Below are 57,671 nucleotides of genomic sequence, written 5' to 3'. Positions count from 1 at the left end.
GGGGCAGGCCCAAGGGGTCGTCCTGCTGCGGGCGTTGAAGCAGGCCGGGCTGACGTACGACGAGGTGACACTCGTCCCGCTGACCAGCAACCAGTTCTTCACCGCCCTCCAGTCCGGCCAGGTCGACATCGCCCCGCTCGCCAACAGCCAGGCACCGGCGTACCTCAAGCAGTACGAGGCGAAGGGCGCCCGTGCGATCACCACCGATGTCGTAGACCTGCTCAATCTGCTGTGGGCGCCGTCCGCCGTGCTGGCCGACTCCGCGAAGGCGGCCGCGATCGCCGCGTACATCCCGCAGTGGGCGCAGGGACAGGTCTGGCAGTACGAGCACCCGGACGCCTGGAACGAGGAGTTCTACGTCAAGACCCAGAACCTGACCCTCGCGCAGGCGAAGTCGGTCACCGCGCTCGCCAACAAGCCGTTGTTCCCGCCGAGTTGGGACGAGGCCGTGAAGTGGGAGCAGGAGACCGCCGATCTGCTCGCCGAGGGCGGGTTCGTGAAGGAGTTCAAGGTGGACTCGCTCTTCGACCGGCGGTTCGAGGGGATCGCGGCGAAGGCCGTGGCGGCGGAGTACCGGAGGTGACGGCGATGACGACCTCCCAGACGGTGGACACGTCTGCCACAACTTCCCTGCCGCAGAACGCTGTTGAGGATTCCGTCGAGGCTCCGCGCAGGCGGCGGCGCGGTCTCGCCCCGGGCAGGCGGCTGCCCGCCTCCCGGGTCGTCGGGCCGCTCCTCTTCCTCGTCCTGTGGGCCGTCGCCTCCGCCGCCGGGCAACTGGACCCGGCCGCGATCCCGGCGCCCTGGACGGTGCTGCGGACCGCCGGCCGGCTGTGGACGTCCGGCACCCTGCCCACGGACATGCTGACCTCGCTGGAACGCGCCGCCTACGGCTTCGCGCTCGGCCTCACCGCCGGTGTCGTCCTCGCGCTCGCCGCCGGGCTGAGCCGGGTCGGCGAGGCACTGATCGACGGGACCGTGCAGCTCAACCGGGCCATCCCCACCCTGGGTCTCATCCCGCTGTTCATCCTCTGGCTGGGCATCGGCGAGACCTTCAAGATCGCCATCATCGCGATCGTCGTCTACATCCCGATCTACCTCAACCTGCACGCCGCGCTCTCCGGCATCGACCACCGCTACGTCGAACTCGCCGAGGTCCAGGGCCTGTCAAGGCTCCAGTTCGTCCGCCAGATCGTCATCCCCGGCGCGCTGCCCGGCTTCTTCGTGGGCCTGCGCCTCGGCGTGACCGGCTCCTGGCTCAGCCTGGTCGTCCTGGAGCAGATCAACGCCACCAGCGGACTCGGCTACATGATGTTCCAGGCCCAGAACTACGGCCAGTCGGACGTCATCCTCGTCGGCCTGCTGATCTACGGCGTGTTCGGTCTGCTCTCCGACAGCGCGGTCCGTCTCGTCGAACGGAGGGTGCTGTCATGGCGCCGCACACTCAGCAACTGACCGACACCGGTGCGGTTCCCGCGGGCCCCGCCGTACCTGCCGTCCAACTCCGAGGACTTACCCGGTCGTTCGGCGGACGTGCGGTTCTCGACCACGTCGATCTCGATCTGCCCGCCGGGCAGTTCACCGCGCTGCTCGGGCACAGCGGTTCCGGCAAGAGCACGTTGCTGCGGGCCATCGCGGGGCTCGACCACGAGGTCGTCGGGAGTGGTCGGCTCACCGCGCCTGAGCGGGTGTCGGTGGTCTTCCAGGACTCGCGGCTGCTGCCGTGGCGGCGGGTGCTCGACAACGTACTGCTGGGGGCGGAGGGGAAGGAAGCCGCCGCGAAGGGGCGTGCGGCGCTTGCCGAGGTGGGGCTTGCCGGGCGGGAGCGGGCGTGGCCCAACGAGCTGTCCGGGGGCGAGGCGCAACGGGCCGCGTTGGCCAGGTCGTTGGTGCGCGAGCCTGAACTGCTGTTGGCGGATGAGCCGTTCGGGGCGCTTGACGCGTTGACCCGGATTCGGATGCATGTGCTGCTACGGGAGTTGTGGGAGCGGCATCGGCCCTCGGTGCTTCTGGTCACGCATGACGTGGATGAGGCGATCGTCCTCGCGGATCGGGTGCTGGTGCTTGAGCAGGGGCGGATCGGGCTGGACCTGGTGATCGATCCTGGGGTGGCGCGGGCCGAGTATCGGGAGCGGTTGCTGGCGGCGCTCGGGGTGACGTCGGACTCCCGCTGAGCACCGGCTGCTCGGTGAGTGTCCGCTGCTCGTGCGCGCCTTCCGGGGGCTCCGCCCCCAGACCCCCATCGGCCCTGAAGGGGCCTCGTCCTCAAACGCCGGACGGGCTGGATTTGCGCGGCCTGTGCTGAAGAGGTGCCGCACGGCTGACAAGTGTCGCCCCACGTTGAGAAGTCGCCCGACGAGCTGATCAGTAGCCCCCTGCACTCGAAAGTCCCCCACCCATCCGCAGCAAAGGACCTCCCATGCCCCGCCGACTCCACCTCAACGCCTTCCTCATGAACACCGGCCACCACGAGGCCTCCTGGCGTCTCCCGGAGAGCAACCCCTACGCCCACGTCGAGCTGGAGCACTACACGCACCTTGCCCGGATCGCGGAGCGCGGCACCTTCGACTCCCTCTTCCTCGCCGACGGGCCGCAGTTGTGGAGCAACCTCGCCCAACGCCCGGCCGGAGCCCTGGAACCGCTCACTCTCCTCACCGCGCTGGCGACGGCCACGGAGCACATCGGCCTGATCGCGACCGCATCCACGTCGTACAACTCGCCCTACAACCTGGCCCGTAAGTTCGCCTCGCTGGACATCATCAGTGGGGGCAGGGCGGGCTGGAACATCGTCACCACCGCCGGTGCCGAGGCCGCCCGGAACTTCGGGCTCGAGCACGAACCGGCGCACGCCGAACGGTATGCGCGGGCGGCCGAGTTCCTGGATGTGGCGCTGAAACTCTGGGACAGCTGGGAGGACGACGCGATCGTCGCCGACAAGGCGGCCGGGGTGTGGGGCGACGACACGAAGATCCACCCGCCGCGTCACCAGGGGACGTACTTCAGCGTCGCGGGTGCCCTCAACGTCCCCCGCTCACCGCAGGGTTACCCCCTGCTGGTGCAGGCGGGTTCGAGCGAGGACGGCAGGACGTTCGCGGCGCGGTACGCCGAGGCGGTGTTCACCGCGCAGCAGACCCTCGCCGACGCCCAGGCCTTCTACAAGGACCTCAAGTCCCGCACGGAGGCGGCCGGTCGGAACCCCGAGCACATCAAGGTGCTGCCCGGCATCGTGCCCGTGCTGGGCGGGACGGAGGCCGAGGCGCGGGCCAACGAACGGCTGCTGGAGGACCACATCGTGTACACGCACGGCGTGGACCGTCTGGAGCGACTGCTTCAACTAGCGCCAGGAACACTGGAGTTGGACAAACCACTCCCCGCCGACCTCCCTCCCGAGGACGCCATCGAGGGCGCGAAGAGCCGCTACACGCTCGTCGTGGAACTCGCCCGCCGCGACCGGCTGACCGTACGGCAGCTCATCGGCCGGCTCGGGGGCGGGCGCGGGCATCTCACCTTCGCCGGTACGCCGGAGCAGGTGGCCGACGCGATCGGGTCGTGGTTCACGCAGGGCGCCGCCGACGGCTTCAACATCATGCCCGCGGTCCTCCCGTCCGGCCTCGACGCCTTCGTCGACCAGGTCGTCCCCCTCCTCCGCACCCGCGGCCTGCTCCGCACGGAGTACGGCCCCCGCACGACCCTCCGGGAGCGCTACGGCCTCCCCCGCCCCACCAACCAGTACACCCGGCCCACCACCCAACCCGCCCTCGTCTGAGAGGACTTCACATGTCCATCGAGATCCAGAAGGTCACCGCGAACATCGGCGCCCGCGTGTCAGGCGTGGACATCAACAAGCCGCTGGCCGCCGAGGAGGTGACGGCGATCCGGGAGGCCCTCAACGTCCACAAGGCGCTGGTCTTCGACGACGTCCACCTCGACGACGCGGGCCAGGAGGCCTTCGCCCGCCACTTCGGCGACCTCACGACCGCGCACCCCACCGTGCCCGCCGTCGACGGCGCCCCGAACGTGCTGCCCGTCGACAGCGAGCGCGGCCGGGCCAACCACTGGCACACCGACGTGACGTTCGTCCTCAACCCGCCCCAGGCCAGCACCCTGCGCAGCATCACGGTCCCGCCGTACGGCGGCGAGACCCTGATCGCGAGTTCGGCGGCGGCCTACCGCGACCTGCCGGAACCGCTGCGCGTCCTCGCCGACACCCTGTGGGCGGAGCACACCAACGACTACGACTACGCCGTGCCGGAGGAGTCCATCGACGCCGAACGGGCCGCCCAGCGCGCCCAGTTCACCTCGATCACGTTCCGCACGGTCCACCCGGTCGTCCGCGTCCACCCTCTGACCGGCGAACGCGGCCTGTTCATCGGCGGGTTCGCGCAGCGGATCGTCGGCCTCTCGACAACCGAGTCCCGCAAGATCCTGGACCTCCTCCAGGCCTACGTCACCCGCCCGGAGAACATCCTCCGCTGGCGCTGGTCCCCCGACCAGCTCGTCCTCTTCGACAACCGCATCACCCAGCACTACGCCATCGACAACTACGACGACCAGCCCCGCCGCCTCCACCGCGTCACCGTCGCCGGCGACATCCCGACCGGCATCGAGGGCAAGGAGAGCTACTCGATCGAGGGCGACGCGTCGCACTACACATCCGTGGCGGAGTGACCACACCGAGCCTTTTCGCTGCTAGGTTGTAGTTGCAAGCCATGTGCAATAAGAAGTCCGGAGGGGACCGATCCGCCATGCCCGTCTACACGCTTCCTGACCTGCCCTACGACTACGCCGCGCTCGCCCCCGTGATCAGCCCCGAGATCATCGAGCTGCACCACGACAAGCACCACGCGGCGTATGTGAAGGGTGCGAACGACACGCTGGAGCAGTTGGCGGAGGCGCGGGACAAGGAGCAGTGGGGGTCGGTCAACGGGCTGGAGAAGAGCCTGGCCTTCCATCTCTCCGGGCACATCCTGCACAGCATCTACTGGCACAACATGACCGGTGACGGCGGCGGCGAGCCGCTCGCGGCCGACGGGGTGGGCGGTCTCGCGGACGCCATCACCGACTCCTTCGGCTCCTTCGCCGGCTTCAAGGCGCAGCTCACCAAGGCCGCCGCGACGACCCAGGGTTCGGGCTGGGGCGTCCTCGCCCACGAGCCGCTCAGCGGCCGTCTGATCGTCGAGCAGGTCTACGACCACCAGGGCAACGTCGGCCAGGGCTCCACCCCCCTCCTGGTCTTCGACGCCTGGGAGCACGCCTTCTACCTCCAGTACAAGAACCAGAAGGTCGACTTCATCGACGCCATGTGGGCGGTCGTCAACTGGCAGGACGTGGCCCGGCGTTACGACGCCGCGAAGTCCCGCCACACGATCCTGCCCGCCTGACCCACCGGCCCATCGGCCCGGACAGATCGTCCTGCCTCGTGATCGTCTTCTCAACCTTCACGTCGGCGGGCGGATGAAAAGGAGAACCCCCGCGAGGACGTGACTCGCGGGGGTTCTCCTTTCGGCCGGTCCCGTCAATCCGCGTCCCCGCAGGGCACGTTGAGGGACAGCAGCGCGAACGTGCCCTCCTGCACCCGGAGTTCGCTCACCGCCGCGTTCCGCAGCCTCGGGAACACCCGCCGGTACTCACCCAGCGGAATCCCGAGTGCCCGGCACAGCACCAGCCTGAAGAGGGTGTTGTGGGCGACGATTAGGACGCGCTGGCCGGGGTGGGCCGTTGCGATGCGCCGAAGAGCGACCGTTCCGCGTGCTGCCGCTTCCGCCGGGTCCTCGGACTCCGGGAACGGGTGCGCCACCGGATCCGCCCGGAACGCCTCCGCCGCCTCGGGGTTCTCCGCCTCGAACTCCGCGAGCGTGCGGCCCTCCACCACCCCGAAGTCGCATTCGCGGAGGGCCGGTTCGGTGCGGGGGGTGAGGTTCAGGGCCTGGGCCGCGGGGTTCGCCGTGACGATCGCCCGGGACAGCGGGGACGTCCAGATCGCGTCCACGGGGTGGGTGGCCGCCCAGCGGCCGAGGGCTTCCGCCTGCGCGACACCCGTGTCCGTCAGGGCGACGTCGCTGATGCCGGCGTAGCGGTTCTCGGCGTGCCAGACGGTCTGGCCGTGGCGGGCCAGGAGGAGGGTGGTGGTCATGAGGCGCTCGTGTCCTGGTTCAGGCGGGTGCGGGCATGGGCCGCGACCGGGGTCGGCAGCCAGCCTCGGGTCTCCAGTTCGTCCACCAGGCGAGAGTACGGGCCGGTGAAGCGGGCCGTGCGGGACGCGCGGGGTTCCAGGACCGTGCGGATGCGGACCATGCGGTCGGCCACCTCCGCCAGCTCCCTGCCCTCCCCCGTGCCGTACGCCGCCAACACCGCCATCCCCAGGGCCGGTTCGATCTGTTCCGGTACCCGGGCCGGGCGGCCGAGGATGTCGGCCCGGAGCTGGTTCCAGTACGCGCTACGGGCCGCGCCGCCCGTGAAGGTGAGGGGGCCGTCTATCGGGGCGCCCAGGTGGTGGAGGTAGTCCAGGCACAGGCGCTCCGTGAACGCCACGCCCTGCAGCACCGCCGCCCAGCCGTCCGCCTCCGACGCCGGAGTGCCGAGGGTGAAGGCGGTGGCCTCGGGGGCCAGGAAGGGGAAGCGTTCGCCGGGTGAGGCCAGGGGGTAGGTGAGGGCGCCTGACGGTTCGCAGGCCGCCGCCCGGGTGTCCATCTCCGCCGGGTCCGGTCCCGGCGGCAGCGCGCCCGCTCCTACGCTCGACGCCCCGCCCGGCAGCCAACTGCCGTCCGGTGCACGGTGGTTGTAGACCACCCCGGCGTCGTCCCGGACGGGGGTCGGGGATGCTCCCTTGAGGACCAGGGTGGTGCCCAGTACCGAGTTCCAGGCGCCGGGGCGCAGTGCCCCGGACGCGATCTGGGCCGCGCAGCCGTCCGTCATCCCGGCGATGACCGGGGTGCCCGCGGGGATGCCCGTCGCTTCGGCGGCGGTCCGGCAGACCTCGCCGAGCCTCGTGCCGGGGCGGACCACCTCCGGCAACCGGTCCGCCAGATGGGCCAGTTGGGGTGGCCACGCCTCGTGCTCCGCGTCGTAGCCCGTCTTGAGGGCATGGCTGGAGTCGGTCGGGATCGCCTCGCCCGTCAACTGCGCCGTGATCACGTCGGGTTGGTGGGTCACGCGGCCGGGGCCGTAGGCGTCCAGGAGCCACAGCGCCTTCGGGAGGGCCCAGCTCGTCTGCATGCCGAGCCGTGCCGCTTCGCCGACCGCGCGGCCGTCGTCGTACATCAACCCCGGTGTGCGCGGGCGGCCTTGGGGGTCCGTGAGCAGGACCGTGCCGGAGGTGCCGCACACCGCGAGGCCGCCGATCCGCCCTCGCCCGGCCGGTGAGGAGAGCGCGGCCCGGGACGCCGTGCGCACCGCCTCCCACCACTCCCCCGGGTCCTGCTCGTGCCGTACGCCCTCCCTGCGGCCCGTCAGCGGAGCGGACCCGCTGCCGAGGACCGTGCCGTCGGCCGTGACCAGCAGCGCGCGGACGCTCTGCGTGCCCAGGTCGATCCCCAGCCACGCTTCCGCTTCGCCCTCGAACATCATCCGGACCTCCCTCAGGGGTTACGCATTCGGCATTCCCCGTTCATCGTGGCGGAGAGGGAGGGAGCCCCACGATGACCGAGACCCTGCGTGTCGTCGCCGCCGGTGACCATTTCGTACGGCCGTCGCTGATCACGGCGGCCATCGCCGAGGAACTGCGCGAACACCCTTTCACCGTAGGAGAGTTGGAGCTCGGGTGGCCTCTGGAGCCCTTCGGTCCCGTCGCCGAGGTGGAGGAGGCCAGTGACGCCGAGGACGAGGTGATCGACGCCCTGCGGGACAGCGGGGCGCAGGTGCTGGTCACCCAGATGGGGCCCGTCACCGAGCGCGTGCTGGCGGCCTGCCCGGAGGTGCGGCTGGTCGTCGTGTGCCGGGGCGGGCCCGTCAACGTCAACCTGGACGCGGCGAAGACACACGACGTACGCGTGTGCTTCGCGCCGGGGCGCAACGCCGCCGCGACCGCCGAGTTCACCGTCGGGATGATGCTCGCCGCGCTGCGCCGGATCCCGCAGGCGCACGAACTCCTGGCCGGGCAGGGGAATTGGGCGGGCGGTGCGTCCTACTACACGTACGAGCACAGCGGGTTGGAGCTGGAGGACCTGCCGGTCGGGCTCGTCGGGTACGGGGCCGTGGGCAGCCGGGTGGCGCGGGTGCTGTGCGCGTTCGGGGCGCGGGTGATGGTGTACGACCCGTATGTGCACGGCGAGATCCACGGGCTCCGGGTCGGGGCGCTGGACGAGCTGCTGCGCCGGTCCCAAGTCATCACGCTGCACGCCCGGTTGACCCAGGAGACGCGGGGGCTGATCGGGGCGCGCGAGCTGGCGCTGCTGCGGCCGGGCGCGGTGGTGGTGAACGTGGCGCGGGGTCCGCTGCTGGACGAGGACGCGTTGTGCGACGCGCTGGACAGCGGGCAGGTGTCGGCCGCCGCCCTCGACACCTACGTACACGAGCCGTTGCCCGCCGGGGCGCGGCTGTTCGGGTTCGCCGACCGGGTCGTACTGACTCCGCATCTCGGGGGCGCTTCGCGGGCCGTGGCCGAGAAGGCGGCGCGGATCGCCGCGGCGGAGGTGGGACGGTGGGCGCGTCGGGAGCCGCTCGCGCACAGCCTGACCTGAGGATCGTCACCAACTCCGAGGAGGCGTTATGTACGTCGGAATCGATGTCGGCACGTCCACGGTGAAGGCCGCCGCCTTCGACGACTCCGGGCGTGAACTCGCCGTGGCGGCACGGCCGGTGGAGCTGTCGATGCACGGCGGGTTCGTCGAGCAGGACATGGACGAGGTCTACGGCGCGGTCGTCGCCGTGCTCGACGAACTGACGGCGGGGGTGGACGGGACCGTCGAGCTGGCCGGGCTGACCGGGCAGGGCGACGGGGTGTGGCTGGTGGACGGGGAGGGGCGGCCGGTGCGGGCGGCGGCGTCCTGGATGGACGGGCGGGCGCACGAGCTGCTCGACCAGTGGCTCGCGGACGGGACCTTCGAGACGGTGTTCCGGCGGACCGGGAGCGCGATGTTCCCCGGCTGTCCGGGGCCGCTGCTGGCCTGGCTCGCGGCGCACGAGCCCCGGTCGCTCGACGCCGCCGCCACCGCGCTGTACTGCAAGGACATGGTGTTCCAGCGGCTGACGGGGGCGCGGGCGACCACGGATGTCTCGGACGCGTCGATGCCGTTCCTCGACCCCAGGACGCGGTCGTACGACAACGGTGTCGTGGAGCTGCTCGGGCTGACCCGGCGGCGGGGGCTGCTGGCGCCGGTCGCCGACCCGGTCGCCACGGCCGAGACGCGTGGGGAGGGGCTGCCCGCGGGAACGCGGATCGCGAACGGGCCGTACGACCTGCCCGCGTGCGCGCTCGGCGCGGGGGTGACGGAACCGGGGGACGGCCTGCTGATCGTGGGGACCTGCCTCGCCAGTCTGGTCGCGACCACCGAGCTGGACCTGAGCGGTGAACCGGCCGGGCTGTACATCTCCCTCGACCGGCCGGGGCACTGGCTGCGGGCCATGCCCGCGATGGTCGGTACGGCCGCCCTGGACTGGGTGCTGTCGACGACCGGCGTCCGGCACGAGGAGGTGGACGCGCTGCTCGCGGCGACCCCGCCCGGCGCGAACGGAGTGCGGGTGCTGCCGTACTTCGCCCCGTCCGGCGAGCGCGCCCCCTTCGTCGAGCCCCGGCTCCGCGCCGAACTCACCGGCGTCTCGCTGGAGTCGACCCCCGCCGACCTGATCCGCGCGACCTGCGAGGGCATCGGCTACGCGGCCCGGCACTGCCTGGAGGCGGCCGGGCTCACCGGGACCCTGGCCGTGTGCGGCGGTGGCACGCGCAGCCCCGCCTGGATGCGGCTGCTCGCGGATGTGCTGGGGCGGCCGCTGCGGGTCGTCGAGGGCGAGGTGGGCGCGCGGGGCGCGGTGCTCGCGGCGGCCGAGCGGTACGGGGTCCCGCTGGACGCGGCGGCCTGGACCCGCCCGACGGAGATCGTCGAGCCGGACCCGGGGCGGGCCGCCACCTACGCCAAGGGCTACGAGGACCACCTCGCGCGGCTGGCGGTGGCGCGGGGGCGGGAACGGTAGGCCCGGCACGGGACCCCTGAATGGTGGGTGACCGGCTGCGCCCCGGCCCCGTGGGCGTCTACGCTCGCGGGGCCGGGGCGCCGAGTCGCCTCAGGCGGGTCTCGTGGAGGTTCTGCATGGTCTACAAGTGGTGCCCCGGCTGTCGTGGGCCGCTGCGGGAGTTCTGCGGGCTGCGGGACGACAAGGAGCTGGCGTTCGTCCGGGCCGAGAAGAAGGACTTCGCCCCGGAGGCGTACATACGGTGTGCCGTCCCGGGGTGTCGGCGCTACCAGCGGCAGCTCAACTGGCGGGACGGCGGCTACTTCCCCAAGCCGGACGCGAAGGCCTGAGGGCCGGCCCGCAGACCTAGAGGTTGCTGAAGTCCGGGCCCTTCGTGCGGCTGCGCTTCAGCTCGTAGAAACCGGGGACCGACGCGACCGCGACGGTGCCGTCCCAGAGGCGGGCCGCTTCCTCGCCCTTGGGGGCGGGGGTGACGACCGGGCCGAAGAAGGCGATCTGCTCGCCGTCGGGGCCGGGGACGGCGATGACGGGGGTGCCGACGTCCTGGCCGACCTTCTCGATGCCCTCCTTGTGGGAGGCGCGCAGCTCGGTGTCGTAGGTGTCCTTGTCGGCGTACTCGATCAGGTCCGCCGGCAGGCCCGCGTCGGACAGGGCGAGCGCGATGGACTCGGGGGTCACGCCCAGGCCCTCGTTGTGGATGCGGGTGCCGAGCGCGGTGTAGAGCTTGCCGACGACCTCGTTGCCGTGCAGCTGCTGCGCGGCGACGGCGATACGGACCGGGCCCCAGGACTTGCCGCCGGGGCGCATGTTCTCGGCGTACTCCGGCGGGAGCTCGTCGAGGCGGTTCTCGTTGAGGACGGCGAGGCTCATCACGTGCCAGCTGACCTCGATGTCCCGGACCTTCTCCACTTCCAGCACCCACCGGGAGGTCATCCAGGCCCACGGGCACAGCGGGTCGAACCAGAAGTCCACGGGGGTCTTGGCGGTCTCAGACATGACGCTCCTCGGAATACGGCCGTTTCCTTGTGGCAACACCGCTCTTTCACCCCTCATTCCCGGGTGCCCGCGGTCAGGGGCGCATGGCAGGATCGGCCCTGACCGTATATCGAACACCAGCCGACATCATCCGAGGGAGCCGCTCCGTGCCCGGTGAGAATCTGTCCCGCGACGAGGCCCGCGAGCGGGCCGCCCTGCTGTCCGTCGACGGGTACGACGTGTCCCTCGACCTGCGCTCGGCGGTCGGTGACGACGCCGGCGCGGGGCCGCGGACCTTCCGGTCGGTGACGACGATCCGGTTCCGCTGCGCCGAGCCGGGCGCGGCGAGCTTCGCGGACCTGATCGCCCCGGCCGTGACCGCCGTGTCGCTGAACGGCAAGGACCTCGACCCGGGCGCGGTCTTCGACGGCACGCGCATCCAGCTGGAGGACTTGGCCGCCGAGAACGAGCTGGTCGTCGACGCGCAGTGCGCGTACTCCCGCACGGGCGAGGGCATGCACCGCTTCGTCGACCCCGAGGACGGCGAGGTCTACCTCTACACGCAGTACGAGCCGGCCGACTCGCGCCGCGTCTTCGCGAACTTCGAGCAGCCCGACCTCAAGGCGCCGTTCCGCGCCGAGGTGAAGGCCCCCGAGGGCTGGACGGTGTGGAGCAACGGCGTCGGCGAACTGACCGACGGCGTATGGCAGTTCGCGGAGACGAAGCCGATCTCGACGTACATCACGGCGTTCCTCGCGGGCCCGTACCACTACGTCACGGACACGTACGCGCGCACCTTCGACGACGGTACGACGCTGGAGATCCCGCTCGGCGCGATGTGCCGCAAGGGGCTCGCGCCGCACTTCGACGCCGACGACGTCTTCCTGATCACCAAGCAGGGCCTGGACTTCTTCCACGACCACTTCGACTACCCGTACCCGTTCGGGAAGTACGACCAGGCGTTCGTGCCGGAGTACAACCTCGGGGCGATGGAGAACCCGGGGCTCGTCACCTTCCGCGAGGAGTACATCTTCCGCGGGAAGGTCACGCAGGCGTCCTACTCGGGGCGGGCGAACACGATCCTGCACGAGATGGCCCACATGTGGTTCGGCGACCTCGTCACCATGGAGTGGTGGGACGACCTGTGGCTGAAGGAGTCCTTCGCCGACTTCATGGGCGCGTTCGCACTGGTCGGCGCGACCCGCTTCACCGACGGCTGGATCACCTTCGCCAACCGCCGCAAGGCCTGGGCCTACCGCGCGGACCAGCTGCCCTCCACGCACCCGGTGACCGCCGACATCCGCGACCTCCAGGACGCCAAGCTCAACTTCGACGGCATCACGTACGCCAAGGGGGCGTCCGTACTGAAGCAGTTGGTGGCGTACGCCGGCCAGGACGCGTTCCTGGAGGGCGCGCGCCGCTACTTCAAGCGGAACGCCTACGGCAACACGCGCCTCGGCGACCTGCTGTCCGTGCTCGAGGAGACGAGCGGGCGGGACATGACGTCCTGGGCGCGGTCCTGGCTGCAGACCGCCGGGGTCAACTCCCTCACCCCGCAAGTGGTGTTGGACGTGGAGGGCGGCCGCATCGCCGAGCTGACCGTGCTCCAGGAGGCCGCCGAGTCGCACCCCGAACTCCGCCCGCACCGGGTGGCGGTGGGCCTCTACCGCATGGAGGGCGACCGGCTCGTGCGCTACGAGCGCGCCGAGGTGGACGTCGACGGCCCGCGCACGGTGGTGGTCGAACTGGCCGGTGCGGAGGCCCCGGAGCTGGTGCTCGTCAACGACGACGACCTCACGTACTGCAAGACCCGCTTCGACGCGACCTCGCTGGACACCCTCCGCGACCACCTCGGGGCGCTGACCGACCCGATGGCGCGGGCGCTGTGCTGGTCGGCGCTGTGGAACATGACGCGGGACGCGCTGCTGCTCGCGCCCGACTTCATCGACCTGGTGATGCGGTTCGGGCGCCGGGAGACCGACATCGGCGTGCTGCAGATGCTGCACGCCTGGGCGAACTCGGCGCTGGTCGACTACTCGCCGCCGTGGTGGCGCGAGACCGGCGCGAAGCTTCTGGCGCATGTCGCGCTGCGGGACCTGCGGGACGCCGAGCCGGGCAGCGAGCACCAGCTGGCGTGGGCACGGTTCTACGCGTCGGTGGCGTCGGCGCCGGAGGAACTCGCCCTGCTGCAGGCCCTGCTGGACGGCACGCAGCAGATCGAGGGCCTGGCCGTCGACCAGGAGCTGCGCTGGGCGTTCCTGGAGCCGCTGGCCGCGCACGGTGCCGCCGACGAGGCCGCCGTGGCCGCCGAGCTGGCCCGGGACGACACCGCGTCGGGCAAGCGCCACCAGGTCCGCTGTCTCGCCGCCCGGCCCTCGGCGGCCGTCAAGGCGCAGGCGTGGGCGCAGGTCGTGGAGTCGGACACGCTGTCCAACGCGCTCGTCGAGGCGACCATCGCGGGCTTCGTGCAGCCCTCCCAGCGGGAGCTGCTCGCGCCGTACACGGAGAAGTACTTCGCGGCGATCGAGCGGGTATGGGCGGAGCGGTCGATCCAGATCGGCGTGGACGTGGTGCGGGGACTGTTCCCGTCCTACCCGGCGGCGGACGACGCGCAGGCGACGCTGGACGCGACGGACGCGTGGCTGACGTCCCACGAGAAGGCCGCGCCGGCGCTCCGGCGGCTGGTGCTGGAGGCGCGGGACGATCTGGCGCGGGCGCTGCGGGCGCAGGCGGCGGACCACGAGGGGCGCGGCGCCCAGGGCTGACCTTTGGCCTTCGGTCGGCCTCTGCGTGACCGTTACCGAATACAGGTAATCCTCCCCGTAACCCCTGGTCCACCCCATCCGGACCAGGGGTTTTCGGCGCCTACTCGGCATCCGAACGCCTGTCCTTTAGTACCGCGTTGTCCGGATTTGTCGACGAGCGTGTAACAGCGGTTAGGGAGCGGATCCGGCGCGGGAAACCCCGTTGCATGAACCACAACACCCCGCTCTCCCCCCGCCCCCTCAGCCACCTCTCCGAGGTCCACCGCCGGGTTCTGACGACGGCTCAGCTCCGGGCGCACGGTGTCCCGGCGGCCGAGGTGAACGAGCAGTGCCGCCCCGACGGGCCGTGGCAGCAGTTCCTCCCCGGCGTGGTCCTGCTGCACTCCGGCCCGCCGACCGGTGAGGAGCGGCTGCACGCGGTGCTGCTGTACGCGGCGCGGGAGCGGACGGCGGGGGTCCCGGTCCAGCCCGGCGCGGAGGAGCCGCACCGCCCGGTGTACGCGGAGACGATGCTCACCGGCATGGGCGCGCTGACCCTGCACGGCTTCACCTCCGCCCCTGACCTGGCCTCGCTCAAGCAGCTCGACGTCCTGGTCCCCCGCATGCGCCGGCTGCGCTCGACGGGCTGCGCGCGGATCGTCCGCACCGCCTCGCTGCCCACCCCGCAGCAGGTGAAGGGCGTCCCGGTCGCCCCGGTGCCGCGGGCCCTCGCGGACGCGGTGGCCGAGCTGTCGGACGCGAACGCGGTGCGCGGGCTGCTCACCGAGGCGGTACGCGGCGGGCACTGCGAACCGGCCGCGGTGGTACGGGAGTTGAACAACGCCAAGCTGCTGAGCCGGCCGCATGTGGTGGACGCGGTGGACTCGCTGCTGGCCGAGGGCCGCGCGATCGCCGAGGACCGCCTCTACCGGATGGTCGGCGAGTACGGCCTCCCCGACCCGGTGTGGAACGTCGACCTGCGCCTGCCCGGCGGCCCGCACCTCGCCGGCCTGGACGCGTACTGGCCCGAGCAGGCGGTGGCCGTGGAACTCGACACCCGCGCCCCGCGCCAAGGCCATCGGCAGGACGACGACGCCCTCTGGTCGGAGTACGCCCGCAAGCGCGAGCATCTGGAGCGGCTGGGCATCACGGTCGTCCACATCACCCCGAAGAAGCTCCGGGACGCGATGGAACAACAGGCGGCGGTGGTCCGTACGGCGCTGATGGCGGCGGCCGACCGGGATCCGGCCGCGTATGTCGTGGTGCTGCCCCGGTAGTGACGGACCGGGGCGGGATCAGGAGGGGAGAGGAGGGGCCACCGGGGGTCGGTGGCCCCTCCTCATGTCTGTCCTACAGGGGTTCGGGCAACGGCGGCGGGGCGGCGCTGGTCGTCGTGTGTCCCGCGTGCAGGCCGTCGATGAGGGCGGCGTACGAGGCGATCATGCGCGTACGGCTGAACCGTTCGCGGCTGCGGGCGTGGGCCTCGGCGAACTCCGCGCGGCCGACGACCGCCTCGGTCCAGGCCGACGCGATGGCGTCCGGGTCGGGGGGTGTGACGATGCCGTGCCCGGCGACGATGGAGGCGCTGTCACCGACGTCGGTGGCGACGGGGACGGCCCCGCACATCATGCCCTCGATGAGACAGAGGGGTGCGGCCTCGCCGAAGGACGAGGTCAGCGCGACGACGTCCGACCCGGCGTAGACGGTCTCCATGTCCCGCCGTACGCCGAGGAGATGGAGCCGGCCGGCAAGTCGTCCGCGCTCCTCCCCGAAGGCGTCGTCGATGTCGGCGGAGAGGGCGGGCTGGTCGTGGTCGGTCATGCCGGCGCCGCACATCAGCACATGACCGGCGGGTTCGCGCCGCAGCCACTCACTGGCGGCGCGGAGGAAGAGGGGGATGTTCTTCATCGTGGCGTAGCGGGCCGCGAAGACGACGACGGGGGCGGTGTCCGGGATGCCGAGGGAGGCGCGCAGGGCGAGCCGCCGGGCCGGGTCGGGACGGAAGCGGAGCAGGTCCACGCCGTTAGGGATGACGTGGAGGACCTCGGGCGGGATGCCGGCGGCCTGGTAGGCGTCGCGGGTGGACTCCGCGCAGCAGACGGCGGCGACGACCTTGCCGTCGGCGATGGCGGACTTCAGCTCGTCGAGGGCGGTGCCCGAGTGCTCGGGGTCCGAGCGGTGCAGGCACGCGACGATCGGGCGGCGGGGCAGGCCGGCCTGGTTGAGCAGGGAGAGCGGCTGTTCCTTGAGGGACAGGACGACGTCCGCGTCGGCGAGGGCACGGGCGGTGTCGGCGAGCTCGGGCCCGCTGAACCCTTCCGTGACCGGATCGCCCTCGCCGTGGAAGCTGCGGCCGAGGGTGGAGACGCCGACCCCGGCCGAGGTCAGTCGCTGGTAGCAGGCGTCGTTCTCCATGGCCTGCCGGGTTGCTTCTCGGTGTACTTCTCCGTGGATGCTGAGCACCGTATGGTGCTGGCCGCCCTCCACCAGTCCCAGTACGACGTCGCTGTGGACGATGCGGGCTCCTCCGGAGAAGAACCCCTCGTAGACCGACAGCACGTGCAGCTCGTGTCTAGCGCGCACACGACCACCCGCCTTGCATATGAATCGAGCCATCCCCGTGAACAGCGGGTTAGCCGTTATGAGGCGGCACGGACATTTCGTACGAATGAACTGGGCGTCTCGTGTCTGGGTCCGGTTGGTTATCCCACGGTCAATTGGGCCGGGCCGCGATCGCCGCCTCCGGTCGTTGCGGAACGTCAGCCCTTCTTCAGGATCAGTTCCGTGTTGCGGTCCTTCGCGTCGCCGCCCAGCACCGTGCTGGAACCCGGCGCGTTGTACGACAGCTCGCGGTACAGGGCCGCGAGGCCGGTCTGGGTGAGGTCGGAGAAGTCGGTGCGGTGCGGGGCCGCGGACTCGATCAGCGTGGTGAAGAGGGACAGCGTGCCGTCCTTGTTGTCCACCAGCTCGATGACACGGGCGAGTTGGGGATAGTCGACGTGCGAGGCCGTCGAGATCTCCCAGAAGCTGCGGCCGTCGGGCGCCGAGTGCGGGGTGATGACGTTGCGGTGGATGTGGCCGTTGACCCAGGCCAGCACGTTCGGGTGGCTGCCGAGGAGCGCGATGACCGCCGAGCCCTCGTAGCGGCGCTCGGTGGGGTGCGCCGGGTCGGGGCGGGTGTTGTCCATCGTCTTGCTGGTGTGGTGGCTGAAGATCACCGCGTACGAGTCCTTGTTGTCGCGCAGCGTCTTGTCCAGCCACCTCAACTGCGTCGCCCCGATGGACCCTTCGTAGTGGCCGCCCGCGTCCGTGGTGTCGAGGCTGATGCCGATCACGTCGTCGGCGATACGGAACGCGTAGTACTGGGTGCCCGCGTCGACGTTCGCGGAGGAGTAGCCGTGACCGACCGGGCCGAGGCCCTGGTAGGCCGGGTCGAGGTGCGCCTTGAGGTACTCGGCGGAGGTGTAGGGGGCGCGCTTCTCGTCCGGTGTGATCGAGCGCGCGGAACGGGCGTGGGCCTTGAGGAAGTCGCGGTAGCCGGAGCCCTTGGGGTCCTTGGCGTCCCGGATCGAGTTCTGCAGCTTCTTCGCCTCGGCCGCCGTCGCGGTCATCAACTTCTTGCCGCCGATGGCGAGTTCGGTGAGGTACGGGTCCGCGTGCGAGCCGAAGCAGCCGAGCGGCAGCGCGTCGTGGTTGCCGACCGTGGAGTACCAGGGCAGGTTGAGGCCGGGGCTGCGGACCTCGCGGATCGCGGCGGCCAGGAAGCCCTTGAGGTGCGGGAAGCCGACCTGCTTGTCGCCGTCGCGCAGGGTGGCGTCGGGCTGCCAGTACAGCTTGAGGCCGCTGTTCTGGACGCCCTCGTAGTGGCGCGGGTCACCGGTGTTGGGGGTGAAGCGGCCGCCGCTCATGATCTTCATGAACCATTCCAGCTCGGACTTCGCGTTGTTGTCCGTGTTGTCGCCGGTGGTCATCACGAAGTGCAGCGGGGAGCCGGTCACCGGGGCGCCGCGCAGCGCGTTGACCCGCTCGACCAGCGAGATCCCGCCCTGCACGGTCAACGCCTCGTGCGGGCGCCACGCGTGCTTGTCGGTGGAGCGCAAGTACTCGAGCCGCAGCGGGTGCTGAGTGTCCATCAGGTGCAGATCGGTGAACTGCACGAACGACGCGAGTGCCGTACGGCGGCCCGCGCGCCCGGACTTGGCGGCGGCGAGGTCACCGCGTACGACGCGCTTCCAGCCGGCGCCGTCGCCGAGCCGGCGGTAACCGGAACTGGTGCGCGGGGCGGCGACCGTGGCGAGGGTGGTGCCCTTGGTGTACGGGGCCAGGGGTGCGGCCGGTGCCTTGCGGGACTGTGCCACGGGTGCCTCGGCGGCTCCTCCGGCCGCGGCGGCGTCGGCCGTGGCGGCCTCGCTGTCGGTGGGCCGTAGGGCGTACCCGACGCCTGCGGAGACGGACACGGCCGCGGTGGCGGCGAGGACGGTACGGCGGTTGACCCCCAGCACGGAGCTGGCGACAGAGCGTGTGCGCGACATGGCGCGATCTCCCCGAGTACGAACTGCGTCGGCAGTGGTCGCGGGTGTTCGCGGCGATCGGTTTTCGATCGCGGTCGCGAAGTTCCCGCTCGTACTGGATGCTTGGCATCGGGGATGACCTGCGCGTAAACGAGACGGCAACGGGCAGCGCCGATCACCGTACGTGGATCTTGGCGGCGCCTGTGCGTTCGTGAACGCTCGTCGAGCCGCCGGGAAGCGGCTACTCCGTGTTCATCTGCCGGGGTACTGAAGCTGTCCCGGAGCTATTTCGGGGCGGGTTCGAGCCGTCCGACGGGTGGGCGCTCCCGCCACAGGCGCAACGCGATGTCGATCAGCGGGACCCGGGTGAGTCCGGAGACCTCGTCCAGTGGGTGCCAGGCGGCCATGTCGGTGGAGCCGCCGATCTCGTTGCGCAGCTCGCCGCCGACGATCTTCGCCTCGTAGACGATCCGGACGCCGTGGTGGTCCACCTTGCGGTGGTAGCTCCAGGGGACGACTCGGTGGGTGGTGTCCATGCCGAGCAGGGCGGTGACCTCGATGTGGTAGCCGGTCTCCTCCTCCAGCTCCCTGACGACTGTGTCGTTCGGGTGTTCGCCGTGGTCCATGCCGCCGCCGGGGAGGACCCACTCGTGGCCGCCCGTCGGCGCGGGGGATCGGGCCAGCAGGAGTTGGTCGTCGCGGATGCAGATGGCGTAGGCGGCGACCCTCAGCTTTTTGCGCATCCCGGAGACGTTAAGTGCTCTGCAGGAAGGGCCGCAATGTGAATTCGTTCGGCTGTCCCGCCGTGGGGGCAGGTCGCGCCCGCGTGGCGGAGCCGCACGTCGATACAGCCCCGCGCCCCTGACGGGGTTCTCAACGCCCCGGGACTGGATTGGCAGGTGAGTATTCGGGGGCGGACCAGCGCAGCGGGAGTGCGGCGGGGGTCTCGATGACCTCGGCGACCGTGAAGCGGACTCTGCGTTCGCCGTTCTCGTCGAACTCCGGGCTTGCCCTGCCGGTCAGTTGGAGGGTGGTGCCTGTGGTCCAGTCGAGGAAGAGGAGGCCTGCGCGGGGGTCGGCGACGAGGTTGCCGAGGCTGAGGAACATGGCGTTGCCCGTGTAGTCGGGCCAGATCAGCTCGCGGGGTGAAGTCGCCTGTACGAAGCGGGGGTTGCCGCCCCGGTGACTGGCGTCGGCGCCGCGGTCGTGGACGGTGGCGAGGAAGAAGGTGTCGGACGCCGTGATGAACTCGGCCTGGGACGGGGTGAGTTCGGTGGTGCGGCGGGGGTCGGCGGGGGTGCGGTCCGCGACCGTCTCGTAGGACTCTCTCCGCTGGATGTACTTGGGGCAGTTGGCGAAGACGCGCTCCGCCTCGATCGCCAACCCCCTTGCCGTACGGCGGAGTCGGCCGTCCACTCTCATGCGGCGGCGGGTGCGGGGGTCGAGGGCGATCGTGCCGACCGGGAGGTCGTCCGCGTCGGTGAGGGCCGGGGTCAGGGGGTCGGTGGGGCTCGGGGCGCCGGTGATCGAGATCTGGTGCGGGCCCGTCGCGCGGACGAAGCCGGGGGTGCCGGTGAGCGGGGACGCCCATACCCGGCCCGTCGCGGGGTCGGCCGCGCCCAGGATCAGCAGGGGCTGGAGTTCGAGGAAGGCGGCGGCCACGGGTTTGATGCCCGGGCCGATGATCTGGCCGACGTGGTCGGCGAATTCACGCACGCCGACCCGGTCCTGCACGGCGCGGGAGCCCGCGTGATAGGTCTCCATGGCCTCAGCGGCTGCCATGACTAGAAGAAACCGCAGGTCGGGGCGTCGGAACTGGGGGCCGGGGCAGTCTCCGCGCCGGTCGGCACCGAGATCTCCAGGCGGGTGCCGTCCGGGTCGTGGAAGAAGATGCCGCCCGAGGCGCCGCCCTCGCGGTGGGCGACCACGCCCTCGTACGCGAACTCGGCGCCGTAGGCCTTGAGCGCCTCCTTGTACCGCCGGACCCGCTCGATCGAGTCGGCGGCGAACGCGAGGTGGTGCAGGCCGGCGCGGTCGCTGTCGTACGGCCCCTGCGCCTGCTGCCAGAGGGTGAGGACGGGGTGGCCGTCGCCGTCACCGTCGCCCAGGAACGCGTACCGGCGGCCCTGTTCCTTGCCCTCGGCGAGGACCGCGAAGCCGAGGACGTCGCGGTAGAAGGCGAGGGAGCGGTCGAGGTCGGTGACGTTCAGGCCGGTGTGGCCGAGGTGCAGGGTCATGGGAAGCCCTTCGCTGACATAACCGTTGTCGATGACTTTAAAGGTTAGACTCGGCGAGGGCAACCGGTCACGTACTCTTGACCGGTTAGATCAGCAGAGAGGCGCCCGAAATGCCGAAGCCCACGTCGAAGCCGACGCCCCTCACCGAGGACCCCCGGCCGCTCATCGGCGAGCCGCTCGCGCTCGACCTGCTCAACACGTGGTGGATGCGGGACGGAGTGCTGCAGGATCTGCTCGCGGTGCCGGGCGGCCTCGCCGTGTGGCTCGCGTCGAACGGGCTCGAGGGGCGGTTCCCGGCGGACACGACCACCCTGACGCACGTCCGGAGCACGCGCGCCGCGCTGAAGCTGGCCCTGGACGAGGGCCGCACCGGCGAACTCGACGCCGTGCTCGGCAGGGGACGCATCCGGGCCACCCTCACCGCCGAAGGACCCGGCGAGATCCCCGAGTTCGACAACCCCCGGTGGGGCCCCGGCTGGCTCGCCGCCCGCAGCTATCTGGAGCTGCTCTCCACCGCCCCGGACCGCATCCGCCACTGCGCCCACGAGGCGTGCGTACTGCGTTTCTTCGACACCTCGCGGAACGGCACCCGGCGCTGGTGCTCGATGGCGGCCTGCGGCAACCGCGCGAAGGCGTCCCGCCACTACGCACGCGCGAACACCCGGAGCGAATAGGGGGTTTTCCCCATACGTTCATAGCGTTTCGGTCAACACTTCCCAAACAACTGTCTCTTGGGTAAAGCTGTGCCCTCGTCCGGCACTGGATTCTTCACCTACAAGGGATGCCGATGACCCTCTCCCACCAGAGACGCGTGGCCCGAATATCCGTGGCCGCCGGTCTCGTCGCCGCGCTCTCCGCGGCCGGGCCGATACCCATGGCCTTCTCCGCCGACTCACCGTCCGCCACCACATCCGCGGACCCGAGCGTCAAGTCCGCCGCCGCCAAGCTCGGTTCGGACGACGCCGACCTGCTCGCCACGGCCAAGGCCGACGGCGACAAGAACGTCACCATGATGATCGCCACCGCGCCGGGCGCGACCGAGCAGGTCGCCCAGCAGCTGGACGCGGTCAAGGGCGGCTCCGTGGGCCGCACCTACGACAAGCTCGGCTACGTCCGCGCCACCGTCCCGACCGGCAAGGCCGACTCGGCGATCGCCGCCGCCTCGAAGCTGTCCTCGGTGCAGGCCATCGACCTCCGCCAGGAGATCGCCCTCGACGACCCGACGCCGAGCGCGGACACCGCGAAGGGCGCCGACAAGGGCACGGGCAAGGGCACGGGCAAGGCCACTTACTCGGCGCCGAACAAGAACACCCCCGCCGAGAACCCGTACAACCCGTCCTTCGAGACGGGCGCCGTCGACTTCGTGAAGAAGAACCCGAAGGCGGACGGCCGCGGCATCACCATCGGCATCCTCGACTCCGGCGTCGACCTCGGCCACCCGGCGCTGCAGAAGACCACCACCGGCGAGCGCAAGATCGTCGACTGGGTCACCTCGACCGACCCGATCGCCGACGGCGACCAGACCTGGCGCCCGATGGTGACGGCCGTCTCCGGCCCCAACTTCACCTACGGCGGCACGAGTTGGACGGCGCCCGCGGGATCGTACGAGATCAGCACGTTCAAGGAGTCGTACACCACCGGCGGTGACGCGGCGGGCGACGCGAACCGTGACGGGGACACCACCGACGCGTGGGGTGTCCTGTACGACCCGGCGGCCGGCACGGTGACGGTCGACCTGAACAACAACCAGAACTTCGGCGACGACACCCCGATGAAGCCGTACAAGGACGGCTACCAGATCGGGTACTTCGGGACCGACAACCCGGCGACGGACGTCGTCGAGCGGCAGCCCTTCGTCGTGCAGATCAGCAAGGACGTCCCGATGGACCCGTACGGCGGGTCCTGGGTCGGCAAGACCGCCGACTTCGTCAACATCGGTGTCATCGAGTCCGAGCACGGCACCCACGTCGCCGGCATCACCGCCGCGAACGGCCTGTTCGGCGGCAGGATGAACGGCGAGGCGCCCGGCGCGAAGATCGTGTCGTCCCGCGCCTGCACCTGGACCGGCGGCTGCACCAACGTTGCGCTCACCGAGGGCATGATCGACCTCGTCGCCAACCGCGGTGTCGACATCGTCAACATGTCGATCGGCGGCCTGCCCGCGCTGAACGACGGCAACAACGCGCGCGCCGCGCTGTACACACGCCTCATCGACACCTACGGCGTGCAGCTCGTGATCTCGGCCGGCAACTCCGGTCCGGGCGCGAACACGATCGGCGACCCCGGCCTCGCCGACAAGGTGATCTCGGTCGGCGCCTCCATCTCGAAGCAGACCTGGGCCGCCAACTACGGCTCGCAGGTGGCGACTTCGTACCAGCTGCTGCCGTTCTCCTCGCGCGGCCCGCGTGAGGACGGCGGCTTCACGCCGACGCTCGTCGCGCCCGGCGCGGCGATCAACACCACCCAGACCTGGATGCCGGGCGCCCCGGTGCCCGAGGCGGGCTACACCCTGCCGGCCGGCTACTCGATGCTCCAGGGCACCTCGATGGCCTCCCCGCAGGCGGCGGGCGCCTCGGCGCTGCTGCTGAGCGCCGCGAAGCAGAAGCACCTCGCCCTCACCCCGGCGACCCTGCGCACGGCGCTGACCTCAACGGCCGACCACATCAAGGGTGTTCAGGCCTACGAGGAGGGCGCGGGCCTGATCGACATCGTGGACGCGTGGAAGTCCATCAAGGACGGCGCGACCTCCCACGAGTACACGGTCAAGGCTCCCGTCGACACCGCGATCGACTACGCGCTGAAGACCCCCGGCTTCGGCACGGGCCTCTACGACCGCGAGGGCGGCCTCAAGGCCGGCGCGAAGAAGACGTACGACATCACCCTCACCCGGACCACCGGTGCGGACAAGGCCGTTCGGCACGAGCTGCACTTCGAGAACAACGCCGGCGGCACCTTCCGGATCGTCGGCCCGGACGAGGTCAAGCTCCCGCTGAACCAGCCGGTCACGGTCAAGGTGCAGGCGGCGCCGAAGAGTTCGGGCATCAAGAGCGCGATCCTGGAGGTCGACGACCCGAGGACCGAGGGCCTCGACAAGCAGATCCTCACCACGGTCGTCGTCGCGTCGCCCGTCAACTACACCTACTCCACCGCGAGTTCGGTGCAGCGCAACAGCACGCGGTCGTACTTCCTGACCGTCCCCGAGGGCGCCAAGGCCCTTGAGATCGCGATGAGCGGGCTGAAGGACAAGAGCCAGACGCGGTTCATCTCGATCCACCCGTACGGCGTCCCGGTCGAGGACACGGGCACCCCGTACTGCTACAACAACTACCTCGACGGCAACGGCTGCAAGCCCGACGTCCGCTCGTACGCCGACCCGCAGGCCGGGGTCTGGGAGATCGAGGTCGAGGCGCGCCGCACCTCGCCGCTGCTCGACAACCCGTACAAGCTGGACGCCACCGTCCTCGGCGCGGCCTTCGACCCGGAGACCGTGACCGTGCCCGAGGCCAAGGTCGGCACCCCGGCCACCGCCTCCTGGAAGGTGACCAACAACTACGCGGCCCTCACCGGCACGTTGAAGGGCGGCCCGCTCGGCTCCTCGCTGACCGCGCGGCCCACCATCACCGAGGGCGTCACCCAGACGACCACGGTCGACGTGCCCGCCGGCGCCACGTCCCTGAACGTCGCGATCGGCAACGTCTCGGACGCGGCGGCTGACCTGGACCTCACGGTGAAGAACGCCGCCGGTGCGGTCGTCGGCACCTCCGCCGACGGCGACTCGGAGGAAGCGGTCTCCATCGCCAACCCGGCCGCCGGCACCTACACGGTCGAGGTCGCCGGCTACTCGGTGCCGTCCGGCTCCACCGCGTACGACTACCGGGACGTGTTCTTCTCCCCGGCGCTCGGCACGGTCGGCGTCGACGCCTCCGCCCCGGTGAAGCTCGCCACGGGCGCCTCGGCGACGGTCTCCGGCAGCGTCACCGCCCTGGCCCCCGCCCCGGCGGGACGCGAGTTCTTCGGCCAGGTCCAGCTGGTCAACGCGCGCGGCACGGTCGCGGGCGTGGGCAGCGTGAAGATCGAGAAGGTCACGTCGTAGCGCTGATACGACGGTGAGGGGGCGGGCGTCCGTGCGGGCGCCCGCCCCTTGCGCGTTCAGCCGGGCGAGCAGACCGTGTGCAGGGAGCCAGGCAGCGCCTCGACGATCCAGGCGCGGTTCGCGGCGACGCGGGTGTCGCCGACGGCCCAGAGGCTCGCGTTCTGCTGACCCCTGCCCACCTCGACCAGTACGTGCTGGCCCGTACGCGGTTTCGGGTTCGCTCCGCCGTCGAGGAGGAACGACACCTGGGACGGGCTCTTGGCGGGCTTGTAGGAGCGGATCACGGTGAGCACGACCGTGGTCCAGGGGTCGTCCGCCCTCGTCTCCACCCGGGCCACCGTGCCCTCCACGACGAGCCGGTCGCAGGCCAGCACCTGCTCCGGATCGGCGGGCGGCGGGCCGTCCCCGGACACCTCGGCGGGGGCGTCGGACTTGCTCTGGGCGGACGAGGAGTCGGCGGTGGCACCGCCGTTGTGGGCGCCGAGCCAGGCGACCCCGGTGACCATCCCGGCGATCACGGCCGTGGCGAGCGTGCCATAGGCGAGGACGCGCAGGGCGGGGTGGCGGCGTCGGGCCGGGCGGGTCAGCCGGGACGGGACGGGCCTGGTCACGGGCTCCGGTGCCGGGGGTGCCGAGAGTGCCTGCCCGATGATCCCCAACTGCTCGCGCAGCAACGCCACTTCGGCCGTTGCGGCCGCGTGTTCGGCCATGAACCCGGCGTCCGCGCGGGCCGCGTCCGGCAGCGGTTCGTCCGTGATCGCGGCCATCAGGGCGTCCACGCCCTCGTGTTCATTCCGCTCCGCGGCCACGTCACACCACCTCGTCCTCGTGCAGGCGGTCGCGCAGGGCGCGGACCGCGGAGTGCAGCCGGCTCTTGACCGTGCCTTCCGGGATGCCGAGTTCCTCGGCGATCCCGCGCACGGGCAGGTCGGCGAAGAACCGCAGGACGAGGACCTGGCGGTGCTGGTCCGGCAGTTCGTCCAGGCCCTGCGCCACCGCCAGGGACAGGACGCTGGTGTCCTCGCCGGAGGGATGCTCCAGCTGGCGCAGGGACGCCAGCCGCTCCCCCACCCGCTCCTGCCGGCGCTTGGCGCGGTGCCAGTCCATGGCGAGGTTCGAGGCGACGACCGCCGCCCACGCCGAGACGTCGCGCGGCGCCTCGTCGCCCTTCGCCGCGCGCTCCAGCAACCGCAGCCGCACCTGCTGGACACCGTCCGGCAGATCCGCCTGCGGCACCCCGCCGAGCGCGAGCACCGCCCGTACCCGGCGTTCCTGGGCCGCGTCCAGGGGATCGTCGTCCTCCTGGACCCGGCGGGCCTTTCTGCGCAGCACAAGCCACCCCCTCACCGCGTTTCCTCTACGACGCGGGAGGGGGCGGAAACGTTCGGCGGGGCCCGGAAACGGTTCGAGGGGTACGTCACACCGGCCCGGCCGCGTCCCACTCCTCGGGCATGCGCCGCAAAGAATTGGACAGGCACACCAGGATCGGCAGGATGATGGAAATGCCGCAGACATGCACGGATGCGTACGGACACATGAAGGAGTCGCTGTGAGGGTCGGAATCGTCGGAGCCACCGGTCAGGTCGGCACGGTCATGCGCAGGATCCTCGTGGAGCGGGACTTCCCGGTCACCGAGCTGCGTCTGTTCGCCTCGGCCCGTTCGGCGGGGACGGTCCTGGACGGCGTGACGGTGGAGGACGCGGCGACCGCCGACTACTCCGGGCTGGACATCGTGCTGTTCTCGGCGGGCGGTGCGACGTCGAAGGCGCTGGCCGAGAAGGTCGCCTCGCAGGGTGCGGTCGTCATCGACAACTCCTCCGCGTGGCGCAAGGACCCCGACGTGCCGCTGGTCGTCTCCGAGGTGAACCCGCACGCCGTCGCCGACCGGCCCAAGGGGATCATCGCCAACCCGAACTGCACGACGATGGCCGCGATGCCGGTGCTGAAGCCGTTGCACGCGGAGGCCGGGCTCGAGGCGCTGGTCGTCGCGACGTACCAGGCGGTGTCCGGGTCCGGGCTGTCCGGGGTGGCCGAGCTGCACGGGCAGGCGCTGAAGGTCGTCGCCGACGCGGACAAGCTCACGCATGACGGTTCGGCGGTCGACTTCCCCGAGCCGCAGGTCTACAAGCGGCCCATCGCGTTCAACGTGCTGCCTCTCGCGGGGTCGATCGTCGACGACGGGCTGCACGAGACGGACGAGGAGCAGAAGCTCCGCAGCGAGTCCCGCAAGATCCTGGAGATCCCCGACCTCAAGGTCTCCGGCACCTGCGTCCGCGTGCCGGTCTTCTCCGGGCACTCCCTCCAGGTCAACGCCCGGTTCGCCCGCCCCCTCCCGGTCGAGCGCGCGACCGAGCTGCTCGGCGGCGCGCCCGGTGTCGCCCTCACCGACATCCCGACCCCCCTCCAGGCCGCCGGCCAGGACCCGTCCTACGTCGGCCGTATCCGCGCCGACGAGACCGTCGAGCACGGCCTCGCGCTCTTCATCTCCAACGACAACCTCCGCAAGGGCGCTGCGCTGAACGCGGTACAGATCGCGGAACTGGTAGCAGCCGAACTCAACAGCTGACCCGGGGGCCGGCCCCCGGACCCCCGCTCCTCAAACGCCGGAGGGGCTGATTTTCAGCCCGTCCGGCGTTTGAGGACGTCACGGTCTGCGGACCTCGTAGAAGAAGCAGCCGTACTCGACCGCCCGGACGTGGACGAGGGCCACGGACGGGTCGGTGAAGGCTCGGGTGAGAGCGGCGGTGTCGAGGGTGTCGACCAGTTCGCCGCCCAGGATGTGCCCCTCGGCCGAGTACCGGCGGATCGTCCGGTGGGAGCCCGCGAACGGATACCCGGGACCCGCCGAAGGCCCCCCGCACTCCTCCGCGTGGATGAACACCGGCCCCTGCTCGTCGTACGCCCCGGGCTCGGCCCCCGTCTCCGCAGCCCAGCGCCGCAGCGGGGCGTAGGAGACCAGCGCGATCCGCTCCCCCGGCGCGCTGCGGCGCAGGCAGCAGCGGAGCGGGGCGCCGCCCTCCTCGTCGACGGTGGGAACCATTCCGCGCCCCGCATCGTCAGCAGAGCGCAGCTCCTTCAGGGCCGTGGGGTCGATGGGTCGTGGCGTGTACGTCGTCATGGGCCCAGGCTCGCGCTCGTCCGCCCCGCTCACCGGCGGGATACGGACATCGCGCTTCCGTCGGCTCCCGTGGAAGGATGGCGCAACCCACACATAACGAGGAGATGACCGCGTGCCTGGCACAAACCTGACTCGCGAAGAGGCGCGGCAGCGGGCAACGCTGCTCACCGTTGACTCGTACGAGATCGATCTCGACCTCTCCGGCGCGCAGGAGGGCGGGACCTACAGGTCCGCGACGACGGTGCGCTTCGACGTGACGGAGGGCGGCTCCGAGTCCTTCATCGACCTGGTCGCCCCGACGGTCCACGAGGTGACGCTGAACGGCGACCCGCTCGACCCCGGCGAGGTCTTCAAGGACTCCCGGATCGCCCTGGCCGGTCTGCTGGAGGGGCCCAACGTCCTGCGCGTCGTCGCGGACTGCGCCTACACCAACACCGGTGAGGGACTGCACCGGTTCGTCGACCCGGTCGACCAACAGGCGTACCTCTACACCCAGTTCGAGGTTCCGGACGCGCGCCGCGTGTTCGCCTCCTTCGAGCAGCCCGACCTCAAGGCGACCTTCCAGTTCACGGTGAAGGCGCCGAACGGCTGGACCGTCATCTCCAACTCCCCGACGCCCGAACCCCGGGACGACACCTGGGTGTTCGAGCCGACGCCGCGCATCTCGACGTACATCACGGCGCTGATCGTCGGGCCGTACCACAGCGTGCACAGCGTGTACGAGAAGGACGGGCAGAGCGTGCCGCTGGGCATCTACTGCCGGCCCTCGCTCGCCGAGTACCTCGACTCGGACGCCATCTTCGAGGTCACGCGGCAGGGATTCGCCTGGTTCCAGGAGAAGTTCGACTACGCGTACCCCTTCAAGAAGTACGACCAGCTGTTCGTCCCGGAGTTCAACGCGGGCGCGATGGAGAACGCGGGCGCGGTGACGATCCGCGACCAGTACGTGTTCCGGTCCAAGGTGACCGACGCCGCGTACGAGCTGCGCGCGGAGACCATCCTGCACGAGCTGGCCCACATGTGGTTCGGCGACCTCGTGACCATGGAGTGGTGGAACGACCTGTGGCTGAACGAGTCGTTCGCCACGTACACCTCCATCGCCTGCCAGGCCTACGCCCCCGACTCGCGCTGGCCGCACTCGTGGACGACGTTCGCCAACTCGATGAAGACGTGGGCGTACCGGCAGGACCAACTGCCGTCCACGCACCCGATCATGGCCGAGATCGGCGACCTGGACGACGTCCTGGTCAACTTCGACGGCATCACGTACGCCAAGGGCGCGAGCGTCCTGAAGCAGCTCGTGGCCTACGTCGGCATGGACGAGTTCTTCGCGGGCGTGCAGGCGTACTTCAAGCGGCACGCGTACGGCAACACGCGCCTGTCCGACCTGCTGGGCGCGCTGGAGGAGACCTCGGGGCGCGACCTGAAGACCTGGTCGAAGGCGTGGCTGCAGACCGCCGGGATCAACATCCTGCGCCCGGAGATCGAGACGGACGCGGACGGTGTCATCACCGCCTTCGCGATCCGCCAGCAGGCCCCGGCGCTGCCCGCCGGCGCCAAGGGCGAGCCGACGCTCCGCCCGCACCGCATCGCGGTCGGCCTGTACGAACTCGACGCGGACACCGGCAAGTTGGTGCGCGACGAGCGCGTCGAGCTGGACGTGGACGGTGAACTCACCGCCGTACCGCAGCTGGTGGGCAAGCGGCGTCCGGACGTGGTGCTGCTCAACGACGACGACCTGTCGTACGCGAAGGTCCGTCTCGACGAGGAGTCCCTCGCGTTCGTCACCGAGCACCTCGGCGACTTCGAGTCCTCGCTCCCCCGCGCGCTGTGCTGGGCCTCGGCCTGGGACATGACGCGGGACGCCGAACTCGCCACCCGTGACTACCTGTCGCTCGTCCTGTCGGGCATCGGCAAGGAGTCCGACATCGGTGTCGTGCAGTCGCTGCACCGCCAGGTGAAGCTGGCGATCGAGCTGTACGCCGACCCGGCCGCCCGCGAGACCCTGCTGACCCGCTGGACGGACGCCACGCTGGCGCACCTCCGGTCCGCCGAGCCGGGCAGCGACCACCAGCTGGCGTGGGCCCGCGCGTTCGCGGCGACGGCCCGCACTCCGGAGCAACTCGACTTGCTGGACGGCCTGTTGGAGGGCACCCAGACGATCGAGGGTCTGGCCGTCGACACCGACCTGCGCTGGTCGTTCGTCGAACGCCTCGCGTCCGTGGGCCGGTTCGACGAGTCGGAGATCGCCGGCGAGTACGAGCGGGACAAGACGGCCGCCGGTGAGCGCCACGCGGCGACCGCCCGTGCCGCCCGCCCGACGGCGGAGGCGAAGGCGGAGGCCTGGGCGCAGGTCGTCGAGTCCGACAAGCTGCCCAACGCCCTTCAGGAAGCGGTGATCTCGGGCTTCGTGCAGACGGATCAGCGTGAGCTCCTGGCGCCGTACACGGAGAAGTACTTCGCCGCCGTGAAGGAGGCGTGGGACACCCGGTCGCACGAGATCGCCCAGCAGATCGCGGTCGGTCTCTACCCGTCGATCCAGGTCTCCCAGGACACCCTGGACCGCACGGACGCCTGGCTGACGACCGCCGAGCCCAACGCGGCCCTGCGCCGTCTGGTCTCGGAGTCCCGCTCGGGCGTCGAGCGCGCCCTGAAGGCCCAGGCCGCGGACGCGACGGCGTCGTAGCCGCTCCTTCCCACGGCCCCGAGGGGCGCCCGGCACGATGCCGGGCGCCCCTTCGCGTGTGCCGCTCAGCCCGGGAACATCCCGCCGGTGACGTTGACGAACGTGCCGGTGATGCTCGCCGCGTGGTCCGAGGCGAGGAACACGGCGGTCGCGGTGATCTCCGCGAGGGTGGGGTTGCGGCGGGTCATCCGCAGGGTCGACAGCTGGTCGAGGATGCCCTGGATCGCGGCCTCGTTGAGGTCGGGATTGACCTTGCCGAGCTTCTCCACGGTGAGGGTCTCGGGGATGCCGGCGGCCCACAGTCCTACGGCGCGCACCCCGCGCGGGCCCAGCTCCATCGCCAGGTTGCGCACCAGGCTGTCGGTCGCCGCGTCGGCGGGGCCGGTGCCGCCCATCATCGGACTGCCGTGCGCGGAACCGCTGTTGAGGGTCAGGACGACTCCGGAACCGCGCTCGGCCATGCGGCGGGCGGCGGCGCGGGCGGTGATGAAGTTGGCGCGGGTGCCGTTGATCACCGGCGCGAGGAAGGCGTCGACGGGCATCTCGGTGATCGGGAGCCCCTGCACATCGCCGCGTGAGACGAGGTTGAAGGACACGTCGATGTCGCCGACGCGGGCGAGGTGCTCGGTGACGGCGCTCTCGTCGAGGGCGTCGACGACGGCCACCTCGGCGTCCTTGATGTCGGCGGCCACGGCCTCCAGCGTCTCCCGGGTGCGTCCCACGAGGTGGACGCGGGCTCCCTCGGCGGCGAAGGCGCGGGCGACCGCGCTGCCGATCGAGCCTCCGGCGCCGTAGACGACCGCGGTCTTGTCGGTGAGCAGCATGGTGGTTCTCCTTGCGGGTCGTGGGTCGTTCGAGTCGGCCATACAGACGCACGCGCGCCCCACCACTCATCGGTCACCCCTGGTCGGTCACAGCCGCAGGGGCAGTCCGAAGGCCGGGAACAGATGCGGTTCGAAGGAGGTGATCTCCACGATCCGGTCGTCGGCGTCGAAGCGGAGCACGTCGAGGACCTGGGCGCGGTAGACGGTCGTGCCGGGGCGGCGGACGTAACCCCCGGCCGCCAGCTGCCCGTTGGCGCGGGCCGGGAGGTGACGCCAATGGCCCAGGAACAGGGGCGAGTCGGCGTCGAGGCTCATGCTCAGGAACTCCACGAGCGCGTCGCGGCCGGTGAACCAGAACGGGTTCGGCGGCATGGTGAGCGTGACGTCCTCGCTGAGCAGGGTGGCGACCTCGGACAGGTCGAGGCGCTCGGCGGCGGCCATGTACCGCTTGACCAGGGCGCGTTGGTGGTCGGTGGGCTCGGTGGCCGTCCAGTCGGCGCGGCGGCCGGGGAGCCGGTCGCGCAGGGTGGGACGGGCGCGCTGCAGCGCGCTGTTGACCGAGGCCACGGTCATGTCGAGGGCCTCGCCGGTCTCCAGGGCGGTCAGCCCGAGCACGTCCCGGAGCACCAGCACCGCGCGCTGGCGCGGCGGGAGATGCTGGACGGCGGCCAGGAAGACCAGTTCGAGGGTCTCGCGGGAGACCGCGGCGGCCTCCGGCTGCTCCTCGGCGGAGGGCAACTCGTCGTCGGGGTACGGCTGGAGCCAGGTGACCCGGGCGGGCGGCTCGCCGCCGCCGTGGTTCATGCCGGGCAGCGGTTCGTAGCGCTTGGGGCGGCGGGCCGTACGGCGCTGGAAGTCCAGGCAGGCGTTGGTGGCGATGCGGTACAGCCAGGTCCGGGCGCCGGCCCGGCCCTCGAAGGTGTCCCGGGCCCGCCAGGCCCGCAGGAACGTCTCCTGCACCAGGTCCTCGGCGTCGTCGTACGACCCGGTCATGCGGTAGCAGTGGACCTGGATCTCCCGGCGGTGGGACTCGACGAGGGCCGCGAAGTCGCCCTCGTCGACGGGGACATGGAGTTCCGTCACGGGTTCCTGGGTGACGGATTCCGGGGTCTGTTCCTGCGCCGTCTCCCGGGCGGTCCGCGCCACCCGTCTCAGCCGGGCGACGGACGAGGACAGTTCCGTCACGCCGGAGTAGAAGACGGAGGGCGGCTGTGGGACCAGCTGCTCCACCTGCCGCCCGATCTCCTTGATCAGCCCGTCGACTCCGACCCCGCCGCCACCTTGCCGCTCGCGGTAGGCCTTCTGCCGGCAGGCGGCGGAACAGTACACGGAACGCCGGCCGGTACGGCCCGCGCGTGCGGTGAGCGGCTTGCCACAGCTGGGGCAGGAGTCTTCGGCCACGAGCGCCTCCGGCGTTGCGTCACGGTGTTCCCGCGTGACGCTACCTCCCGAACCGGAACAGGGGACGTACGGGGAGCGATCTGCCCGAACACCGTGGCCCCGAACGCGAGCGCCATCCCCGCCAGCTGCACCGGCGTGAGCGCCTGCCCGAGCGCGGCCCAGCCGACGACGGCCGCGGTCAGCGGGGAGAGCGGGCCGAGGAGGGTGACCTGGGTGGCGGAGAGCCGGCCGATGCCGCGGAACCAGAGCCAGTACGCGATCGCCGTGTTGGCCAGCGCGAGGTACAGGTAACCGCCGATCGCCGGGCCGTCCAGCGCGGGCGGCGCCCCCTCGACCAGGAAGGCGACCGGGGCGATCAGCAGTCCGCCCGCGGTGAGCTGCCAGCCGGTGAGGGCGAGCGGCCCGACGCCGTCGGGGCGGCCCCAGCGCTTGGTGAGCACGGTGCCGGTGGACATCGACGCGGTGGACGCGAGGGCCGCGAGCACCCCGACCGGGTCGAGCGCCCCGGCCGCCTTCAGTACGACGAGACTGACGCCGAAGGCCGCGACGGTGCCGGTGAGCACGCTCCGGGCCGTGGGCCGTTGCCCCAGCAGCAGTGCGGAGAGGCCGACCACGAAGAGCGGGCCTATCGAGCCGACGACCGCGGCCATGCCGCCGGGGAGCCGGTAGGCGGACAGGAACAGCAGCGGGAAGAAGGCACCGATGTTCAGCGCGCCGAGCACCGCCGACTTCCACCACCAGGCGCCGCGCGGCAGCACCCGGGCGAGCGCGAGCAGCACCAGACCGGCGGGCAGGGCGCGCATCAGGCCGGTGAACAGGGGGCGGTCGGGCGGGAGGAACTGGGTGGTGACGGCGTAGGTGGTGCCCCAGGAGATGGGGGCGAGGGCGGTGAGGGCCGCCGTCAGGACCGGGCGACTGGCCATGGGAGGGCACCTTCCGGAGTAGGTCGACACTGATTAGCTTACCGCTAAGCAACTTACCGTCAAGCCAGTAATCCGTGATCAACTGACCCCTGATCCACTCACTCGTGATCCACTTTCTTGCGACCGACCTGCTGACCGGCGGATACTCACCCCATGAACGACAAGGACCCCGTCGACGCGATCGTCGAACAGTGGGCGGCGGTGCGGCCCGACCTCGACACCGCCGCGATGGAGGTCTTCGGGCGGATCTTCCGGCTCGCCCGGGCCATGGGCGACCGCATGGAGAAGGCGTACGTCCCGCACGGCATCTCACGCGGCGAGTTCGACGTCCTCGCGACCCTGCGCCGGGCCGACGAGCCGTACACGCTCTCGCCGCGCGAGCTCTCCGCGACCCTGATGCTCACCACCGGCGGCATGACGGGCCGCCTCGACAAGCTGGAGCGGGCCGGTCTGCTCCGCCGCTCCCCCGACCCGCACGACCGCCGGGGTCTCCAAGTCACCCTGACGGAGAAGGGGTTGGCGCTGATAGACGCGGCGGTCGGCTCCGGGCTCGCGACCCAGACGGCGGCCCTGTCCGGCCTGGACGGCGAGGAGGCCGACCAACTGGCCGACCTGCTCAGGAAGTTGCTGGCCTCGACCGAGCGGTAGCGAACTCCCCTGGCGTTTGCGGCTGTTCAGCCGACGTGCACGACGAGCGCCGCCTCGCCCGCGGCCGGGTCGGCGGTGTCCGGGGCCGACGCCAGGTAGCCGTCCGGGCGCACCAGCGGCGCCGTACGACGGCCGCTCGCCCAGCGCTCCACGGCCAGCCGGTCCCTGCGGGCGCCCTGCGTGCCGTAGACCTTCCCGTCGTGGTCGCCCGGCGTGACGAGGACGAACCTGCCGCCGCGGGGCGACGGTGTGGAGGCGGCCGGGCAGGGCGGCGCGGAGCACCTGCCGGGACGGGCCGCAGGGCATGCCGAAGGCGTCCGCCTCACCGTGCTGGGTGAGGGGGACGCCTTCCGGAGTGCGTGAGGGTCAGGCCTTCGCGTCGACGGCCGTGCCCGTACCGGACTTCGTGCCGGACGTGACCTTCGGCGCGCGGTCCTTGGACTTGTCCAGCGCCATGACGAGGCCCGCGATGATCGCGAACAGGGCCAGCGGGATCAGGACATAGAGCCCCAGCGTCTCGGCGACGCTCAGGCCCTTGCCCGGGTCGTCACCGTCGTCGCGGGTGAGCGCGAGCGCGGGGGACGTCATGAGCAGCATCATCAGCGTCGTACCGGCAGCCAGGGCACCGGCGCGCAGGGCGTTCTTCTTGTCCACACCGCAAACGTAGCGAACGCCCGAACGGACCGCGCGCCCGGGGGTGCCGTACGGGGCGCGAAGCCCTCACGGACCCCCTTCGCCACCGTCCCCGGAACCCGGCCCCGTCCCCTCCCCGAGCCCCACCCGCAACACGTCCACCAGCGCGTGCAGCCGGGGCGAAGCGGCGAGTTCCTCCAGTGTCACCGGCCGCCCCTCCGCGTCGGCGACGGGCAGGCGCCAGTTCGGATACTGGTCCCATGTGCCGGGCAGGTTCTGCGGGCGCCGGTCGCCGATCGTGTCCGGGAGCCAGACGCCGATCATGCGGGCCGGGGTGCGCAGCAGGAAACGGTGGACGGCGTGGATCTCCGCCTCCTCCTCGGACGCGGGGCGCCCGCCGCCCCCGGGGTGTTCGTAGAGGCCGAGCCGGGCCAGCAGCGCGAGCCACTCGCTGACGTCGGTGGCGGACTCGATCCGCTCCTCCTCCACGGGCCGGGTCAGCAGGCCGAGCCGGTCGCGGAGTTCGACGTGTTCGCCGGTGAGCCGGGCCGCGGTGGGCGGCAGGTCGTGGGTGGTGGCGGTGGCGAGGCAGTCGGCCCGCCACTCCTCCGGCGCGAGCGGACGCCCGCCGCCCGCCCAGTCCCGTTCGAACCACAGCACGGACGTGCCGAGCACCCCACGCTCCTGCAAGGTCTCGCGCACACCCGGCTCCACGGTCCCGAGGTCCTCGCCGATCACCACGGACCCGGCGCGCGAGGCCTCCAGTGCGAGGACGGCGAGCATGGCCTCGGCGTCGTAGCGGACGTAGGTGCCTTCGGTGGGCGGGTGGCCCTGGGGGACCCACCACAGGCGGAACAGGCCCATGACGTGGTCGATGCGCAGGGCGCCGGCGTAGCGGAAGAGGGCGCGGAGCAGGCGGCGGTAGGGGGCGTAGCCGGACTCGGCGAGGCGATCGGGGCGCCAGGGGGGCAACCCCCAGTCCTGGCCGAGGGAGTTGAAGGCGTCGGGGGGTGCGCCGACCGACATCCCGGCGGCGAAGTAGGCCTGTTGGGCCCAGGCGTCGGCGCCGTCCGGGTGCACCCCGACCGCGAGGTCGTGCACGACGCCGATGGGCATGCCCGCGTCCCGGGCGGCCCGCTGCGCGGCGGTGAGCTGGTCGTCGGTGAGCCAGGCGAGGCGGCAGTGGAAGTCGACGCGGTCCATCAACTCGCCCCGGGCGCGGGCGGTTTCGGAGGAGCGCGGGTCGCGCAGGCCGGCCGGCCACTGGCGCCAGTTCGAGCCGTGCACCTCGGCGAGCGCGTACCAGGTGGCGTGGTCCTCCAGCGCCTCGCCCTCGCGGGCGAGGAAGTCGACGTAGGCAGCCCGTCGTCCGGGGCCGAGGGGGACCTCGCGGACGCGTTCCAGCGCCTCGCGCTTCAGCTCCCAGACGGCGTCGCGGTCGATCAACGCGCCCTTGTCCAGGACGGATTCACGCAGCCGGGCGGCCCGTTCGAGGAGCCCGCGCAACTGCTCGCGTTCGCCTTCCTCTACGTACGCGAACTCGGGGACGTCCTCGACCCGCAGATACACCGGGTCCGGGAAGCGCCGCGAGGACGGCCGGTACGGCGAGGGGTCGGTGGGCGCGCCGGGCACCGCCGCATGCAACGGGTTGACCTGCACGAACCCGGCCCCGAGCGAACGCCCGGCCCAGGCGGTCAGCTCCCCCAGGTCACCGAGGTCGCCCATGCCCCAGGAGTGCCGCGAGAGGAGGGAATACACCTGCACCATCAGTCCGTACGACCGCGCGGTGGGCGTCGGCAACCGGTCCGGGGCGATGACGAGATGGGCCTCGGCGCTGCGGCCGTCCGGTGCGGTGGCGGTCAAGTGGTGGACGCCGGGGGGGAGTTGTTCCGCGCTCGTCCGTACCTCGCCCTGCTCGGTCTCGATCTGCAGCGCGGTGCCCTCGGGCAGCGCGTCGAGCGCGGCGGGCGCGGCGCCGTGGCGGCCGACGACGGTGGGCGGCAACAGCCGTCCGGCCAGCTCCTGCCGGCGGGCGGCGAGCGCGGCGGCCGTGGCCTCCGGGGTGCTCGCGTCGACGCCGAGGGCGGCCAGTACGGCGACGACCGCGACGGCCGAGGCGGGGACCGCGCGGTCCGGTGAGGGGCTGTAGGCGGTGGCGACGCCGTGCAGTTCGGCGAGGTGCGCCAGGTCCTCGCCGAGGGTGTCGGCCGGCCGGGGTGCGGTCATCTAGGGCCTCGTCGCGTCCGGGCCGGCGAACGGGTCGGCCAGGGCGGCGAGTTCACCGCTCGTCGTCATCGGGTCGTCGAACATGCCGGGCTCGCTGGTCAGCGGGGCTGGAATGTCGGCGGACTCGCTGGTGAGCGGGGCGGCGTCGGCGAGCGGGGGCTCGCTGGTGAGGGGCTCGGCGTCGGCCAGCGGCGGTTCGCTGGTCAGCGGGGTCTCGGCCCAGGCGCCCTCGGAGTCGACGAAGAACAGGTCGGGCGTGAGGTCGGCAACCGGCTCCAGGGTGCGTTTGGAGCGGGCCGGGCGCGGAAGCGATGCCGATGCTGCGGCCACGGGGGCCTCCTTGTCGTGTCGGGCGAGCGTGGGAGATGGTCACCGCAAGCCCTACCCAGTGGACGCGACGGCAGACCTCCAGGTTGGGGTACGGGTGCCACCGCGGCCACTCCCGCCCCTCACTCCCCCCAGTTTTCCGGCTGATCACTATTCACTCAGTACATGTATCCAGTGCATACTGAGCGCCATGAGCACCCGCCACATCCTGCTGGGCCTGCTCGCCGGAGGACCGAGCCACGGCTACGACCTCAAGCGACGCCACGACGAACGTTTCCCGCAGGCCCGCCCGCTGGCGTACGGGCAGGTCTACACGACCCTGCAGCGCCTGGTCAGGGACGGCCTCGCGGAGGTCGACGGCACCGGCTCGGACGGCGGCCCGGAGCGTACGGCGTACCGCGCGACGGCGGACGGCTCGCGTGAACTCGCCCGCTGGGCAGGGGAGATCGCGCCGCCCGCGCCCTTCGTGACGAACGAGATCTTCGCCAAGGTCGTCGTCTCGATCCTCGCCGACGGCGACCCGGAGGCCTATCTGCGGGCCCAACGCGCCGCGCACATGGAGCGGATGAGGGAACTCACGGCGGTCAAGACCGCCAAGGGCACCGACCTCGCGACCGTGCTCTCGGCGGACTACGCCCTCAACCACCTTGACGCGGACCTCCGTTGGATGGCGACCACGGCGGCCCGGCTGACCACTCTGACCGCGGAGGTCGACCAAGCATGAGCGACAACGGGGGTACGGCGGCGCCGCTCCTCGCGGCCCGTGACCTCGCCAGGACGCACGGCAGGACCCGCGCGCTGACCGGCGCCTCGGCCGACCTGCACGCCGGTGAGATCCTCGCCGTCACGGGCCCCAGCGGCAGCGGAAAGTCCACCCTGCTGCACTGCCTGGCCGGGATCGTCCGCCCGGACGCGGGGACGGTGACGTACGCCGGGCAGCGGCTGGACGACCTGCCCGAGAAGCGGCTGAGCGAGCTGCGGCGCACCGAGTTCGGGGTGGTCTTCCAGTTCGGGCAGCTGATACCCGAGCTGACGGCCGTCGACAACGTCGCCCTGCCGCTGCTGCTCGCGGGCGTCTCCCGCACGGACGCCCGGGCGGCGGCCGGTGAGTGGCTGGAGCGGTTCGGGGTGCGCGGGCAGGCCGGGCTGCGGCCGGGCGAGCTGAGCGGCGGCCAGGCCCAACAGACCGCGCTGGCACGGGCGTTGGTGACCTCTCCGAAGGTCGTCTTCGCGGACGAACCGACCGGCGCGCTGGACTCCCTGGCGAGCGAGCAGGTGATGACGGCCCTGGTCACGACGGCCCGCGAGTCCGGTGCGGCGGTCCTGCTGATCACCCATGACGCACAGGTCGCGGCGTACGCGGACCGCGAGCTGCGGCTGACCGACGGGACCGTGGCGGCGGAGGTGACGGCATGAGGGCGCTGCTCACGGACCTGCGGCTGGCCTGGCTGCTCACCCGGGGTTCGGACCGCCGGGAGTGGTGGCGGGTCGGGCTCACCGCCTTCGGGGCCGCGCTGGCGACGGGGATCGGACTGGCCGTCGTGGCGCTGCTGTCGCTGGACGGGTTCTCCTCGGTGCCCTTCGGGTCGGGGCTGTTCGACTCCCCCGGCGACCGGCGGAACGTGAGCCTGGCGCTCGGGCTGCTGCTCATCCCCGTGCTCGGGTTCCTCGGGCAGTGCGCCCGGATCGGGGCGGTGCACCGGGACCGGCGGCTGGCCGCGCTGCGGCTGGCGGGGGCCGGGCCGTGGCAGGTGCGGCGGATCGCGGCGCTGGAGTCGGGGCTCGCGTGCCTGGCCGGTGCGGTGCTGGCGACGGCGGCGGTCGCCGTACCGCTGCTGCCGTACGCGACCGCCTGGGCCGGGGTCGTCGTGGTCGCCGTACCGGTGCTGGGGGCGGTCGTGAGCGCGGTGGCGCTGCGCCGGGTGGTGGCCGATCCGCTCGGACGGGTCCGGCGGGTACGGCCCGTGCGCGGACCGGGCCGGCCGGCCGGTACGGCGACCCGGCTGCTCGCGGCGACGCTGGCGGCCCTCGCGCTGACCCCGGTCTTCGGCAGCCCCGTGTCCTTCGGGCTCGGCCCGGTGACGGTCCTCGTGCTGGCCGTCCTGGTCAGCCTGATCGCGATCTGGCTCTCCGGGGCCTCGTCCCGCCAACTGGGTGAGGGCTTCGCCGCCGGCACCTCGCGCCCCGCCCTGCTGATCGCGGCGGAACGGCTGCGCGAGGACCCCTGGTCGACCGCCCGCACGCACGCGGCACTGCTGCTGGTGACGGTCGTCGGGTCGGGCTTCGCGGGCGTACGGCAGATCCTGCTCGCGGACCTGACCGAGAGGCGCCGCACGGGACACCTGGCCACGCGCATGGCGTACTACACGACCGGCATCGACCTCACGGCCGCCGCGGTCCTCGTCGCCCTCGCGCTCGCCCTGACCGCCCTCGCCGTGAGCAGCGCCGAGTCCCTCGCCGTGCGGCGCCGGGGTCTGGCCGCGCAGGCGGCGGCCGGGGTGCCGCACGCCGTACTGGCCCGCGCGCTCCTCCTGGAGACCGCGCTGCCGCTGTTCCCGGCGATCGCGGTGGCGGGCCTCGGCGGTACGGCGATCAGCTTCTGGTACGGCGCCGCCGTCTCCCGGTACACGGACGTGCCGGTGCCGTACGCGGCGCTGCTGGTGCCGGTCGGCGTGTACGCGGCCTGCGTGCTGGCGGCCGCCACGTCGCTGCCGCTGCTGCGGCGGTCGGTGCGGCCGGGCGAGCTGCGCTACGCATGACGGTCCGCCCCGGCAGCACGGGGGGCTGCCGGGGCGGACGACTCCGTACCGCCGTACCGGGGTACACAAAAGCCCGGATCGTCAGGCGGAGATGCCGTCGATCCGGGCCATCGCGTCCTCCGCGCCGTATGGCTGCAGGTACGGCAGCCAGCGCGGGTCCCTGTGACCTGTCCCGATGATGCGCCAGGCCAGGCCGGTGGGTGGGGCGGGTTTGTGGCGCAGCCGCCAGCCGATCTCGAAGAGGTGTCGGTCGGCCTTCACGTGGTTGCAGCGGCGGCAGGACGCCACCACGTTGTCCCAGACGTGCTTGCCCCCGCGGCTGCGCGGAATGACATGGTCGACGCTGGTTGCGACGCCACCGCAGTACATGCACCGGCCCCCGTCACGCGCGAAGAGCGCCCGGCGGGTAAGAGGAACGGGCCCCCGATAGGGAACCCGTACGAATCGCTTGAGCCGGACCACGCTGGGTGCGGGGACAGTGACGGTTGCGCTGTGCATAAAGGCGCCGGATTCCTCAAGGGAGACTGCCTTGTTCTCCAGGACGAGGACGAGCGCGCGGCGGAGCGGTACGACGCCGAGTGGCTCGTACGACGCGTTGAGGACCAGGACATGCGGCACGGATGCCTCCTTGTGCGTCTGCGGCACGTGGCTCGCGCCGGGACGATCTGTAGTCAGTCTCCCCTCATGCCTGGTGGAAGCGCCACCATGTCCCGGTAACGGGCTGGGAGTGTTTTCGACCACATGTGATGCGGGGCCGGGACGGGTGTCGGTCGGTCCCACCTGTTCATTCCCGGCTGAGCACAGCCTCTCCCCTGAACACGGCAACGATCCACACACGATGCCCCGATAGTGTGGTGGGCCCGCCCTCTTGGTGACCTATTCGTGACCTTGCCCCTGTCGGACCATGCCGGAGGGCGGACGCAGCACCTGGAGGTACCTGCCGTGTCCTTGTCCGCCGTCCTACTGGCCGCCGCCACGCCGTCGCCCTCTCCGAGCCCCTCGGGGACCGCGGTGACCGTGCCCACGCTCCAGGACGCCCAGGAGAGCGCGACCAACGCGGCCAGTTGGGTGGAGCAGAACTGGTCCACCTGGCTGGCGATCGGTCTCCGGGTGCTGCTGATCGTGGTCATCGCGGCGGTCCTGAGAATGACGGTGCGGCGGGCCATCACCAAGCTGATAGACCGGATGAACCGCACGGTCGAATCGGTGGACGGCACGGCGCTGGGCGGCCTCCTGGTCAACGCGGAACGCCGCCGCCAGCGCTCGCAGGCGATCGGCTCGGTACTCCGCTCGGTCGCGTCCTTCGTGATCCTGGGCACGGCCGCCCTGATGGTCCTGGCGACGTTCGAGATCAACCTGGCGCCTTTGCTGGCCTCCGCCGGTGTGGCGGGCGTGGCGATCGGTTTCGGCGCCCGGAACCTCGTCACGGACTTTCTCTCCGGCGTCTTCATGATCCTCGAGGACCAGTACGGCGTCGGCGACCAGATCGACGCGGGCGTCGCCTCCGGCGAGGTCATAGAGGTCGGCCTCCGCGTGACCAAGCTCCGCGGCGCCAACGGCGAGATCTGGTACGTCCGCAACGGCGAGGTCAAGCGCATCGGCAACCTGTCGCAGGGCTGGGCGACGGCGGGCGTGGACGTGACGGTGAAGGCCTCCGAGAACCTGGACCGCGTCAAGGCCACGCTGGACGCGGTCACGGAGCGGATGAGCAAGGAAGAGCCCTGGAACGAGCTGTTGTGGGGCCCGATCGAGGTCCTGGGCCTGGACAGCGTCCTCATCGACTCGATGGTCGTCCGCCTCTCCGCGAGGACGATGCCGGGCAAGTCGGTGAGCGTCGAACGAGAACTGCGGTGGCGGGTCAAGCGGGCCTTCGACGAGGCGAACATCCGCATCGTCGGCGGCGCGACGGCCGACCCGGTGGAGGACGCGGCAGACCCCACGGAGTCGGTCGCGGCACCGTCTGTCTACTCCAACGCGGATTCGCCCCAGGTGGCGGCCACATCCCCCATTGCTTCGCAGCGGCCTTCGGGACGGCAGTTGTAGGGGGCGTATCGGGGTGCCGGGTCGCGTGAGCGGGGTCGGATGAGCGGGGTCGGGGGCGGGCGGAACGGTTCAGCACACCCGTTCGATTGAACGGCGGCGGAATCGCAGGGCGCGAGCTGTATCGCGAGATGAACACCGGCGCGAGACTCCGCACCCCTCGTCCTCCCGGCCCCGTATCCCGTCCTGGACACGGAGGCAATCCGCTCTCCCGCATGAGCGAGAAGACCTCGGCACCCGCCCCCGGCTCACCGAACATCCGGTACGCCTCGCCCCACCTGCACCTTTACCCGTCGCGCCGAAGCCGCGATCCGGTCGCCTCCACAGGCTCGCCCCCCATTCCTCGCGACCTCCCCACCCCCCACCCCACCCGGGCCGACCTCACCGCCCCCGCAGGTAACGAGTCTGTTGCCTCGGGGGCGGTGTCTATTGACGCCCCCTTCGCCCCGGGCTTACGTTCCTCCCACCCAATTGGAAACTTTCCTAACAGTGATCACGTGACAGGCTGAGCGGTTCGAGAGTCGAGTGTTCCGAGAGTTCGAAAGGCAGGTGGCGTAGACATGGCAGGAACCTCCGGTACCCCGGGCACCGGCACCCCGGGCACCCCCCGCGTCCTGCGCGCCATGAACGACCGCGCCGCCCTGGACCTTCTCCTGGAGCACGGCCCGCTGTCCCGTACCCGGATCGGCAAGCTCACCGGCCTCTCCAAGCCGACCGCGTCCCAGCTGCTCGCCCGGCTCGAAGCGGCGGGGCTCGTGCTCGCCACCGGGACGAGCGAGGGGCGGCCGGGGCCCAACGCCCAGCTGTACGTGGTCAATCCGGGTGCCGCGTACGCCGCCGGGCTCGACGTCACGCCGGAGCGCATCCGCGCCGCCGTCGCCGACGTCACCGGCCGGACGGTGGGGGAGTTCGAGCTCGCCACACCCGGCCGACGGCCCGCCCAGCCCGTCGTGCGGCAGGTGACCGACGCCCTCGACGGTGCGGTGAAAGCCGCCGGGCTCGCCCGGGACGACGTCCACCGCCTCGTCATCGGCACCCCGGGCGCCTTCGACCCGAACACCGGCCGGCTGCGGTACGCCTCCCACCTGCCGGGCTGGCACTCCCCCGCGCTGCTCGACGAACTCGCCGCCGCGCTGCCGATGCCGGTGGAGTACGAGAACGACGTGAACCTCGTCGCCATCGCCGAGCAGCGGCTCGGCGCGGCGCGCGGGCACGGCGACTTCGTGCTGCTGTGGAACGAGGGCGGTCTCGGTGCCGCCCTGGTCCTCGGCGGCCGGCTGCACCGGGGCTGGACCGGCGGCGCGGGCGAGGTCGGCTTCCTGCCGGTGCCGGGCGCGCCCCTGGTCCGCCAGGTGACCAAGGCCAACAGCGGTGGTTACCAGGCCCTGGCCGGTTCGCAGGCCCTGCCCGGGCTCGCCAGGGAACTCGGCATCACCGAGATCCCGACGGGTCCGTACGCCGAGGTCGCCGCCGCCCTCGTCGCGACCGCCGCCGACCACACGACCGGGCCTCAGCGGCAGCTCCTGGAGATCTACGCGACCCACCTCGCGACCGGTCTCGCCTCGCTCGTGTCCGTGCTCGACCCCGAACTCGTCGTCCTCAGCGGTGGCTCGCTTGCCGCGGGCGGCGAACCTCTCCGTGCCCTGGTCCAGGCCGAGTTGGAGGAGCTGGCGGCGTCACGGCCCCGGCTCGTCGTCGGCGACGTCCACGAACACCCCGTGCTGCGCGGCGCGTTGGAGAGCGCGCTGGCAACCACCCGCGACGAGGTCTTCGACACCTCCCGCTGAACCCACGCCCCCCGACCGTCCAACTCCGGCTCCCGCAAACCGACTTCACCCACCGGCTTCCCTGAACCGACCTCGACCACCGGCTTCCCCGAACCGACCGCCCTGCCCGGCTCCCTCGGAGCGACTCCGCCCTACCCGCACCACCCGCACCACCCGCACCACCCGCACCACCCGCACCGCCAAGCTCCACCCGGCCCGTCCGGTCTAACTCCGCACCACCGCACCACCCCGGTCCGCCCGGCCCCACCCGGCGCCTCTCAACCACCCACACCACACCCCGCCCTGTCCTTGGGAGACCTCGTCATGCCCGGAATATCCCGGAAAGCGGTCATCGCGCTCGCCGCGTCCGCCTCCTTCGCCCTGCTTGCCACCGCCTGTACGGGACAGTCCTCGTCCGGTGCGTCCGACGACGCCTCGAAGGACGTGACCATCAACTTCTGGCACGCCTGGAGCGCGGCCTCCGAGCTGAGCGCCGTGAAAGCCATGGTCGCCGGGTTCGAGAAGGCGCATCCCAACATCCACGTGAACGTCGTCGGCAACATGACCGACGACAAGATCAACCAGGCGCTGCGCACGGGTGGCGGCAAGTCGCCCGACGTGATCTCGTCGTTCACCACGAACAACGTCGGCAAGTTCTGCTCGTCGGGCGCCCTGGTCGATCTCAATCCCTTCTTCAAGAAGGACGGCATCGACCCGGAGACGACGTTCCCGAAGGCGATGAACGAGTACACCCAGTTCGACGGAAACCGTTGCACCGCCCCCCTGTTGGGCGACGCGTACGGGCTCTACTACAACAAGACGGAGTTCGCGAAGGCCGGCATCACCAGCCCGCCCAAGACGTGGTCCGAGTTCGAGGCCGACGCGAAGAAGCTCACGATCAGCAAGGGCAACACGTACTCGCAGCTGGGGTTCATGCCGGACTACCACGGCTGGGAGACCACGACCGAGCACATCTTCGCGCAGTTCTCGCCGACGTACTTCGACAAGAGCGGCAAGTCGGCGCTCGCCACGGACCCCGCGTTCAAGGCCGGTTTCACGCTGCAGAAGAAGCTCGTCGACGAACTCGGCGGATTCAAGAAGCTGGAGAGCTACCGCTCGACGCTCGGTGACGAGTGGGGCGACAAGCACCCCTTCCACACCGGCCAGGTCGCGATGCAGCTGGACGGCGAGTGGCGGCTCGGCATGGCCACGGCGGCAAATCCCAAGCTGGACATCGGAGTTGCCCCGCTGCCCGTGCCGGACGACCAGGTCGCCCAGTACGGCAAGGGCTACATCACCGGCACCATCACCGGTATCGCCGCGACCAGCAAGAAGCAGAACGCGGCCTGGGAGTTCGTCAAGTACATCACCACGGACACGGACGCGGTGGTGAACTTCTCCAACGGCATCCACAACGTGCCCTCGACGCTCGCCGCCCTCAAGTCCCCGAAGCTGAAGTACGACCCGCGCTTCAAGACGTTCCTGGACATCGCGTCGAACCAGTACTCGACGACAAGTCCCGCCTCCATCAACGGCGGTGTGTATCTGACGACGATCCAGAACCTCGGCTACGACTACGAGAGCGGCAAGGTGAAGGACCTGGACTCCGCCTTGAAGAGCACCGCCAAGCAGATCGACACCGACATCGCACAGGCGAAGTAGCCCCAGCATGAGCACAGTCACCCTGGCGAAGAAGCACCGCCCGCCCGGCCTCGCCGCGAAACAGCGGAAGCAGGCGCTTCGCACCCTCGCCTTCATGTCGCCCTGGCTGATCGGCTTCGCGGTCTTCTTCGCGTACCCGCTGATCTCGACGGTCTACTTCTCGTTCATGCACTACGACGGCTTCAAGCCGCCGACGTGGGTGGGGACGAAGAACTGGACGTACGTCTTCAAGAACTATCCGTACTTCTGGCCCGCGATGCGCAACACCCTGTGGCTCGTCGTGGTGATGGTCTCGCTCCGGGTCGTGTTCGGGCTCGGCGTGGGGCTGTTGATCACCAAGATCAAGACGGCCACCGGGGTCTTCCGGACGCTGTTCTATCTGCCGTATCTCGCGCCGCCGGTCGCGGCGACGATGGCGTTCGCGTTCCTCCTCAACCCCGGTACCGGGCCCGTCAACTCGCTCCTCGAGAAGGTCGGCATCCCGGCCCCGGGCTGGTTCAACGACCCGACCTGGTCCAAGCCGGCGCTCACCCTGCTCGCCCTCTGGGGCATCGGCGACCTGATGGTCATCTTCATGGCCGCGCTGCTCGACGTACCCCAAGAGCAGTACGAGGCAGCGGAGTTGGACGGCGCGTCGGCCTGGCAGCGGTTCCGGTACGTCACGCTGCCGAACATCTCGCCGATCGTGATGTTCGCCGTGGTCACCGGCGTGATCCAGACCATGCAGTACTACACACAGCCCCTCATCGCCGGGAAGGTCGCGTCCGGTGTCATCCAGGGCGCCGGCACGCAGTTCGAGCCCGGCTACCCGGAGAAGTCCACGCTCACCCTTCCCCAGCTCGTCTACAACCTCGGCTTCCAGCGCTTCGACTACGGCTCGGCCTGCGTGGTGGCACTCGTCCTGTTCGCCCTGTCGATGGTGTTCACCGCGTTCCTGATGCGGCGCCGGGGCGGCCTCAACCTGGCAGGTGACTGAGCATGGCCCAAGTACTCGACAAGCCGGTGGAGTTGAGGGCGCCGGTGACCCCCGCCGAGCGCACCGCCCGCCGCAAGGCGTTCATGGAGTGGATCGCCGTCCACGCGCTCGGTGTCGCCGCCGCGCTCTTCTTCACGCTGCCGTTCGTGTTCGTGTTCCTGACCTCGCTGATGAGCGACAGCCAGGCCCTGAGCCGCGACCTCATCCCGCACACCTGGGAGTGGGGCAACTACAAGAAGGTCTTCGACACCCCGGGCTTCCTCACCTGGTGGAAGAACACGCTGATCTACGCCGGTCTCGGCACCGTCCTGACCGTCGTGTCGTCGATCCCGGTGGCGTACGCGCTCGCCAAGTTCCGCTTCCGGGGCCGGAATCTGTCGCTGATGCTCGTCATCTCGATGATGATGCTGCCGCCGCAGGTCGTGATCATCCCCATGTACCTGTTCTGGGCGAAGCAGTTGGACCTCTCGGGCACGCTGTGGCCGCTGATCATCCCGATGGCGTTCGGCGACGCGTTCTCCATCTTCCTGCTGCGGCAGTTCCTGATGACCATCCCGAACGAGTACCTGGACGCGGCGAAGGTCGACGGCTGCGGCGAGTTCAAGACCCTGGTGCGGGTCGTGCTGCCGATGGCCAAGCCGGGCATCGCGGCCGTGGCGCTCTTCCAGTTCTTCTACGCCTGGAACGACTACTTCGGTCCGCAGATCTACGCGTCCGAGAACCCCGGTGCCTGGACACTGAGTTACGGCCTGGAGTCGTTCAAGGGCGCGCACCACACCGACTGGAATCTCACCATGGCCGCGACCGTACTGGTCATGGCCCCCGTGATCCTCGTGTTCTTCTTCGCGCAGAAGGCGTTCGTCGAGGGTGTCACGCTCACCGGAGTGAAGGGTTAACCCCGTATGAAACTCACCGTGGTCGGCGGAGGATCGACCTACACCCCCGAACTCATCGACGGCTTCGCCCGGTTGAGGGACACCCTGCCCGTCGAGGAACTCGTCCTCGTCGACCCGGCGCCCGAACGCCTGGAGCTGGTGGGCGGGTTGGCCCGCCGTATCTTCGCCAAGCAGGGGCACCCCGGCCGGATCGTCACGACGGACGACCTGGACGCCGGTGTCGAGGGCGCGGACGCGGTGCTGCTCCAGCTCCGCGTCGGCGGCCAGGCGGCCCGTGAGCAGGACGAGACGTGGCCGCTGGAGTGCGGCTGCGTCGGCCAGGAGACCACCGGCGCGGGCGGCCTCGCCAAGGCGCTGCGGACCGTACCGGTGGTCCTGGACATCGCGGAGCGGGTCCGCAGGACCAACCCGGACGCGTGGATCATCGACTTCACCAACCCGGTGGGGATCGTCACCCGCGCCCTGCTCCAGGCCGGCCACAAGGCGGTCGGCCTGTGCAACGTGGCGATCGGTTTCCAGCGGAAGTTCGCCGGGCTCCTCGGGGTCACCCCGACCGATGTGCACCTCGACCATGTGGGCCTCAACCACCTCACCTGGGAGACCGGTGTGCGGCTGGGCGGTCCCGAGGGCGAGAACGTGCTGCCCAAGCTGCTCGGCGAACACGGCGACGCCATCGCCGCCGACCTGAGCCTGCCCCGCGTCCTCATCGACCGGCTCGGCGTGGTCCCGTCGTACTACCTGCGGTACTTCTACGCGCACGACGAGGTCGTGCGCGAACTGCACACGAAGCCGTCGCGGGCCTCCCAAGTGGCCGAGATGGAACGCGAGTTGCTGAAGATGTACGCCGACCCGGCCCTCGACGAGAAGCCCGCGCTGCTCGCCAAGCGGGGCGGGGCCTACTACTCCGAGGCCGCCGTCGACCTCGCCGCCTCGCTGCTCGGCGGGGGCGGGAGTCCGTACCAGGTGGTGAACACGTACAACAAGGGGACGCTGCCGTTCCTGCCGGACGACGCGGTGATCGAGGTGCAGGCGGCCGTCGGCGCGAAGGGGGCGACTCCCCTTGCCGTGGCGGACGTCGACCCGCTGTACGCGGGGCTGATGGCCAACGTGACGGCGTACGAGGACCTCGCTCTGGAGGCCGCGCTGCGCGGCGGCCGGGACCGGGTGTTCCGGGCGCTGCTCTCGCATCCCCTGATCGGCCAGTACGAGTACGCCGAAGCCCTGACCGACCAGCTGATCGCGCACAACCGGGAGCACCTCGCGTGGGCCTGACCGCAAGTGTCCTCGCCGTCGACGCGGGCAACAGCAAGACCGACGTCGCGGTCGTGGCGGCCGACGGGACCGTCCTCGCCACCGCCCGCGGCGGCGGGTTCCGGCCCCCGGTCGTGGGCATCGGGACGGCCGTCGACACCGTCGCCGAAGCCGTCGCCCGCGCCTTCGCGGAGGCCGGGGTGAGCGCCGTGGAGCATGTGTCGGCCTGTCTCGCCAACGCCGACTTCCCGGTGGAGGAGGAGCAGTTGGCCGCCGCGCTGCACGCGCGCGGGTGGGGCGGCAGCATCGAGGTGCGCAACGACACGTTCGCGATCCTGCGGGCGGGCATACCCGAGCCGCGCGGTGTCGCCGTGGTGTGCGGGGCCGGCATCAACTGCGTCGGCATGCGCCCCGACGGCCGCACCGCCCGCTTCCCGGCGATCGGCCGCATCTCCGGTGACTGGGGCGGCGGTTGGGGCCTGGCCGAGGAGGCCCTGTGGCACGCGGCCCGCGCCGAGGACGGCCGCGGCGGTCCCACGGCGCTGGCGCGCACGCTGCCCGCGTACTTCGGCCTGGACTCGATGTACGGCCTCATCGAGGCGCTGCATCTCGAACACGTCGAGCACCACCGGCGGCACGAGCTGACGCCGGTGCTGTTCGCGACGGCGGCGGACGGCGACCCGGTCGCCCGTTCGATCGTGGACCGGATGGCGGAGGAGGTCGTGGCCATGGCGACGGTCGCGCTGACCCGCCTGGACCTGCTCGACGAGGAGGCGCCGGTGCTGCTCGGCGGCAGCGTCCTCGCCGCCCGGCATCCCCAACTGGACGACCGTATACGAGAGTTGCTGGCCGCCAAGGCACCCAAGGCGGTGGCGACGGTCGTCACCGCGCGGCCGGTCCTCGGATCCGTCCTGCTCGGTCTGGACCATGTGGGCGCCCCGGCCGAGGCACACGCGCGGGCCAGGGCCTCCTACGAGCACTGACACCCGGGAACCGAACAGATTCCCACGGCGTATTCATGGACAGGGGGGCGGTGCGGGGCGTTGTGTGGTGCCGGAAATCCGGTGGCCGCGCTGCGATCCGATCAAGATCCAGTGAAGGCCGGTGCGGAATGTCAGTCCTGGCGGCGATACTTGCGGCGACGGGATGACCCTGGGGGAGGTCAGCAGTGACACAACCGCCGAAGAGCAGTACGGCGCCACCGGGCTCCGCCGTGCCCACAATGCCGGTGCTGCCGCCGCAGCCGGCCAGGTCCGGGGCGCCCGCGCCCCGGCGTACGCCTGACGCGGCGCCCGCGCGCCGTACGGCACTCGCCGAGGGCGTCGACCGGCTGCGCGCCGCGGCCACCACCGAGCCGGGCCGGCTGCGCGCGATCGGCGCGCTGCTGGCCGTGCTGGTGGTCGCGTTCGGCGCGGTCACCGCCTGGCAGACCGACAGCCGCGCGACGGCGGCCGACGACGTCCTCCACCACAGCCAGCCGCTCAGCTCGGACGCGGCGGACATCTACCGCTCGCTGGCCGACGCCAACACGATGGCAGCGAGCGGTTATCTGGCGGGCCTCCAGGAGACACAGGCGACCCGCGACCAGTACGAGGCGGACATCAGGACGGCCGCGGCGAAGCTCGTGACGGCCGCGGCGAACACCGACCCGGGCTCGTCGTCGGCGACGACCATCCGACAGCTCAACGAACTCCTGCCGGAGTACAAGGGGTTGGTCGAGTCGGCCCGCGCCAACAACCGGCAGGGCTTCCCGGTGGGCGGCGCCTATCTGCGGGCCGCCAACGACACCATGCAGAACAAGATGCTGCCCAAGGCCGAGGACCTGTACACGACGGAGAACCAGCGGCTGAGCGACGACTACGGGGACGCGACGCCGTACCCGTGGTTCGCGATCGCCCTCGGGCTCCTCGCGCTCGCCGGCCTGGCGTGGGCCCAGCGGCGCAACTACCAGCGGACGAACCGGGTGTTGAACCACGGCCTGGTCGCCGCCTCCGCCGCCACCGCCGTCGCCCTGCTGTGGCTGGTCGTCGGCCACACCGTCGCCCGCGCGGGCCTGAACGCCTCGTACGACCACGGCGTGCAGTCGCTGAACGTGCTGCACGACGCCCGGATCGCCTCCCTGAAGGCACGCAGCGACGAGAACCTCACGCTGGTCAGCCGGGGCGCGGAGACGAAGACACTGCCGGACAAGACGGTCGTGGACGCCTACGACTGGGGATACGACCAGGAGATAGCCAAGCTCGGCAAGGGCCTGAAGCTGGCCGACTCCCTCGCCGACGACTCCGCGGGCCGCAAGCCGGTCGCGGTCGCCAACAGCTCGATGAAGGTGTGGATCTCCCGCCACGCGAAGGTCAGCGACGACAACGAGAAGGGCCTCTACCAGCAGGCCCGTGACGGTGTCATCGGCAAGAACGGGGCGACCGGCGAGTGCTTCAAGGCCGTGGACGCCTCGCTGAACACGGCACTGCAGCACGAGACGAGCGAGTTCAGGAAGTCCGCGGGCGACGGCCTGGACGCGATGACCGGCCTCACCGTCGGGGCCGCGGTGCTCGCGGCGCTCGGCGCGGCCGGCGCGGTCCTGGGCATCGGGCGCAGGCTGTCGGAGTACCGGTGAAAGGGGGCGTGAGGATGCGAGCACGCGGTGACTTTTTTCGCCGGCTGAGCGGTGTGCGCCGACTGCGGGCCAGCCTGCGCGGCTGGGGCGGGGTGGGCGCGATGGCGCTCGTGTGCGTCCTCGCGGTCGCGTTCGTGCTGCTGCTGCCGCTGACCCAGTCGCGCGGCGAGGCGGGTGCGGACCTCGGCGGCCAGCGGACGGTCCAGGGCACCCAGGCCCGGGCCCCCGAGTGCGACGAGAGCACGGTGCAGAACCAGAGCCCGTCGCCCTCGGACGCCGACGGCACCACGATCGACGCCATCAAGTCACGCGGTGTGCTGAAGGTGGGCATCGACCAGAACAGCTACCGCTGGGGCTATCGCAACCCCAACAGCTCCTCCGGTGACCTGGAGGGCTTCGACATCGACCTGGTCACCGCCATCGCGAAGAACATCTTCGGCAGCTCGTACACCGCCAACAGCGTCCAGTTCCTGGCCATACCGACCAACCAGCGCATCCCGGCGGTCCAGGACAAGCAGGTCGACATGGTGGTCCGCACGATGACGATCACCTGCGACCGGGCCGGCCAAGTCGCCTTCTCCGCGCCGTACTTCCTCACCGGCCAGCAGGTTCTCGCCCCGAAGGCGTCGACGATCACCGGCTACGACGGGTCCCTGGCCGGCAAGCGGGTCTGCTCGGCGTCGGGTTCCACGGCGAACGACCGGCTGACCGACGACAAGGCGAGCGGCAAGCTGCCCTCCAGCGTGAAGATCCTGCCCCCGGTCGCCAACCAGCTGGACTGCCTGGTGGAGCTCCAACTCGGCCAGGCGGACGCGGTGGTGACCGACGGAGCGCTCGCCGCGAGCCAGGCCGCGCAGGACCCGACGGTGGAGCTGAAGGGCACCACCTTCACCAATGAGTACTACGGCGTGGCGATGAACAAGGACGCCACCGATCTGGTACGCCGGGTCAACCGAATACTGGAGACCTACCGCACCAGCCCCGACGGCTGGCGGGCGTCGTACACGAAATGGCTGCTGCCGACGCTGGGCAAGGATTCGGAGTCGGCCGATCCGCCGACCCCGCACTACACGTGACGGGTCATCAACTACGGCACGGCGACACGGACTTCGACGGAACACAACGCAGCGAGAGGTGATCGATGGGCGTCACGGGACCCCCCGGGCCGGTAATGGACCGGGACGAGGTGGACCGTGCGCTGGCGCGGCTCGGCGCGGAGCACGAGGCCATCGAGACCTCGCTCCTCGCCCTCCAGGACCACGCGGGCCGCAGACTCCTCGAGGGCGCCGAGCTGACGGGCACGACCAAGGAGCGGTGGGCGGCCACGGACGCGTCGATCACGCTGCTGTGGGCGTACTTCGACGCCTACACGGACGCGTTCCACGCCGCCCAGAGCATCCGGGCCCGGCGCCGCTGGTCCAGCCGTGAGGACCTGGTCGAGCTGACCGAGCTGCTGCGCGGCGAGTCCGTCACGGTCGCCGGTGCCACCGCGGCGACCGCCAACCTGCCGACGCTGACCGGTGGTTCGAGCAAGCTGAGCCACCAGTTCTCGCTGAGCGCCCTCGTCGACGAGATGAACGACCTGTACGCGAACTCGCTGGACATGGTCGTCACCTCGGACGCGGTGTGGTCGGCGCTGCCCGCCCGGATCGATTTACTGGCCGCGGAGTTGCAGCGCACCCGCCAGCTCGCCCACTCCGTCGGCGTCCGCCCGGGCGAACACCCCGCGGGCGACGACCTGGAGCGCATCACCCGCGTCCTGACCGACCTGCGCGAGCGCGTCGTCTCCGACCCGCTGGCCTTCTGGGTGCGGGCGCAAGGGAGTTCGGCCCCCGGCGGCGGCCGTCCGGACACCACGGTCTACGACCGGGAGGCGCGCGCCCTGGAGGACGTGCGGCGCGAGATCGACGCGGTGCTGACCGTCCGGCAGGACGCGGAGGCACGGCTGGTGAAACTGCGGGACGTCCTCTCGCGCGCGGACCGCACGCTCGCCGAGGCACGCACCGCGCGCGGTGAGGTCCTCGCGAAGATCGCGGCCACGGAGGTGCCGGTCGTCAGCGGCCCGCCGACGGTGCTCCAGGAGCAGCTGTCGACGGCCGCCGAGTATCGCAGACACGCTCAGTGGCACCGTCTGTCGCCGCTCCTGGAGTCCCTGGAGCAGAAGGCGGAGGACGAACTGCTGCGCGCCCGCGAGTCGTTGACGGCGGTCACCCAGCCGCTGGCGGTCCGCGCGGAGCTGCGCGGCCGTCTCGACGCGTACAAGGCGAAGGTGGCCCGGCACGGCCTCGCGGAGGACCCGCTGCTGGTCGAGCGGTACGACGCGGCCCGCCGCATGCTGTGGAGCGCCCCCTGCGACCTGCGTGTCGCCGAGCAGGCGGTGCTGCGCTACCAGCACGCGGCGGCCGAGCAGTTCAGCGCTCCGCGGGCGCGCCCGCAGGGCGGTCCCGAGGACCAGAGGGGGCCGGGCGCGTGAGTGACGAGAAAGAAGCGGGGTCGGTCATGAGCGGGACACAGCGGACGTGTCAACGGCCGGGCTGCGAGGGCTCGTACGAGGACGTCGGCGGCGGCGAGCTGTACTGCGACACGTGCGGTCTGGCGCCGGTGGTGTCGGCGACCGGGGCGATCAGTTCACCGCCCACGGGGATGGCCAGCGGCAAGGGCTCGCGCGGTTCGGGGAGCGGCAGTTCCCGTACCAGCAGCCGGAGTTCGCGTACGTCGTCGCAGTCGTCGAAGTCGCGGCGCTCGGTGTCGGGGCGGCTCTCGCGCTCCGAGTCGGGCCGCTCCACCGGCCGTTCGGTGTCGGTGCGCAGCTCCGGCTCGTCGTCCGGGACCTCCAGCCGCGGCCGGCTCGGCGTCGGTCTGGTGCAGGTGCCGGGGGTGCCGCGGCCGGACCCGCGCGAGATGGTGCTGGAGAACCCGGAGGTGCCCGAGCGGAAGCGGTTCTGCTCGCGCTCGGACTGCGGTGCTCCGGTGGGCCGGGCACGCGGCGAGAGCCCGGGGCGCACGGAGGGCTTCTGCACCAAGTGCGGCAACCCGTACTCGTTCACGCCCAAGCTGGAGACCGGCGACATCGTGCACGGCCAGTACGAGGTCGTGGGCTGTCTCGCGCACGGCGGTCTCGGCTGGGTCTATCTCGCCGTGGACCGCGCGGTCTCCGACCGCTGGGTGGTCCTCAAGGGCCTCCTCGACACCGGCGACCAGGACGCGATGGAGGCCGCGATCTCCGAGCGGCGCTTCCTCGCCGAGATCGAGCACGCCAACATCGTGCGGATCTACAACTTCGTGGAGCACCTGGACCAGCGGACGGGCTCGCTCGACGGCTACATCGTCATGGAGTACGTCGGCGGCAAGTCCCTCAAGGAGATCGCCAACGACCGCCGTACGGAAGGCGGGAAGCGCGATCCGCTGCCGGTGGAGCAGGCCTGCGCGTACGGCATCGAGGCCCTGGAGGCGCTCGGCCACCTGCACAGCCGGAACCTGCTGTACTGCGACTTCAAGGTCGACAACGCGATCCAGACCGAGGACCAGCTCAAGCTGATCGACATGGGCGCGGTGCGCAGGATGGACGACGACGAGTCGGCCATCTACGGCACGGTCGGCTACCAGGCGCCGGAGGTCGCGGAGGTCGGCCCGTCGGTGGCGAGCGACCTGTACACGGTGGCCCGCACGCTCGCGGTGATGACCTTCGACTTCCAGGGCTACACGAACGTCTTCGTGGACTCCCTGCCCGACCCGGACAACATCGAGGTCTTCCGCCGCTACGAGTCGTTCTACCGGCTCCTGGTCCGCGCCACCGACCCCGACCCGGCCCGGCGCTTCGCCTCGGCGCAGGAGATGGCCGAGCAGCTGACGGGCGTGCTGCGCGAGGTCGTCTCGCTGCAGACCGGCCGGGCCCGCCCGTCCCTGTCCACCCTGTTCGGGCCCGAACTGAAGGTCACGGACACGGAGTTGGTGCCGGTACTGGTCGGCGACGTGTCGACGCTGGGGGCGAGAGCGGCCCGCCCGCCGAAGCGCGCCCCAAGTGGCCGCCCCAGCACGGCACTTGCCGAACGGCCGCACAGCGCGCCGGCGTTGACCGGTCTCAACGGCAGCGCGCCGCGCCTGGTCAAGGAGGTCGACTCCCCCGCCGTGGCGCTCGCGCTGCCGGTGCCGCACGTCGACCCGAGCGACCCGAACGCGGGCTTCCTCGCGGGCCTGATGACGACCGCGGCGACCGAACTCCTCGGCGCGCTCGCCTCCGCTCCCTCGCCGTCCGTGGAGACCCGGCTGCGGCAGATCCGCGCCTGGCTGGAGAACAGCGACTCGTACACCGCGCTGGACGCCCTGGCGAAGCTGGAGGACGAGCGGCCCGACGACTGGCGGGTGGTCTGGTACACCGGCGTGGCCGCGCTGGCGACCCGCGACTACGAAGCGGCCGCCCTGTCGTTCGACGCGATCTACGACGCCTTCCCTGGCGAGCCCGCGCCGAAGCTGGCGCTCGGCCTGTGCGCCGAGGTGCTGGAGCAGCTGGACAACGCGGCGGAGTACTACCGCCTGGTGTGGTCGACCGACCCGAGCTATGTGAGCGCGGCCTTCGGGCTGGCCCGGGTCCAGCTCGCGACCGGCGACCGGCAGGGTGCCGTACGGACGCTGGAATCGGTGCCCGAGGCATCGATCCACTACACGGCCGCGCGCGTGGCCGCCGTACGGGCGCGGCTTCGGCAGCGGGTCGCGGCGCCCGACGACACGCCGTTCCTGGACGATCTGACCGCTGCCGCCGGACAGGTGGAAGCGCTGGAGGGATACGGTCTGGACGCGGTCAGGCGCGAGCGGTTGTCGGCCGAGGTCCTCGGCTGCGCGCTGGACTGGATACTCTCCGGAGGCCGGGGTTCCGTGCCGCTCACGCGGCGGGAGCTGCTCGGCAGCGAACTGGACGAGCGGGGACTCCGCTTCGGCCTGGAGCGTTCGTACCGCACGCTGGCCCGGCTGGCACGGGACGGCGAGGAGAGGATCGACCTGGTGGAACGTGCCAACCGTTACCGCCCCCGGACGTGGGTGTAGTTGATGTCGCAGATGCCCCAGCTCTCCGCCTGCCCGAGCTGCGAAGAGCCGCTGGAGTCGGGTGACCGCTTCTGCGGCGCCTGCGGGTACGACCTGTCCGCCGTGCCCGCGCCACCGGACGACCACCCGACGCTCACCATGAACGGCGCGGTGCCGCCCGCGCCCGAGGAGGCGGTGGACGTGGACTGGCCTGTGGTGCCGCAGCCGGAGAACTCCGAGACCCCGCCGGCGGTCCTCCTTCCGACGGACCTGCCCGGCACCGACTCCGGCGGCACCCCGCTGCCGTCCAACGCCCCGCTGCCGCCCGCCGGTTCACCGGTCGCGGCGGCGACGGGCGTACGGTTCGACCGGCCGCCGGAGCCCGACGAGTACCCCCTGCAGGCGCCGGACCCGCGGGTCGCGGCCGAGCCGCCGACCGCGGGCGAGGGCGTCAAGGTGTGCGTCGCCTGCCGCTCGGGCCGGGTGGACCCGGACGGCTACTGCGAGAACTGCGGGCACGCCCAGCCCCGCGAACGCGACCACATGGAACAGGAGTTGGGCCCGCTCGCGGCGGTCAGCGACCGCGGCCTGCGCCACCACCGCAACGAGGACGCCTTCGCCGTAGGGCAGTGTGTGCTGCCGGACGGGGCGCCCGCGCTCGTCGCCGTGGTGTGCGACGGGGTGTCGTCGGCGACGCGGCCCGACGCGGCCTCGCTGGCCGCTTCGCAGAAGGCCGGTGAGTCCTTGCTGGCCGCGCTGCCGCAGGGGACGCATCCGCAGGCGGCGATGCACGAGGCGATCATCGCGGCCTCGCACGCGGTCAACTCCCTTGCGGAGGAGCCCGCGACGGCCCGCGAGCACGCCCCGCACCAGAACGCGCCGGCCTGCACCCTGGTCGGCTCCGTCGTCACCCCGACCCTGCTGGTCGTCGGCTGGGTCGGCGACAGCCGGGCCTACTGGATCCCGGTGGACCGCAGTTCACCGCCGGCCCGGCTCACCGAGGACGACTCGTGGGCGGCCCAGATGGTCGCCGCGGGCCTGATGAGCGAGGCGGAGGCCTACGCCGACGAGCGTGCCCACGCGATCACCGGCTGGCTCGGCGCGGACGCGTACGAACTGGAGCCGCACACCGCCTCGTTCAAGCCGGACCGCCCCGGTGTGGTGGTGGTCTGCACGGACGGGCTGTGGAACTACGCGGAGTCCGCCGAGGAGAT

At 71.3% G+C, this 57,671-nt stretch carries 50 protein-coding genes (2 of these 50 only partly in view); 31 read left to right on the top strand and 19 right to left on the bottom strand.

Annotated elements, in window-relative coordinates; all coding sequences use genetic code 11:
* From OHT77_RS29380 to OHT77_RS29355, 6 genes are all read left to right on the top strand, one after another.
* Positions 1-583, top strand: partial view of an ABC transporter substrate-binding protein gene (locus OHT77_RS29380; protein WP_328831426.1) — the 3' portion only. 488 nt of this gene lie to the left of the window's left edge; only the last 583 of its 1,071 coding nucleotides appear in the window; the start codon falls outside the window, past its left edge; the stop codon is at positions 581-583.
* A 5-nt stretch (positions 584-588) separates the two neighbouring features.
* The gene (locus OHT77_RS29375; RefSeq protein ID WP_328831425.1) at positions 589-1,455 is read left to right on the top strand and encodes an ABC transporter permease; all 867 of its coding nucleotides are present in this window, start codon (positions 589-591) and stop codon (positions 1,453-1,455) included.
* Positions 1,431-2,174: an ABC transporter ATP-binding protein gene (locus OHT77_RS29370; RefSeq protein WP_328831424.1), complete on the top strand. Its 744-nt coding sequence runs from the start codon at positions 1,431-1,433 to the stop codon at positions 2,172-2,174. The genes OHT77_RS29375 and OHT77_RS29370 overlap by 25 nt, the downstream gene beginning before the upstream one ends.
* A 245-nt stretch (positions 2,175-2,419) precedes the next feature.
* Entirely contained in the window at positions 2,420-3,766 is a 1,347-nt protein-coding gene (locus OHT77_RS29365; protein ID WP_328831423.1) for an LLM class flavin-dependent oxidoreductase, read from the top strand.
* Positions 3,767-3,777: 11 nt separating this feature from the next.
* Positions 3,778-4,668, top strand: a complete 891-nt coding sequence (locus tag OHT77_RS29360; RefSeq protein ID WP_328831422.1) for a TauD/TfdA dioxygenase family protein — start codon at positions 3,778-3,780, stop codon at positions 4,666-4,668.
* Positions 4,669-4,745: 77 nt separating this feature from the next.
* Entirely contained in the window at positions 4,746-5,381 is a 636-nt protein-coding gene (locus tag OHT77_RS29355; RefSeq protein WP_328831421.1) for a superoxide dismutase, read from the top strand.
* Positions 5,382-5,515: 134 nt separating this feature from the next.
* On the opposite strand, the gene OHT77_RS29350 is transcribed toward OHT77_RS29355, so the two are convergent.
* Positions 5,516-6,133: a histidine phosphatase family protein gene (locus OHT77_RS29350; protein ID WP_328831420.1), complete on the bottom strand. Its 618-nt coding sequence runs from the start codon at positions 6,131-6,133 to the stop codon at positions 5,516-5,518.
* The gene (locus OHT77_RS29345) at positions 6,130-7,566 is read right to left on the bottom strand and encodes an FGGY-family carbohydrate kinase (RefSeq protein ID WP_328831419.1); all 1,437 of its coding nucleotides are present in this window, start codon (positions 7,564-7,566) and stop codon (positions 6,130-6,132) included. The genes OHT77_RS29350 and OHT77_RS29345 overlap by 4 nt, the downstream gene beginning before the upstream one ends.
* A 71-nt stretch (positions 7,567-7,637) precedes the next feature.
* Between OHT77_RS29345 and OHT77_RS29340 the strand changes: the two genes are divergently transcribed.
* The 3 genes from OHT77_RS29340 to OHT77_RS29330 all read left to right on the top strand — a co-directional run bounded on the left by OHT77_RS29340 (position 7,638) and on the right by OHT77_RS29330 (position 10,457).
* A complete protein-coding gene (locus OHT77_RS29340) occupies positions 7,638-8,678 on the top strand; it encodes a 2-hydroxyacid dehydrogenase (RefSeq protein WP_328831418.1) in 1,041 nt (346 codons plus the stop codon).
* A gap of 28 nt (positions 8,679-8,706) precedes the next feature.
* On the top strand, positions 8,707-10,128 hold the full coding sequence (locus OHT77_RS29335; RefSeq protein ID WP_328831417.1) for an FGGY-family carbohydrate kinase: 1,422 nt from the start codon (positions 8,707-8,709) through the stop codon (positions 10,126-10,128).
* A gap of 116 nt (positions 10,129-10,244) precedes the next feature.
* Positions 10,245-10,457, top strand: a complete 213-nt coding sequence (locus OHT77_RS29330; RefSeq protein ID WP_266768709.1) for a hypothetical protein — start codon at positions 10,245-10,247, stop codon at positions 10,455-10,457.
* 16 nt (positions 10,458-10,473) lie between these two features.
* Here the strand turns inward: OHT77_RS29330 and OHT77_RS29325 are convergent, their stop codons facing one another.
* Positions 10,474-11,124: a mycothiol-dependent nitroreductase Rv2466c family protein gene (locus OHT77_RS29325; protein WP_328831416.1), complete on the bottom strand. Its 651-nt coding sequence runs from the start codon at positions 11,122-11,124 to the stop codon at positions 10,474-10,476.
* 146 nt (positions 11,125-11,270) lie between these two features.
* Here OHT77_RS29325 and pepN (OHT77_RS29320) point away from each other — a divergent pair, with 146 nt between their 5' ends.
* On the top strand, positions 11,271-13,868 hold the full coding sequence (gene pepN / locus OHT77_RS29320) for an aminopeptidase N (protein WP_328831415.1): 2,598 nt from the start codon (positions 11,271-11,273) through the stop codon (positions 13,866-13,868).
* Between the two features lie 206 nt (positions 13,869-14,074).
* On the top strand, positions 14,075-15,124 hold the full coding sequence (locus OHT77_RS29315) for a hypothetical protein (RefSeq protein ID WP_328831414.1): 1,050 nt from the start codon (positions 14,075-14,077) through the stop codon (positions 15,122-15,124).
* A 73-nt stretch (positions 15,125-15,197) separates the two neighbouring features.
* On the opposite strand, the gene OHT77_RS29310 is transcribed toward OHT77_RS29315, so the two are convergent.
* The 5 genes from OHT77_RS29310 to OHT77_RS29290 form a co-directional block, all read right to left on the bottom strand.
* Positions 15,198-16,406, bottom strand: a complete 1,209-nt coding sequence (locus OHT77_RS29310; RefSeq protein WP_328834375.1) for a glycosyltransferase — start codon at positions 16,404-16,406, stop codon at positions 15,198-15,200.
* A 200-nt stretch (positions 16,407-16,606) separates the two neighbouring features.
* Positions 16,607-18,379, bottom strand: coding sequence for a TIGR03767 family metallophosphoesterase (locus tag OHT77_RS29305; protein ID WP_328831413.1), 1,773 nt, complete (start codon positions 18,377-18,379; stop codon positions 16,607-16,609).
* Between the two features lie 263 nt (positions 18,380-18,642).
* Positions 18,643-19,101, bottom strand: a complete 459-nt coding sequence (locus OHT77_RS29300) for an NUDIX hydrolase (RefSeq protein ID WP_328831412.1) — start codon at positions 19,099-19,101, stop codon at positions 18,643-18,645.
* A gap of 130 nt (positions 19,102-19,231) precedes the next feature.
* Positions 19,232-20,122 (bottom strand): pyridoxamine 5'-phosphate oxidase family protein, encoded by an 891-nt coding sequence (locus tag OHT77_RS29295; RefSeq protein ID WP_328834373.1) that lies wholly within the window; start codon positions 20,120-20,122, stop codon positions 19,232-19,234.
* A 20-nt stretch (positions 20,123-20,142) separates the two neighbouring features.
* A complete protein-coding gene (locus OHT77_RS29290) occupies positions 20,143-20,595 on the bottom strand; it encodes a VOC family protein (RefSeq protein ID WP_328831411.1) in 453 nt (150 codons plus the stop codon).
* 110 nt (positions 20,596-20,705) lie between these two features.
* On the opposite strand from OHT77_RS29290, the gene OHT77_RS29285 reads away from it, so the two are divergent.
* Positions 20,706-21,269, top strand: a complete 564-nt coding sequence (locus OHT77_RS29285; protein ID WP_328831410.1) for a CGNR zinc finger domain-containing protein — start codon at positions 20,706-20,708, stop codon at positions 21,267-21,269.
* Between the two features lie 113 nt (positions 21,270-21,382).
* Positions 21,383-24,688, top strand: coding sequence for a S8 family serine peptidase (locus tag OHT77_RS29280; RefSeq protein WP_328831409.1), 3,306 nt, complete (start codon positions 21,383-21,385; stop codon positions 24,686-24,688).
* Positions 24,689-24,744: 56 nt separating this feature from the next.
* On the opposite strand, the gene OHT77_RS29275 is transcribed toward OHT77_RS29280, so the two are convergent.
* Both OHT77_RS29275 and OHT77_RS29270 read right to left on the bottom strand, forming a co-directional pair.
* A complete protein-coding gene (locus OHT77_RS29275; RefSeq protein WP_328831408.1) occupies positions 24,745-25,497 on the bottom strand; it encodes a hypothetical protein in 753 nt (250 codons plus the stop codon).
* A 1-nt stretch (position 25,498) separates the two neighbouring features.
* On the bottom strand, positions 25,499-26,020 hold the full coding sequence (locus OHT77_RS29270; protein ID WP_019063172.1) for a sigma-70 family RNA polymerase sigma factor: 522 nt from the start codon (positions 26,018-26,020) through the stop codon (positions 25,499-25,501).
* A 217-nt stretch (positions 26,021-26,237) separates the two neighbouring features.
* Here OHT77_RS29270 and OHT77_RS29265 point away from each other — a divergent pair, with 217 nt between their 5' ends.
* Positions 26,238-27,254, top strand: coding sequence for an aspartate-semialdehyde dehydrogenase (locus OHT77_RS29265; RefSeq protein WP_328831407.1), 1,017 nt, complete (start codon positions 26,238-26,240; stop codon positions 27,252-27,254).
* Between the two features lie 78 nt (positions 27,255-27,332).
* On the opposite strand, the gene OHT77_RS29260 is transcribed toward OHT77_RS29265, so the two are convergent.
* Positions 27,333-27,806 carry a DUF1203 domain-containing protein gene (locus OHT77_RS29260; RefSeq protein ID WP_328831406.1) on the bottom strand — a complete coding sequence of 158 codons (474 nt, stop codon included), beginning with the start codon at positions 27,804-27,806 and terminating at the stop codon, positions 27,333-27,335.
* Between the two features lie 112 nt (positions 27,807-27,918).
* Here OHT77_RS29260 and pepN (OHT77_RS29255) point away from each other — a divergent pair, with 112 nt between their 5' ends.
* On the top strand, positions 27,919-30,492 hold the full coding sequence (gene pepN / locus OHT77_RS29255) for an aminopeptidase N (protein WP_328831405.1): 2,574 nt from the start codon (positions 27,919-27,921) through the stop codon (positions 30,490-30,492).
* A 65-nt stretch (positions 30,493-30,557) separates the two neighbouring features.
* Here pepN (OHT77_RS29255) and OHT77_RS29250 read toward each other — a convergent pair whose 3' ends face one another.
* The 3 genes from OHT77_RS29250 to OHT77_RS29240 all read right to left on the bottom strand — a co-directional run bounded on the left by OHT77_RS29250 (position 30,558) and on the right by OHT77_RS29240 (position 33,640).
* Positions 30,558-31,316, bottom strand: a complete 759-nt coding sequence (locus tag OHT77_RS29250; RefSeq protein ID WP_328831404.1) for an SDR family NAD(P)-dependent oxidoreductase — start codon at positions 31,314-31,316, stop codon at positions 30,558-30,560.
* A gap of 87 nt (positions 31,317-31,403) precedes the next feature.
* The gene (locus tag OHT77_RS29245) at positions 31,404-32,645 is read right to left on the bottom strand and encodes a sigma-70 family RNA polymerase sigma factor (protein WP_328831403.1); all 1,242 of its coding nucleotides are present in this window, start codon (positions 32,643-32,645) and stop codon (positions 31,404-31,406) included.
* Entirely contained in the window at positions 32,567-33,640 is a 1,074-nt protein-coding gene (locus OHT77_RS29240) for an EamA family transporter (RefSeq protein WP_328831402.1), read from the bottom strand. Before OHT77_RS29240 ends, OHT77_RS29245 begins: the two co-directional genes overlap by 79 nt.
* Before the next feature lie 153 nt (positions 33,641-33,793).
* On the opposite strand from OHT77_RS29240, the gene OHT77_RS29235 reads away from it, so the two are divergent.
* A complete protein-coding gene (locus OHT77_RS29235; RefSeq protein ID WP_328831401.1) occupies positions 33,794-34,288 on the top strand; it encodes a MarR family winged helix-turn-helix transcriptional regulator in 495 nt (164 codons plus the stop codon).
* A gap of 26 nt (positions 34,289-34,314) precedes the next feature.
* On the opposite strand, the gene OHT77_RS29230 is transcribed toward OHT77_RS29235, so the two are convergent.
* From OHT77_RS29230 to OHT77_RS29215, 4 genes are all read right to left on the bottom strand, one after another.
* Positions 34,315-34,614, bottom strand: coding sequence for a hypothetical protein (locus tag OHT77_RS29230; protein WP_328831400.1), 300 nt, complete (start codon positions 34,612-34,614; stop codon positions 34,315-34,317).
* Positions 34,615-34,654: 40 nt separating this feature from the next.
* The gene (locus OHT77_RS29225; RefSeq protein ID WP_328831399.1) at positions 34,655-34,942 is read right to left on the bottom strand and encodes a hypothetical protein; all 288 of its coding nucleotides are present in this window, start codon (positions 34,940-34,942) and stop codon (positions 34,655-34,657) included.
* A gap of 66 nt (positions 34,943-35,008) precedes the next feature.
* Entirely contained in the window at positions 35,009-37,147 is a 2,139-nt protein-coding gene (gene malQ / locus OHT77_RS29220) for a 4-alpha-glucanotransferase (RefSeq protein WP_328831398.1), read from the bottom strand.
* A complete protein-coding gene (locus OHT77_RS29215) occupies positions 37,148-37,477 on the bottom strand; it encodes a hypothetical protein (RefSeq protein WP_401326053.1) in 330 nt (109 codons plus the stop codon).
* A gap of 187 nt (positions 37,478-37,664) precedes the next feature.
* Between OHT77_RS29215 and OHT77_RS29210 the strand changes: the two genes are divergently transcribed.
* The 3 genes from OHT77_RS29210 to OHT77_RS29200 are packed head-to-tail and all read left to right on the top strand — an operon-like array spanning position 37,665 to position 40,233.
* Positions 37,665-38,198, top strand: coding sequence for a PadR family transcriptional regulator (locus OHT77_RS29210; protein ID WP_266768740.1), 534 nt, complete (start codon positions 37,665-37,667; stop codon positions 38,196-38,198).
* Complete coding sequence (locus tag OHT77_RS29205) at positions 38,195-38,890, top strand: ABC transporter ATP-binding protein (protein WP_328831397.1); 696 nt, start codon at positions 38,195-38,197, stop codon at positions 38,888-38,890. The genes OHT77_RS29210 and OHT77_RS29205 overlap by 4 nt, the downstream gene beginning before the upstream one ends.
* Positions 38,887-40,233 carry an ABC transporter permease gene (locus OHT77_RS29200; protein ID WP_328831396.1) on the top strand — a complete coding sequence of 449 codons (1,347 nt, stop codon included), beginning with the start codon at positions 38,887-38,889 and terminating at the stop codon, positions 40,231-40,233. The genes OHT77_RS29205 and OHT77_RS29200 overlap by 4 nt, the downstream gene beginning before the upstream one ends.
* Before the next feature lie 81 nt (positions 40,234-40,314).
* On the opposite strand, the gene OHT77_RS29195 is transcribed toward OHT77_RS29200, so the two are convergent.
* The gene (locus tag OHT77_RS29195) at positions 40,315-40,851 is read right to left on the bottom strand and encodes an HNH endonuclease (protein WP_020116449.1); all 537 of its coding nucleotides are present in this window, start codon (positions 40,849-40,851) and stop codon (positions 40,315-40,317) included.
* A gap of 324 nt (positions 40,852-41,175) precedes the next feature.
* Between OHT77_RS29195 and OHT77_RS29190 the strand changes: the two genes are divergently transcribed.
* From OHT77_RS29190 to OHT77_RS29135, 12 genes are all read left to right on the top strand, one after another.
* Positions 41,176-42,276 (top strand): mechanosensitive ion channel family protein, encoded by a 1,101-nt coding sequence (locus OHT77_RS29190; protein ID WP_328831395.1) that lies wholly within the window; start codon positions 41,176-41,178, stop codon positions 42,274-42,276.
* 557 nt (positions 42,277-42,833) lie between these two features.
* Positions 42,834-44,060, top strand: a complete 1,227-nt coding sequence (locus tag OHT77_RS29185; RefSeq protein WP_328831394.1) for an ROK family transcriptional regulator — start codon at positions 42,834-42,836, stop codon at positions 44,058-44,060.
* A gap of 303 nt (positions 44,061-44,363) precedes the next feature.
* A complete protein-coding gene (locus tag OHT77_RS29180) occupies positions 44,364-45,701 on the top strand; it encodes an ABC transporter substrate-binding protein (RefSeq protein ID WP_328831393.1) in 1,338 nt (445 codons plus the stop codon).
* Between the two features lie 7 nt (positions 45,702-45,708).
* Positions 45,709-46,677 carry a carbohydrate ABC transporter permease gene (locus OHT77_RS29175; RefSeq protein WP_266768747.1) on the top strand — a complete coding sequence of 323 codons (969 nt, stop codon included), beginning with the start codon at positions 45,709-45,711 and terminating at the stop codon, positions 46,675-46,677.
* A gap of 2 nt (positions 46,678-46,679) precedes the next feature.
* Complete coding sequence (locus OHT77_RS29170; protein WP_266768748.1) at positions 46,680-47,573, top strand: carbohydrate ABC transporter permease; 894 nt, start codon at positions 46,680-46,682, stop codon at positions 47,571-47,573.
* A 6-nt stretch (positions 47,574-47,579) separates the two neighbouring features.
* Positions 47,580-48,845: a 6-phospho-beta-glucosidase gene (locus OHT77_RS29165; protein ID WP_328831392.1), complete on the top strand. Its 1,266-nt coding sequence runs from the start codon at positions 47,580-47,582 to the stop codon at positions 48,843-48,845.
* Positions 48,836-49,807, top strand: coding sequence for an N-acetylglucosamine kinase (locus tag OHT77_RS29160; protein WP_328831391.1), 972 nt, complete (start codon positions 48,836-48,838; stop codon positions 49,805-49,807). The genes OHT77_RS29165 and OHT77_RS29160 overlap by 10 nt, the downstream gene beginning before the upstream one ends.
* Before the next feature lie 185 nt (positions 49,808-49,992).
* The gene (locus OHT77_RS29155; protein WP_328831389.1) at positions 49,993-51,438 is read left to right on the top strand and encodes a hypothetical protein; all 1,446 of its coding nucleotides are present in this window, start codon (positions 49,993-49,995) and stop codon (positions 51,436-51,438) included.
* A 14-nt stretch (positions 51,439-51,452) separates the two neighbouring features.
* A complete protein-coding gene (locus OHT77_RS29150; RefSeq protein ID WP_328831388.1) occupies positions 51,453-52,514 on the top strand; it encodes a glutamate ABC transporter substrate-binding protein in 1,062 nt (353 codons plus the stop codon).
* A 65-nt stretch (positions 52,515-52,579) separates the two neighbouring features.
* Complete coding sequence (locus tag OHT77_RS29145) at positions 52,580-53,911, top strand: hypothetical protein (RefSeq protein WP_328831387.1); 1,332 nt, start codon at positions 52,580-52,582, stop codon at positions 53,909-53,911.
* A 26-nt stretch (positions 53,912-53,937) separates the two neighbouring features.
* Positions 53,938-56,478 carry a serine/threonine-protein kinase gene (locus tag OHT77_RS29140; RefSeq protein WP_328831386.1) on the top strand — a complete coding sequence of 847 codons (2,541 nt, stop codon included), beginning with the start codon at positions 53,938-53,940 and terminating at the stop codon, positions 56,476-56,478.
* A protein-coding gene (locus OHT77_RS29135) for a PP2C family serine/threonine-protein phosphatase (RefSeq protein WP_328831385.1) crosses the window boundary here: on the top strand, positions 56,479-57,671 show its 5' portion. It continues 151 nt past the right edge of the window; the window shows 1,193 of its 1,344 coding nt (coding positions 1-1,193); the start codon lies at positions 56,479-56,481; the stop codon falls past the right edge of the window.

This window comes from Streptomyces sp. NBC_00252, from assembly GCF_036187565.1.
Taxonomy (GTDB): domain Bacteria; phylum Actinomycetota; class Actinomycetes; order Streptomycetales; family Streptomycetaceae; genus Streptomyces.
This window is presented reverse-complemented; position numbering and strand designations above follow the sequence as displayed.

Bases quoted from the DNA above. Each gene is read 5' to 3' on its own strand.
- OHT77_RS29285 (WP_328831410.1), top strand. From the start codon at position 20,706: ATGCCGAAGCCCACGTCGAAGCCGACGCCCCTCACCGAGGACCCCCGG.
- OHT77_RS29145 (WP_328831387.1), top strand. From the start codon at position 52,580: ATGGGCGTCACGGGACCCCCCGGGCCGGTAATGGACCGGGACGAGGTG.
- OHT77_RS29185 (WP_328831394.1), top strand. From the start codon at position 42,834: ATGGCAGGAACCTCCGGTACCCCGGGCACCGGCACCCCGGGCACCCCC.
- OHT77_RS29355 (WP_328831421.1), top strand. From the start codon at position 4,746: ATGCCCGTCTACACGCTTCCTGACCTGCCCTACGACTACGCCGCGCTC.
- OHT77_RS29150 (WP_328831388.1), top strand. From the start codon at position 51,453: ATGCGAGCACGCGGTGACTTTTTTCGCCGGCTGAGCGGTGTGCGCCGA.
- OHT77_RS29250 (WP_328831404.1), bottom strand. From the start codon at position 31,316: ATGCTGCTCACCGACAAGACCGCGGTCGTCTACGGCGCCGGAGGCTCG.
- OHT77_RS29330 (WP_266768709.1), top strand. From the start codon at position 10,245: ATGGTCTACAAGTGGTGCCCCGGCTGTCGTGGGCCGCTGCGGGAGTTC.
- OHT77_RS29180 (WP_328831393.1), top strand. From the start codon at position 44,364: ATGCCCGGAATATCCCGGAAAGCGGTCATCGCGCTCGCCGCGTCCGCC.
- OHT77_RS29340 (WP_328831418.1), top strand. From the start codon at position 7,638: ATGACCGAGACCCTGCGTGTCGTCGCCGCCGGTGACCATTTCGTACGG.
- OHT77_RS29175 (WP_266768747.1), top strand. From the start codon at position 45,709: ATGAGCACAGTCACCCTGGCGAAGAAGCACCGCCCGCCCGGCCTCGCC.
- OHT77_RS29315 (WP_328831414.1), top strand. From the start codon at position 14,075: ATGAACCACAACACCCCGCTCTCCCCCCGCCCCCTCAGCCACCTCTCC.
- OHT77_RS29300 (WP_328831412.1), bottom strand. From the start codon at position 19,101: ATGCGCAAAAAGCTGAGGGTCGCCGCCTACGCCATCTGCATCCGCGAC.
- OHT77_RS29165 (WP_328831392.1), top strand. From the start codon at position 47,580: ATGAAACTCACCGTGGTCGGCGGAGGATCGACCTACACCCCCGAACTC.
- OHT77_RS29325 (WP_328831416.1), bottom strand. From the start codon at position 11,124: ATGTCTGAGACCGCCAAGACCCCCGTGGACTTCTGGTTCGACCCGCTG.
- OHT77_RS29280 (WP_328831409.1), top strand. From the start codon at position 21,383: ATGACCCTCTCCCACCAGAGACGCGTGGCCCGAATATCCGTGGCCGCC.
- OHT77_RS29375 (WP_328831425.1), top strand. From the start codon at position 589: ATGACGACCTCCCAGACGGTGGACACGTCTGCCACAACTTCCCTGCCG.
- OHT77_RS29290 (WP_328831411.1), bottom strand. From the start codon at position 20,595: ATGACCCTGCACCTCGGCCACACCGGCCTGAACGTCACCGACCTCGAC.
- OHT77_RS29205 (WP_328831397.1), top strand. From the start codon at position 38,195: ATGAGCGACAACGGGGGTACGGCGGCGCCGCTCCTCGCGGCCCGTGAC.
- OHT77_RS29140 (WP_328831386.1), top strand. From the start codon at position 53,938: ATGAGCGGGACACAGCGGACGTGTCAACGGCCGGGCTGCGAGGGCTCG.
- OHT77_RS29200 (WP_328831396.1), top strand. From the start codon at position 38,887: ATGAGGGCGCTGCTCACGGACCTGCGGCTGGCCTGGCTGCTCACCCGG.
- OHT77_RS29295 (WP_328834373.1), bottom strand. From the start codon at position 20,122: ATGGAGACCTATCACGCGGGCTCCCGCGCCGTGCAGGACCGGGTCGGC.
- OHT77_RS29365 (WP_328831423.1), top strand. From the start codon at position 2,420: ATGCCCCGCCGACTCCACCTCAACGCCTTCCTCATGAACACCGGCCAC.
- OHT77_RS29370 (WP_328831424.1), top strand. From the start codon at position 1,431: ATGGCGCCGCACACTCAGCAACTGACCGACACCGGTGCGGTTCCCGCG.
- OHT77_RS29170 (WP_266768748.1), top strand. From the start codon at position 46,680: ATGGCCCAAGTACTCGACAAGCCGGTGGAGTTGAGGGCGCCGGTGACC.
- OHT77_RS29260 (WP_328831406.1), bottom strand. From the start codon at position 27,806: ATGACGACGTACACGCCACGACCCATCGACCCCACGGCCCTGAAGGAG.
- OHT77_RS29235 (WP_328831401.1), top strand. From the start codon at position 33,794: ATGAACGACAAGGACCCCGTCGACGCGATCGTCGAACAGTGGGCGGCG.
- OHT77_RS29240 (WP_328831402.1), bottom strand. From the start codon at position 33,640: ATGGCCAGTCGCCCGGTCCTGACGGCGGCCCTCACCGCCCTCGCCCCC.
- OHT77_RS29345 (WP_328831419.1), bottom strand. From the start codon at position 7,566: ATGATGTTCGAGGGCGAAGCGGAAGCGTGGCTGGGGATCGACCTGGGC.
- OHT77_RS29360 (WP_328831422.1), top strand. From the start codon at position 3,778: ATGTCCATCGAGATCCAGAAGGTCACCGCGAACATCGGCGCCCGCGTG.
- OHT77_RS29305 (WP_328831413.1), bottom strand. From the start codon at position 18,379: ATGTCGCGCACACGCTCTGTCGCCAGCTCCGTGCTGGGGGTCAACCGC.
- malQ (WP_328831398.1), bottom strand. From the start codon at position 37,147: ATGACCGCACCCCGGCCGGCCGACACCCTCGGCGAGGACCTGGCGCAC.
- OHT77_RS29210 (WP_266768740.1), top strand. From the start codon at position 37,665: ATGAGCACCCGCCACATCCTGCTGGGCCTGCTCGCCGGAGGACCGAGC.
- OHT77_RS29350 (WP_328831420.1), bottom strand. From the start codon at position 6,133: ATGACCACCACCCTCCTCCTGGCCCGCCACGGCCAGACCGTCTGGCAC.
- OHT77_RS29335 (WP_328831417.1), top strand. From the start codon at position 8,707: ATGTACGTCGGAATCGATGTCGGCACGTCCACGGTGAAGGCCGCCGCC.